The organism is Prevotella sp. C561 (genome assembly GCF_000224595.1).
Taxonomy (GTDB): Bacteria; Bacteroidota; Bacteroidia; order Bacteroidales; family Bacteroidaceae; genus Prevotella; species Prevotella jejuni.
In genome coordinates, this window is the sequence record NZ_JH114141.1 from 204353 (window position 1) to 262023 (window position 57671).

General features: G+C 41.4%; 33 protein-coding genes and 1 pseudogene (2 of these 34 running past the window's edge). 15 read left to right on the plus strand and 19 right to left on the minus strand.

Annotated elements, in window-relative coordinates:
• From HMPREF0666_RS03690 to HMPREF0666_RS03740, 11 genes and pseudogenes are all read right to left on the minus strand, one after another.
• Nucleotides 1-714 carry the 5' portion of an MFS transporter gene (locus HMPREF0666_RS03690; protein WP_009010978.1) on the minus strand. Its footprint begins 450 nt before the window's first position, so the window shows 714 of its 1164 coding nt (coding positions 1-714); the start codon lies at nt 712-714; its stop codon lies beyond the left edge, outside the window.
• Nucleotides 715-879: 165 nt separating this feature from the next.
• On the minus strand, nt 880-2574 hold the full coding sequence (locus HMPREF0666_RS03695; protein ID WP_009010979.1) for a DUF4980 domain-containing protein: 1695 nt from the start codon (nt 2572-2574) through the stop codon (nt 880-882).
• A 185-nt stretch (nt 2575-2759) separates the two neighbouring features.
• A complete protein-coding gene (locus HMPREF0666_RS03700; protein ID WP_009010980.1) occupies nt 2760-4355 on the minus strand; it encodes a glycoside hydrolase family 32 protein in 1596 nt (531 codons plus the stop codon).
• A 16-nt stretch (nt 4356-4371) separates the two neighbouring features.
• Nucleotides 4372-5759: pseudogene (locus HMPREF0666_RS03705) on the minus strand (DUF4960 domain-containing protein).
• A 3-nt stretch (nt 5760-5762) separates the two neighbouring features.
• Entirely contained in the window at nt 5763-7496 is a 1734-nt protein-coding gene (locus HMPREF0666_RS03710; protein WP_042855954.1) for a RagB/SusD family nutrient uptake outer membrane protein, read from the minus strand.
• Nucleotides 7497-7519: 23 nt separating this feature from the next.
• On the minus strand, nt 7520-10621 hold the full coding sequence (locus tag HMPREF0666_RS03715; RefSeq protein ID WP_009010983.1) for a TonB-dependent receptor: 3102 nt from the start codon (nt 10619-10621) through the stop codon (nt 7520-7522).
• Nucleotides 10622-10895: 274 nt separating this feature from the next.
• The gene (locus HMPREF0666_RS03720) at nt 10896-13532 is read right to left on the minus strand and encodes a substrate-binding domain-containing protein (protein ID WP_009010984.1); all 2637 of its coding nucleotides are present in this window, start codon (nt 13530-13532) and stop codon (nt 10896-10898) included.
• A gap of 625 nt (nt 13533-14157) precedes the next feature.
• Nucleotides 14158-16062 carry a GH32 C-terminal domain-containing protein gene (locus tag HMPREF0666_RS03725; protein WP_009010986.1) on the minus strand — a complete coding sequence of 635 codons (1905 nt, stop codon included), beginning with the start codon at nt 16060-16062 and terminating at the stop codon, nt 14158-14160.
• Nucleotides 16063-16684: 622 nt separating this feature from the next.
• Nucleotides 16685-19102 carry a hypothetical protein gene (locus HMPREF0666_RS03735; RefSeq protein ID WP_009010987.1) on the minus strand — a complete coding sequence of 806 codons (2418 nt, stop codon included), beginning with the start codon at nt 19100-19102 and terminating at the stop codon, nt 16685-16687.
• A gap of 35 nt (nt 19103-19137) precedes the next feature.
• The gene (locus HMPREF0666_RS17620; protein ID WP_009010988.1) at nt 19138-19311 is read right to left on the minus strand and encodes a hypothetical protein; all 174 of its coding nucleotides are present in this window, start codon (nt 19309-19311) and stop codon (nt 19138-19140) included.
• Between the two features lie 528 nt (nt 19312-19839).
• Entirely contained in the window at nt 19840-20934 is a 1095-nt protein-coding gene (locus HMPREF0666_RS03740; protein ID WP_042855957.1) for a lactonase family protein, read from the minus strand.
• Nucleotides 20935-22219: 1285 nt separating this feature from the next.
• On the opposite strand from HMPREF0666_RS03740, the gene rplM reads away from it, so the two are divergent.
• The 10 genes from rplM (at nt 22220) to HMPREF0666_RS03790 (ending at nt 35533) form a co-directional block, all read left to right on the plus strand.
• Nucleotides 22220-22684 (plus strand): 50S ribosomal protein L13, encoded by a 465-nt coding sequence (gene rplM / locus HMPREF0666_RS03745; RefSeq protein WP_009010990.1) that lies wholly within the window; start codon nt 22220-22222, stop codon nt 22682-22684.
• 11 nt (nt 22685-22695) lie between these two features.
• Entirely contained in the window at nt 22696-23082 is a 387-nt protein-coding gene (rpsI, locus tag HMPREF0666_RS03750) for a 30S ribosomal protein S9 (RefSeq protein WP_004358788.1), read from the plus strand.
• A 254-nt stretch (nt 23083-23336) separates the two neighbouring features.
• On the plus strand, nt 23337-24152 hold the full coding sequence (rpsB, locus tag HMPREF0666_RS03755; protein WP_009010991.1) for a 30S ribosomal protein S2: 816 nt from the start codon (nt 23337-23339) through the stop codon (nt 24150-24152).
• A gap of 124 nt (nt 24153-24276) precedes the next feature.
• Nucleotides 24277-25275, plus strand: coding sequence for a translation elongation factor Ts (gene tsf / locus HMPREF0666_RS03760; protein ID WP_009010992.1), 999 nt, complete (start codon nt 24277-24279; stop codon nt 25273-25275).
• A gap of 180 nt (nt 25276-25455) precedes the next feature.
• Nucleotides 25456-26073 carry a fumarylacetoacetate hydrolase family protein gene (locus HMPREF0666_RS03765; protein ID WP_009010993.1) on the plus strand — a complete coding sequence of 206 codons (618 nt, stop codon included), beginning with the start codon at nt 25456-25458 and terminating at the stop codon, nt 26071-26073.
• Nucleotides 26074-26281: 208 nt separating this feature from the next.
• Entirely contained in the window at nt 26282-29872 is a 3591-nt protein-coding gene (gene porU, locus HMPREF0666_RS03770; RefSeq protein ID WP_009010994.1) for a type IX secretion system sortase PorU, read from the plus strand.
• A gap of 60 nt (nt 29873-29932) precedes the next feature.
• Nucleotides 29933-31099 carry a type IX secretion system outer membrane channel protein PorV gene (porV, locus tag HMPREF0666_RS03775; RefSeq protein WP_009010995.1) on the plus strand — a complete coding sequence of 389 codons (1167 nt, stop codon included), beginning with the start codon at nt 29933-29935 and terminating at the stop codon, nt 31097-31099.
• A gap of 187 nt (nt 31100-31286) precedes the next feature.
• Nucleotides 31287-31790: a 2-C-methyl-D-erythritol 2,4-cyclodiphosphate synthase gene (ispF, locus tag HMPREF0666_RS03780; RefSeq protein WP_009010996.1), complete on the plus strand. Its 504-nt coding sequence runs from the start codon at nt 31287-31289 to the stop codon at nt 31788-31790.
• Nucleotides 31791-32641: 851 nt separating this feature from the next.
• Entirely contained in the window at nt 32642-34366 is a 1725-nt protein-coding gene (locus HMPREF0666_RS03785; protein WP_009010997.1) for a hypothetical protein, read from the plus strand.
• 81 nt (nt 34367-34447) lie between these two features.
• Complete coding sequence (locus tag HMPREF0666_RS03790; RefSeq protein ID WP_009010998.1) at nt 34448-35533, plus strand: DNA/RNA non-specific endonuclease; 1086 nt, start codon at nt 34448-34450, stop codon at nt 35531-35533.
• 245 nt (nt 35534-35778) lie between these two features.
• On the opposite strand, the gene HMPREF0666_RS03795 is transcribed toward HMPREF0666_RS03790, so the two are convergent.
• The 3 genes from HMPREF0666_RS03795 to HMPREF0666_RS03805 all read right to left on the minus strand — a co-directional run bounded on the left by HMPREF0666_RS03795 (nt 35779) and on the right by HMPREF0666_RS03805 (nt 39850).
• Nucleotides 35779-36933, minus strand: coding sequence for a TlpA disulfide reductase family protein (locus HMPREF0666_RS03795; RefSeq protein WP_009010999.1), 1155 nt, complete (start codon nt 36931-36933; stop codon nt 35779-35781).
• A gap of 292 nt (nt 36934-37225) precedes the next feature.
• Entirely contained in the window at nt 37226-38497 is a 1272-nt protein-coding gene (locus HMPREF0666_RS03800; protein ID WP_009011000.1) for an NAD(P)/FAD-dependent oxidoreductase, read from the minus strand.
• Between the two features lie 111 nt (nt 38498-38608).
• Entirely contained in the window at nt 38609-39850 is a 1242-nt protein-coding gene (locus HMPREF0666_RS03805) for a pitrilysin family protein (protein WP_009011001.1), read from the minus strand.
• Nucleotides 39851-39991: 141 nt separating this feature from the next.
• Between HMPREF0666_RS03805 and HMPREF0666_RS03810 the strand changes: the two genes are divergently transcribed.
• The 4 genes from HMPREF0666_RS03810 to HMPREF0666_RS03825 all read left to right on the plus strand — a co-directional run bounded on the left by HMPREF0666_RS03810 (nt 39992) and on the right by HMPREF0666_RS03825 (nt 45481).
• The gene (locus HMPREF0666_RS03810; RefSeq protein WP_009011002.1) at nt 39992-40930 is read left to right on the plus strand and encodes a carbohydrate kinase; all 939 of its coding nucleotides are present in this window, start codon (nt 39992-39994) and stop codon (nt 40928-40930) included.
• A gap of 103 nt (nt 40931-41033) precedes the next feature.
• On the plus strand, nt 41034-42224 hold the full coding sequence (locus HMPREF0666_RS03815) for an FprA family A-type flavoprotein (RefSeq protein WP_009011003.1): 1191 nt from the start codon (nt 41034-41036) through the stop codon (nt 42222-42224).
• Nucleotides 42225-42244: 20 nt separating this feature from the next.
• The gene (locus HMPREF0666_RS03820) at nt 42245-42763 is read left to right on the plus strand and encodes a TIGR00730 family Rossman fold protein (protein ID WP_009011004.1); all 519 of its coding nucleotides are present in this window, start codon (nt 42245-42247) and stop codon (nt 42761-42763) included.
• A gap of 699 nt (nt 42764-43462) precedes the next feature.
• A complete protein-coding gene (locus HMPREF0666_RS03825) occupies nt 43463-45481 on the plus strand; it encodes a family 16 glycosylhydrolase (protein WP_009011005.1) in 2019 nt (672 codons plus the stop codon).
• Nucleotides 45482-45812: 331 nt separating this feature from the next.
• Here HMPREF0666_RS03825 and HMPREF0666_RS03830 read toward each other — a convergent pair whose 3' ends face one another.
• The 5 genes from HMPREF0666_RS03830 to HMPREF0666_RS03850 all read right to left on the minus strand — a co-directional run bounded on the left by HMPREF0666_RS03830 (nt 45813) and on the right by HMPREF0666_RS03850 (nt 56637).
• Nucleotides 45813-49142, minus strand: a complete 3330-nt coding sequence (locus HMPREF0666_RS03830) for a glycoside hydrolase family 66 protein (RefSeq protein WP_009011006.1) — start codon at nt 49140-49142, stop codon at nt 45813-45815.
• Nucleotides 49143-49282: 140 nt separating this feature from the next.
• Nucleotides 49283-49501: a hypothetical protein gene (locus HMPREF0666_RS03835; protein ID WP_009011007.1), complete on the minus strand. Its 219-nt coding sequence runs from the start codon at nt 49499-49501 to the stop codon at nt 49283-49285.
• Nucleotides 49498-51792, minus strand: coding sequence for a leucine-rich repeat domain-containing protein (locus tag HMPREF0666_RS03840; protein ID WP_009011008.1), 2295 nt, complete (start codon nt 51790-51792; stop codon nt 49498-49500). Before HMPREF0666_RS03840 ends, HMPREF0666_RS03835 begins: the two co-directional genes overlap by 4 nt.
• A 908-nt stretch (nt 51793-52700) precedes the next feature.
• On the minus strand, nt 52701-54257 hold the full coding sequence (locus HMPREF0666_RS03845; protein WP_042855983.1) for a DUF6377 domain-containing protein: 1557 nt from the start codon (nt 54255-54257) through the stop codon (nt 52701-52703).
• A 241-nt stretch (nt 54258-54498) separates the two neighbouring features.
• Nucleotides 54499-56637 (minus strand): glycoside hydrolase family 97 protein, encoded by a 2139-nt coding sequence (locus HMPREF0666_RS03850; RefSeq protein ID WP_009011011.1) that lies wholly within the window; start codon nt 56635-56637, stop codon nt 54499-54501.
• 252 nt (nt 56638-56889) lie between these two features.
• Here HMPREF0666_RS03850 and HMPREF0666_RS03855 point away from each other — a divergent pair, with 252 nt between their 5' ends.
• Nucleotides 56890-57671, plus strand: the 5' end (the start) of a protein-coding gene (locus tag HMPREF0666_RS03855; protein ID WP_042855958.1) for a DUF6377 domain-containing protein. 889 nt of this gene lie beyond the right edge of the window; only the first 782 of its 1671 coding nucleotides appear in the window; the start codon lies at nt 56890-56892; the stop codon falls past the right edge of the window.

Consider the following 57671-nt stretch of genomic DNA (forward strand, 5'->3'; position numbering starts at 1 on the left):
CATAAGTATCTTTGGTGCAGTGGTATTAGTACCTACATCGATTCCAACATGACACATGATTCCAAGGAAGCTAAGCAATACGATTGGTTTACCCAATAGGCTTAAACATTGTATGAAAGAACTTGCCTTACCTTCAATAGGCTCTTCCTTGATAGGAGTTGAGAAGAGCAAGAGAGTGGTAAGAACGCCTATTACAAGATAAATAGGGAATAAGACACGCCATCCAAGACCAAAGGCTGGGATGCTGGCTTGCGCTCCCCACATGGCAAGATAGGGTGCCATGAAAGAGGCGATAGCCTTTACAAACTGTCCGAAGGTGAGGGTTGAAGCGAGGTTCCCACCCTTCATAACGGTAGAAACAAGCGGATTCAACGAGGTTTGCATCAGTGCATTGCCTATTCCAAGGAGTGAGAATGACACGAGCATAAGCCCGTATGACTCGCCAAAGATGGGGAGTAGCAATGAAAACAAGGTGACGATGAGACTGAGCAGAACTGTCTTCTTGCGCCCAATCTTGTTCATCAACATCCCCGTCGGCACTGAGAAGATGAGGAACCAGAAGAAGACAAGGGACGGAAAAACATTTGCTGTTGAATCCGACAGTTGCAAATCGTTCTTTACATAATTGGAGGCAATACCCACCAAATCAACGAAGCCCATCGCAAAGAAACAAAGCATTACGGGCAGTAGTGCGAGTTTATTGGTTTTCGACATAATCTTTAAATTTTTAGTTTGTGTAGTTCTATTATTTTAATTATACTTGCAAAGTTACTTTTTTACGTAGAAAGAAACCTTGAAATTCCGTTCATTAATATCAACAAATATATCTCTAACAAGATTACATATAATTAATAGACAGAATTAATATTTTTTCTTTTATTACTTTTGATCCTTCAATTCATAAATCTTTACTTTGCATCCCTTTACTATTATCTTATCATAAGGCTTTGACGGAAAAACGAGGTTAGTCATTGCGACTTTACCTTCAGTATCAAAAGCTTCAATACTACAACGGTCTATAAATATTTGCATTGATTTAATAACACCATTAGTTGGAGCTACCGTCTTAGCCTTAAAGTCACTATGGAAATCAGTAACACCACTCTCTGTACGATCCATACTGAAAGTAGCATTCTTTCCATCATAAACCATCGTAACTCGTTCTCCCTTGTCATTACTTAACACTATAGAAGCATTACTCTTAATATTGGTCACTTCTATATAAGCAGCAGGTTGGAGGCGTCCAGACGGTTTCTTCTCAAAGGCAGCAAAGACTTCAGGTGATGGCTTTACGCTAACATAATCTTCCCCATTGTAACTATAAAGCCCCAAGTCTCTTGGCAAACCATTGGCTGAACGGAACTGCTGTGTAGGAACTTGATTAGCATACTGCCAATTACTCATCCATGGAAGAACGACAATTCTACCATCAGGAGCGTTACTAAACGATACTGTTGCATAGTGATCTTTTCCATAATCCATCCACTTTGTTACCTCAGGTTTTGATTCGCAAGTGAATTTATGACCATCAAATGAGCCTACAAAGTATTGAGTTGCACTACCACCAAAGGGACCTCCAGGGTTAATGTTACAGATAAGCACCCACTTATCGCCCATCTTCAAGAGGTCAGGACACTCCCAAACACCTCCATGATTACCATATCCCTCTCCAAAAGAACTTTCATACTTCCAGTCTTTCAAGTTCTTTGAGCTATATATATTCATCTGTTGTCCAGCAGCAAGAATAAGATTCCATTGCCTCACTTCTTCATTCCAAAAGACATTAGGATCACGGAAGTCAGGTACATCACTTGTAAGAATTGGGTTGTTTACATACTTCTTAAAAGTCTCACCATTATCCGTACTATATGCAATACTTTGTGTTTGCGCAGCTCCTGCAGAAGTGTAAAAAGCGACAACAGCATCCTTCCCAAACCCTGCGGTATTTTCTTTATCAACGACACTACTACCACTGAAAATAGTTCCAAGTGCATCTGGTTGTATCACTTCTCCATGATTTTTCCAGTGTATGAGGTCTGTAGAGGTACTATGCGCCCACGTCATATTCTCCCACTGCGAACCATAAGGGTTATACTGATAGTATAAATGCCATACACCATCTTTGTAGAACATACCATTAGGATCGTTCATCCAGCCATAGACTGGAGTATGGTGATAGATAGAACGGAACTTTTCACGATTCTTGGAATCAAACATATTTGTTGCTTTTATATCTTTCCAGCAAACGAAATTATTGATTAAACCGATACTACGCTTATCTCCTGAGAACTGGATATCAAGCAACACATCACCACCATACTCACTGATATCGAGTGGAACGCTATAATCAGTTTTATTGATGGCGAGCTTACAATTGAATTCTTTTACAACTTGATTATCTTTGATAACGCGAATATGTGCATAACCTTCTTCCTCCTCTACTGGAAGAAGAACATACTTATCTGTTGTCTTCACACGTTTTATTGCGTGATTTGAACTTAAGAATGATTGCGCATGCATAAGCGTAGTAGTTATGAAAAGGCAAAAAGCCAATAAATTAATCTTTCTATTCATCGTAGGTTGTTTATATGTATTTTTAGTTTCAGATAGACAAAGATAGACATTTTATTGATAAGTTAGAAAGAAAAATCGCTCATTCAATGATATTATTTGCAATGATAGGCAATTTCTCACGGAATGAACGACTAAATTTCAACTATATATTTATTCTATCTTCAGTGAAGAAAGGAACTATAATCTTAATACTGACTTACAGCGAGATTACTAATGGTAATGTTACCTCCATAGTTATTAATACTCCAACAGTTCTTCTGTATTTCGTAAATACGGTTAGTATAGCAACATACGTCATTAATATACATTACCGCTATACTATTGTCTGTATAGATGGTCACATGATAGACGTTGTCTGTTGGACGAGCGAAGTTGTAGCCATCAATACCATTTATGAAACCACGACCCGCAGAACCTTCTTCCTCAAAGTTTATCTTACGTGTCTGTTCATTTTCAGGATTTACCACCAAAGAATAATACTTCTCAGAATCTGTACCACGTACGAATGAGACACCAAACTTATCCCAGTTATTAGAAGTTGTTATCGTGAAGGTAATTTTATTGTGATAGCCAAGACGGTTGAAAAGTAGGTAAGAATCACCAGAAAGCTTATAGCCATCAGTTACATTCTCAACACCATTATCACTCTTTGCCATAACCTTTACTTCTTGTTTTTTGCCGTATTTATCGCTAATCCCTTTTACTTCTCCTAAGGTAAGACTACCATCAGCGTGTTGTATGAGACGGTGGACAACAAGGTTGCCAGCCCACTCAGGTTCATTAGGAGCAGCACCAACAGCAGCATTATCCTTACCTGGACGTGTTGGACACCATCCCCAAATATAGCGATTCTGACCATCACTCGCAGTTTTACCTGCATAGAAGCCACGACTATCTAAGAATCCCTCATGTCCATCAGGCCATAAACCAGCATCATTCTGTGTACAAGCCTTGAGTTCATTAAGAGTCTTACCTTTGAAATACTGCACACGACGGATAGCTGAATGCTTTTCACTATAAACAAGATACCACCAATCACCCATCTTAAACACATCAGGACATTCATAGAATCGGTCCCACATCATGGTCATAAACGTTCCAGCATGGGTCCACGTCTTAAGATCATCTGATGTAAACTCAGCCAAATGACCTTTACTTCCCTTCAGAGTAGAAACAAGCATGTGCCATTTATTATCGTCACCTTTGAAGACAAAGGGATCACGGAAATCATCTTTACTATATCCGTAATCATCACCTTTCAAGCGGAAAACACGATTCTTAGTCCATGTTTTGAAGTCGGATGATGTTGCCATCATCACCATCTCACCATTATTGGTAGAAGATGTTTGATATCTATGACCTGTATAGAAGGTATAATACAACCCATCAGCATCATTATAAACAGTAGAACCTGTACCCAGTGCCGCATCCTGCTCATTGATACCACCACAATGAATCAACTCTCCAAGTGATTGGTAGTTGGCTCCATCTGATGTTTCTACAGCCCAGATAGGATGATAAGTACCCGCCTGATTAGGACGAAAGTCCTGTAAATACATAACTTTAAAATTCTTTGTTTTAGGATCAAAGAAAGGCATTGGGTCTCCAACAAATCCAACAGTTGGCTTATAAAAGGTAGCTTGCCCCATTTCATCTGTAGACTTGAAATAAGTTGTTGTATTCCAATCTTTTTCCTCTATCATGGTCTTATCATCGCTACAGCTCATTAGTGAGGCTGATAAAGATGCGATGAGAGCGAGAGAATATATCATAGTTCTCATATCAATTATACTTTATTTAATGATTCATTAGATAGTTGAATGCGTTCTGTGTCATCTTGGCAATGTTATTGTGGTAAAAGGCTGGGACATCATCTACACTGTACCAGTCATAACATCCAGAGCCAATACAGAGAATCTTGCCCTTTGTTCCAGTTGCAGGGAATTCCCATGCAACGACAGCACCATCACCACCATAAGCCAAATCTTGTGCTCCAGTCTCTGTACGCCATTTATTTAAGTTATCATATCCACCCCAATCAGTACCAATATGCCATTGAGCAGTTGAATTGGTGATACGGTAATTTGCATCACAAGTATAAATAGCGTTAGGCTCACCACTCTTCATTATAAGATTTTGGAAAAGAGGATGACTCGTATGCCCTTGAATAAAGAAGTTCCAAGGACCACTTACTTTCTCAGCATCAGCTTCGTTCTGCCCCCAACAATTATTTGGAGCAGCATTGTTTGCTACTGCGCCAATCTCAGCTGGCATGTTTGTTGCATATCGAGTGAAGAGGAAAGAACCACCATTATTATAATAGTCTCTTAAGGCAACTGCTGCATTGACAGCCTCAGGCGCACTTCTTTCGAAAGCTTCTTTTCCATCTACTCCTCCATCCTTATGATAATGCCACCATATCACTTTACACTCGCTAAGATCTACTGTGCCATTTTTAATATCAGTAAATGATGCATATAATGAATTTGGAATATTCTGAAGCATCCACTTACAAGCAGTTAATTCCTCTGAATTGAGTTCATTCATCGAAGCAGGCAAACTAACAAAGACTGCAGTAGGCTTACCAATAGCTGTTACTTTTACTGTATAGATTGCAGAAGCTGTATTATTAGTGACAGTGAATGTAACAGGATTAGAGAAGTCCGTTGCAATACCATTAGATGGACTAACCGTTGCATTTGTGCTCAAACCTATTGTAGGGATTAGAGAATGGAGGTCAAGTGTATTTGGCACATAGACAGAAATAGTCTTATTCGCTTCATCAATAACACCATTATATGTTCCATTAATCTTAAAAGAAGTGATTTTTGCCTCATCTCTCAACACATTGATAGTCCAATCAAGGAAGACGTCACCATTCTTAACACTGAGCACCTGAGCCGTAAGCATATTAAGTTTGTCACCCTCTTTGATATTACTGATGCACCAGCACCTACCTTAAGTGTGCTAACAGTCATGTTTGTGACATCGTAAGTCTCAGGGACACGCACAGTGATTGTACGTGAAGCCTGATCTACGACACCTTTATAATTATCCAATACGATAGAATCGACTGAACATAATCCGTTTAATTGCAGACCAGAAATATTATTCTCGTCGCTGCAGCTACCTAATGCAAAGAAAGCAATAAGTGCAATGAATATTGTTGTTATATTTGTTTTCATACTTTACCACTGACCAATATTTTGTTTATAATGTCCGTTTGAAGCTGCTATTTGTGCATATGGAATAGGCAAGTACTCATTCTTATTTTTAGTGAAGTGAGCACTACTATAGATAGAACAGTCATTAGCTTCTTCTGCATAATACTTGTTGAGTACGCGTTCTGCCTCTCCCCATCTTACAAGGTCAAAGAATCTTTCAGATTCCATACCCATCTCTATACGACGCTCCATTTTAACAATATCAAGCGCCTCTACCTGACTGTAGGTTCCAGTATATGGCATAACATTCATTCTCACACCATAATCACTCTGATAATTGCTGATAGCACCTGTGCTTTGTTTAGCACGATTACGGATTTGATTGATGATATTGATTGCCTCGTTAATACGTCCATCATTTAACTGTACCAAAGCCTCAGCACGTTCAAGTAGGACATCTGCATAACGGAAGACAATACGATTCTCTGATGTACCCCACCATGCCCCTTTCTTCAGATAAGGACTTTCTGGGTCTACATTCTGCTTTAAAGTTACATAATAGCCATACAATCCATTACTTCTACTCCATGTAGCAGTCCTATCCATCATGAACTTAGAGTTAAATTCATAAGGCAAACCAGGAATACCAATGGTAAGGAATAGACGTGGGTCTGCATAATCTGTTGCTTTATTATAGTCTTGATTGTTAAATGTACCGATATATGGATGTCCATTAGCATCTGTACGATAAGCATTAACAAGGTTTTGACTTGGCTTATAGAAATCACATCCTCCATCTGTTACACCAGGAATATTTGGAACAATTAGTCCATAACTCCAGTTGAGATTACCATTCTTAGTTCCATCATTGATAGAATATTGCATTGCCCAAAGACTTTCCTTTCCATTCTCGAACTGTGGTTCTGGCCTAAAGTTATTATGGAAATCACTCTCTAAGCCATAGCCTCCAGCAGCATAAATAGATGGATCACTAAACTGAACAGCTTTCAAAAGATCGTCTTTTGATATACTTGTAACTTCATTCGTGTTCTCATTATCTTGATGATAAGCCTTATACATATATACCTTCGTAAGGAAAGCTGCAGCTGATGCTTTTGTTGGTCGTCCCTTGTCTGCTTGATGAACAGGAAGGTTATTGTAAGATTCCATCAAGTCATCAATAATAACTTGCCAACCTTGATCATTCGTATATTCACGATTAGAAAGCATGTTATATTGCTCTGACTTAAGATTAGGGTCTACAACAAAAGGTATATTCTTATACAAACGCTTTAACAAAAAGTGTCCATATGCACGCAAGAACTTCATCTCAGCCAAACGTTCTTCCTTTCGAGGGTAGACAGTACTATTGACTTGTTCAAGAAGAGCTATTGCCGTGTTGGCACGTGATATACAATTGTATAATCTTTGCCACATATCGCTAATATTCCAGTTTGTGGTCAAGACTCCTTGTTCTATTTCAAGTTGATGGAACACATCTCCATCACTTGTTCCGTTACCGCCTTTATAGGCATCATCACTGCGGACATCATAATTCCACATTGAAAACGAAGAATTGATATCTTCTGCTGAAATAAATATGGCATAAGCTGATGTTACGAGTTCATCAACATGATTAGCCTCCTTTACTTGCTCATCACTTAGTGTTGCCTGTGGAGTATGTTCATCCAAGAAGTCTGAACAACTTGTCATACTAAGGGTAGCGAGCACAAGTGCTGAATATATTATTTTTTTCATATTATATAGTCAGATGATAATTGTTAGAATGTAACGTTTATACCGAATGTGATATTGAGTGGAATTGGGTAACCATAGTTTGGATTCTCTGGATCAACACCAGTAAAACTCTTACTATGTATAGTTAATAAATTCTGCGCACTGAGGTAGAAACGTAAACGCTGCATTGCAAGCCGGTTCGTCATACTCTTTGGCAGATTATATCCTAACTGAATAGTACGTAGTTTTAAGTATGAGCCATTCTCTACCCAATAAGTAGAAACACGCTTCTCATTATTATTATCAGAGAGTGAGAGCGCAGGAATATTACTATTTGGGTTGGTACTACTCCATGCATCTAACAAGCGTTGACCCTTATTTAGGAAACCAATATTCAAACCAGCCCAAATATCTGTCTGCTTCTTTAAATCAGAGATAATATCTACACCTTGTACACCTTGCCAGAACATTGTGAAATCAAAGTTTTTGTATTCAAGATACACATTAAGACCATAAGAAAAGTCTGGTGTTGGATTATAAATCCAGTCTTGGTCTGCTTCTGTAATGACATTATTGCCATCCAAGTCTTTCCAACGCATACGTCCAAGTTTTGCACCATCCTGTCTCGCATGATTATCTATTTCATCTTGGCTCTTAAAGATGCCATCAGCAACATAGCCAACTTGTGCACCCATAGGATGACCAATAACACTCTTCACACCATTACCACCAAAGGTTCCATTGGCAGCAACTGTTGCTGGCAAAGCTGTTATCTTATTACGATAAGTACTAAAGTTACCTGCTATGTCATAATGAAAACCACCATTGGTTGACTTGCGATAACCCAAGTTGAGTTCTACGCCACGATTCTCCATAGCACCAGCATTGATCCACTGTGTACTTCCTTCTCCCATAGCTGCGATACCAGCCATCTGTACGAGAATATCCTTAGTCTTTTTATAATACCAGTCAAAACTTCCATAGAGTGAAGATTTGAGCATAGAGAAGTCCAGACCAAGATTAGTCTGATAGGTCGTTTCCCATTTGATGTCATTATTACCGAGTTGGTCACGTTTAAATCCACTTGGCAATTGACGACCACCATTAGTACCTGCTATATCATATGATGTACCATAACTCTGACCACCATTTTCATTTACTCCATAGTTACTAACATATATGGTGTAACGCGCGATGTTAGAAATCTCTTGATTACCAGTTGCTCCCCACGATGCTCTAAGTTTTAAATCATTCAACCATTGTGCACTCTTTAAGAACTTCTCTTGATTAATGCGCCATCCCAAAGAAACAGAAGGGAATGTTGCATAACGATTATTCTTACCAAATCGTGATGAGCCATCATAACGAAGGGTGAATGAAGCTAAATACTTGTCAGCATAATTATAATTCAATTTTCCGAAATAAGAAACCAAAGAGTATCCACTTCCTCCACCATAGGCTTGTGCAGTACCAGTACCAGCATTAGGCCACATGTAGGTAGGATTAAGAATCAGGAAGTCTTCTTTATAACCTGAGAAGTAGTTGTCATCTTCACGGTTCAACTCAATACCTGCCATTGCGTCTACACGATGTAAACCAGCTTGCAAATTATAAGTTGCAACAGCATTCCACATCCACTTTGTCCAATGTTCTTGTTTTGCCTCAACTGCATTCTTAGAATTGGCAACCGTTCCTTCTGTTATAGGGTAAGTAAAGAATCTCTGCTGCTTCTGAGCATAATCCAATCCAAAGGTTGAGCGCAAATTAAATCCCTTAAAAAGGTGAAGATTTATGTATGCATCACCAAAAGTACGCCAATAAACATAACGATTATCACTGTTACGATACAGACGTGCAACAGGGTTCTCACGATCAGGATAACCACCGACTGGACCCGCATAAGTTCCGTTCTCTGTGTAAACAGGGAGTGAAGGATTAAACTGAAGAACATTTTCAAGGAAGCCGCCAGGTGCTTGAACCTCTGACGTACGACTTAACGTAAAATGCTCTCCAACGGTTAAAACATCTTTTATCAACTTATATTCAGTATTCATACGAGCTGAATAACGATCAAAGTCAGATGTCTTAATGATACCTAAGTTCTTATAATAACCTAATGAGAAATAAGACGAATGACGATCTGAACCGCTACTTACCGCTACATTATAGTTCTGAACAACACCTGTACGTGTCGTTTTATCAAACCAGTCTGTATCAGCAGCAGGTGTTGTTCCTGCACCATCAAGATACTTACGCATGCTAATGCCATTCAACACAGGATTTCCTTGTACGTCGTAACTCCAGTCGTAACGATACCCTAAACCATTAGTATTTGGATCCATACCATCGTTAACATAAGCTTGCCACATTACCTGTCCATACTGTTTCGCATTAAGAACTTTCATCTTATGGGCATACATTGACGCCGCAATAGAAGCATCAATATCTACGTTTACTCTTCCCTCCTTACCTTTCTTTGTAGTAATAATGATAACACCATTAGCTGCACGGCTACCATAGATAGAAGCAGAAGAAGCATCTTTCAAAACTTGGATACTTTCTATATCACTACCATTTAACTCATGCATACCAGCCTTAGTCGGTACACCATCTATAATATAAAGAGGATCGTTATTATTCAGAGTTCCAATACCACGAATACGTACCGTAGCAGATCCTGAAGGTGAACCATCTGCAGAGATATTCATACCAGGAACCCTACCTTGTAGCGCCTTCATTGGATTGTTCTCATTCTGCTTTGCTAATTCATCTACGCTTACAACCGAAACAGCTCCTGTAAGATCTGCTTTGCGTTGGGTTGTATAACCCGTAACAACGACTTCGTTTAGTTCACTCGCATTTGTCTGTAGCTGTACCTTTATTCCGACACCAGCCTTTACTTCTACACTTTTATAGCCTACATAGGAGACTACAAGTGTAGCACTTTGTGGAGCCTTAAAGGTGAAATTACCATCAATATCGGTGACAGTACCATTTGATGTACCTTTCTGTACCACCGATGCACCAATAACAGGTTCCCCCTGTTCGTCAATCACTTTACCGCTAACATCTGCTGTTTGTGCCATAACTCCAGCACAATACATCAGAAGTAACAGACTCATGATTACTCGCAATACTTGTTTCATGACTTTCTGATAGTTAGTAATACTAAATAATATTCTTTTGGTTTTATGGCGCAAAGATAAGAAATGGTGATATCCTTTTCCAATAATAATCGTTCTCCGAATGTAATAAATGTTACATAAAAAAGATATTAATAATAAATGAACGATTTGTCTATTCTCACAAATCTGACAAATCGTTCATTTTCTTAAGTGTTCAACACCTCACCTTACAGGAGATTTACACACCCACAAGTGCCTATATCACTTATTTTAAACAGTTTTCATAATCCTATTATCACTTCTTGGGATTCTCCCCAAACTCGTCTTTATAGCACTTTGAGAAATAACTGGGCGTAGAGAAGCCAACAGCATAAGCCACTTCTGACACCGTACGCTCAGTCGTTTGAAGGAGATGACGAGCACGAGTGAGACGAGCTTTACGTACAATTTCTACAGGAGAATATCCCGTAAGAGCCTTTACTTTCCGATAAAGTTGTACACGAGAAAGTCCGATTTCATCGCCAATCTGCTCTACACTTAAGTCACTATTTGCAAGGTTTTCTTGTATTATCTTTCGCAATTGCTTGAGGAAAGATTTATCAATTTCATTCGAAATATTACCGATTTCATCGTCCTCAACGCCTTTTGACCATGTTTGATTCAACTTTTTCCTACTTTCTATGAGATTATCAATACGTGAAAGGAGTAGACGAAGTGAGAATGGTTTGGACAAATAAGCATCTGCACCATGCTCATACCCCTCAGCGCGTTGCTCATCAAGACTACGTGCTGTCAGTAAAATGACAGGTATATGACTGATAGCTTTATCCGTTTTCAGCTGTTGACAAAACGCTAATCCGTCCATCACAGGCATCATAATGTCCGACAACACTATATCTGGAACTATTTTCCGTGCAAGTTCCAAACCGACTTTTCCATCAGCGGCTTCACTCACATTATACTTTTCGGATAGTACCGACCTTAAATAAGTGCGAATATCGATATTATCATCAATGATTAACACCTCTGGTTTATCTGTTTGATAAGGCTGTATAAGTTCATCTATATGACGAGCTTGATTCGGAACTTCTTCTGCGGATGATGGCTCAACCAATTGTTCTATTTTCTCTGTAGGCTGGTTAGTTACCTCTCCTTTCTGTCTAATAGGAATATGAATAGTAAAGGTACTTCCTTTTCCCTCTATACTTGTAGCACTGACTTCTCCGTGATGCAATTCTGTGAAAGCTTTCACAATAGCCAACCCAATACCCGTACCACGTCCTGCATTCTTTGCTTGATAGAAACGATCGAAAATATAAGGAAGCTCATCACTTGAAATACCACAACCATTATCTGCCACACTAATCATAACACGTCCATTCTCTTCTTTAGCTGTCAAAGTGATTTCTCCACCTTCAGACGTATATTTTAAGGCATTACTAAGAAGATTATAACAGATTCGCTCTATCTTATCTTGATCTGCTCTGAGCATGATTGTATCAGGGGCATCCATACTAATGGCAATATGCTTCTTTTGTGCAGAGACACTGAAAAGCTTAATCCATTGTTTCATACTTTCCGCAAGATTAAAGTCGGAGAGGCGTAGTTCCATCTTACCATTCTGCACCTTACGGAAGTCAAGAATCTCACTGACCAATTGTGTCAGTACAAGCACATTACGTTGTACTATCTGAAGCATACTTCGTTGTTGTGAATTAAGGTTATCATCATGGATGATATAGTTCACTGGATCAGCTATCAACGTAAGTGGTGTACGCAATTCATGACTTATATTTGTAAAAAACTGAAGTTTTGCTTTGTTGGCTTCTTCTTCTATTCTTCGCTTCATAAGGATAGTTCGATAGATATAAACCATAATACCTATCAGCAAGAGAAGGATTATGCTAAAAAGTACAATATACATCTTTTGATGATTATATTGCACCAAATAAGTATCCACCTTCCCATGAAGTGCATTGAGACGGGCGGTCTGCTTGTTCATCTCTTCATTTTGCATAAGTAAAACATTAGCGTTTGCCTTTGTTACCAATGCACCTTTTAGATAGTTGTCACGCTTATAAGGCTTCTTCTCAAGGATATTCAACGCGAGTTGCATAACCGAATCGCCTCGGGTAGGATAGATATAAGAAGCTTCTAAATTACCATCACGAACATTCTCCATACCTCCTCCTGGTACAGGAAGAGCATCTATTCCAACTATTTTTATTCCCTTAATCTTATGCTTCTTTATAGATTGCAAAGCACCTAAAGCCATGCGGTCATTTTGTGCAAAGACATATTGGAAAGACTCCTTAGACTGTACAAGTATACTATCCATAGCCGTGACACCACTTTCTTTTATCCAGTCTCCATACCCACGAGCTACGACCTTTACATTAGGGTAACTCTTCAGCGCATCCATAAAACCTCTGTTTCGTTCGATTGCAGGAGACGATGCTTGTAATCCACAAATCTCTGCTATATTCCCTTTACCCTCTAACTGCTGACCGATGAAATAGCCTATTTCGTGTCCAGCCTCATAGTTATCAGCCCCTATAAAGGCTGTATACTTTCTTGAATCGGTCTTACGGTCGAAGAGGATAACAGGGATTCCTGCATCGTATGCTTTATCGATGACCGATGAAATCGTATGAATTTGATTGGGAGAAACAATAAGAAGGTTGACCCCTTCCTTTATAAACTGTTCAATCTGTTGTTTCTGTAACCTGTCATTATCATTAGCTGAAGCAAATTTCAGTGTTACATTATCATGCTGATAGGTACTCATCACAAGTTCGTTGTTGAGCTTATCGCGCCAAATATCTTCAGAGCACTGAGATACTCCTATAACATATTTTTTTACGTTGTTATCCGAACAGGCTGAAAACACCAATGTAAGAAAAACGACATATAGCCATTGCTTCATCTGCATAATTATCAAGTAGATTATATATAATCCCAAAAACAATTGAGATAATACAGGTTTACCGCAACAAAGTTACATTCTTTCTTCTGTATTTGCAAGTATAGAAGTAAGTAATTCTGTATCTACTAAGCAAGCGTTGACTATCTTTTCAACCTTTCCGTTCTTGTCCGTTCTTAATAAAAAATAGGGTCTTCAGAATTTTGGAGTGATAATAATCCGCCTAAGCTTAGGTCTTTGGCGAGATGTCACACAGAGAAATGGAGAGTACGGAGGATTATCAAAGCAAGCACTGGTAGGCACGGAGGCACCGTCGGTGCATAGAGCGACGGAGATAGTTTGCCAATTCTGTTAGCAATTTATATACAAAGCGTTCATACCAAAAGGGTTATCAGAAATCTGTATGCTGCACCTCCGTCGCTCTTTGTGCCATCGGCACCTCCGTGACATTGCCTTTATCTCCATCCTCTCCGTAGCTCTGTGTGCCTTATTATATGAGAGTTTTAGTTTATCACTCCATATTTCGGAAGAACCAAAAAACATATATCCACAGCCTTTACTTTAATCTCAAATCGATAATTAGAGCAAAATATGCTTTGATTCTAACTACCGATTAGAGTTAAAAGACTATCTATTAACGATTCAATATTCCTAACTCGCACAGTTTTATGTTTTTAAAGGAGGCTCTATTGCCATCAGAATAGAACTTAATAGAGGTGTATGGTTCGGTTGGAAAGACAAGGTTGGTCATTGAGATACGACCGCTATCGACGAAGATTTCGATAGAACACTTGTCAACAAAGATGTTCAAGTGGTAGGTGTCAGAGTTGCAAAGGCTCAATGGTGCCCATGTACCGAGTGCAAAGTCGTTCTGATAATTAATGGAGTTCAGCTTGCGCAATGGTCCAGAAGCCTTCTGTTCCTCACGGTCGTCATAGTCGGTTTCGATTTTATGAGGTTCTGACTTCTCACCAAATTGAACCTTTCCACTCTCCGTACGGTCCATGACAAGTCGGCCAGACTTCCTATCTAAGTAGATATCTACCCGCTCTCCTCTATCGTTGTAAAGGACTATTCCTGCCTTCATCGCCTTGTTTAGCGTTACATCCATCTCTATTTCAAAGGCATTCTCCTTACTTGTTGACACGTTCTTTGCGTCCCGCTCGTTAGCAACCAATAGGTCAGGCAGACGCTTATAGTTCTTTCTCAGTGCTGCAACCTCTGGTGCAACGTTTGCAGACATATAGACTTGTCCGTCCTTACCTGTGAAGAGCTTGAATTCACGAGGGAGCGTATTTGCACCACGATATTGACGGATAGGCGTAACGTTAGCATACTGCCAGTTGCTCATCCATGCTATTCCCAACACACGGTCTTTAACGCCTGAGAAGGTAACAGTGGCATAATGGTCCTTACCATAGTCGAGGAACTTAGCTACAGAAGGGTCGCTATCGCAGGTGAAGTTCGTCCCATCGAAATCGCCAACAAAGTATTCTGTAGCGCTACCACCAAAGAGACAGCCCGGATTAATGTTCACTATCATCACCCATTTGGTCTTATTAGGATTGCCATCAACAGCGAGTTGGAAGAAATCAGGGCATTCAAACTGGTTTGGCTGTGCACCATATCCTTTGCCAAAAGCACTGACGTAGGTCCAATCCTTGAGGTTTGGCGATGAGTAGAAACGCATCTCTTTGTCGGCAGAGACTATCATATACCATCTCTTCAGCGGTTCATACCAGAAGACCTTTGGGTCGCGGAAGTCTTTCACACCATCGAAAGGCTTCAAAACAGGGTTCTTCTCATATTTACGGAAGGTGTAACCGCCATCGGTGCTATAAGCCATACACTGCGTCTGAGCATTCTCCTTGCTGTCAGAAGTGTACAGAGAGATGATAGCATTCCTACCATAACCTGCCGTACCATCCCTATCTATGACCGTACTACCAGAGAAGATATGTCCCATAGGGTCGCGATTGAGCGTCGGCTCAACCTCCTTCCAGCGAATAAGGTCACGACTGATAGCATGCCCCCAGTGCATGTTTCCCCACATGGAGCCGTAGGGGTTGTATTGATAACATAGATGATAGACCCCATCTTTATAGAACATACCGACCGGATCGTTCATCCATCCGTAAGAAGGAGTGTGATGATAAGAAGGACGATAGAAATCGGTATTGGTCACATCCCACACGTTTGAGAGCCTTAACTGTCCTTGTTTGAAGGTTAGCGCATCCGCTTTTAGATTTAAGATCTTGACTATTGAGGTCTTACCCTTATTGAGTTTGAATGGTACATAATAGTCGGTTTTACCTTGTGCCAGCCTTACATCCATCCACGTATCGGTCTTCTTGCCATAATCAAGTATCACCTGCGCCTCATCTTTCCCTTCTTCAATCGGAAGGAGAAGATACTTTGGCGACTTTTCTATCTTCACAATCGTTGTGTCACCATCACGTGTGATGTTCATTGTCTGTGCCGTAGCCGATACAGAAAGAGCTGTCAAGGCTGCATAAAGGAAAAGATTTCTTTTGTTCATTGCTATTTTTAGTTATGGTGTTCCCATTAGGCTATTGCACTATGGGCTACGCCTGACGTATCTAATTAGGTGAAAGACGAACAGACATCGCTCTCTCCTTCGTTATCACTGCTGCCCGTGAGCAATAATGAGGAAGAATGACATGTAAGCAATGCCGCATCTGCATAACCCTCAAAGGGTTGGAGTTACTGCAGCAAAGATACATTCTTTCTTTTGTATCTGCAAGGAATAAACAAGTTATTATGCGTATAAAATATGACTACAGACGGTCATGAAACGTCTTTATCTTCATCTTTTCCTTAGACTAACACTTCTCATCGCATTGTAGAAAACAGCAATAAACCATTTCTTTTCACGTAAAGAATTATTTTTTTCATGAAGATAAATATTTCTTTTCATGATAAAAAATATTTTTTTCATGAAAATAATTCGATACCAATAGCCTCTGTATTCTTTTATAGTCCGCTCATCAATCCCCATGAAAGTTAACTTCTTGCTGCAAGAAAAGCCTCCACAACATAGCATAAAACCCACATAAAAAAATATCTGTGATATCCTTTCGGACATCACAGATACTTGATAATATAGATGAATCTAATGATTTTTCTTATTAGGCAGCGTATTAATCAGCGTATGGAGTTGTCTTCCATAAGCGAACAGGAGCGCTCATGATGAAATTCACCTTATACCTTGTGTCACCCATAGCACCACCATCTGTTCTATCACCATTCACAGGAACGTTTACATAAAGATAGTGTTGGAAGAAGCCACAAGTCTCGTTTCCGCCCTGTGAACCTATGAAAGCAACAGCCTGTTTGGGTCGAACAGTATTCAATCCGAGCATTGCTCCCATGCCATTAGAGTTCTGTGGAGTATATCTTCCATTGTCTGTTGTATTGTCAGGGGTCCAATATTGTGTTCCCTTTCCTAATGTTGATGAATCGTAATACCAGAAAGTTTGGTTACCAGCAGAGGCAGAACTGTTCACTCCAGCGTATGGGAATATACGCTTAGTATCGGCAGGATAGGTGGTGCCATTGCTTGGGTCAGCCCAAAAGTCTTCCGTATCGATATCATCCATATCCAGTACAAAGCGTGGACCAAGGTAACGTTGGGTGAGTACAGCTGCCCCATTCACATCTTCATAACGTATGGTATAGCGATAGTTATTATTGTCTATCCATGTTGGATTGCCGTCAAGTCCTGCGCTAACTCGTGTTGGAGAAGCTGTTACATGCCCCATATAAACCTGGCCTTCTCCGCTATTGGTAATATAATCGGGCTTTTTAGACATACCAATCATATAGGCAATAAGTTTGCCGTTGCTATCTTTCACACCCTTAGAATAGGAATGGAACACGAGTTTAGTGGTGCTCCAACCCGGTAATTTGGCAGGAGAAACAACGCCAACAGCAAACTTATAGCTTGCACCAGCATTGCGGAAGCCAGCAAAACCAAAGTATTGTGCAATGATACTACGCCAGTATTCGTTGCCAGCAAACATATATCCAGACGGTATAGAAGCCAGTTTGTCGGTTATCTTTTCTGTGTTTGCAACATATTCTTGGTAAGTATAGCGTTTTGTATTAGCCACATTATAATCGTTATCAACTGACAATTCGGCATCCGTACCAAAGTTATCGTGTTTTGCAATGTAGCTTAATGGAGGGAATTTGTATACCACACTACCCCTTGCCGGATAGTTAGCACCCGATGTATAAGGTTTTAACGAACCGTAAGCAGGTATCATATTGATGGAAGAAGGCACATTTTTAGTAGCCGAACTGGTCTCTGTAGGCACAGCCATCAGTAGGAACTGCGTTTTAGCAACATGGTTTACGGTGTAATTAGTGCTTGTTGCAGATTCCGTATTATCATTATACAGCTTCACAGCTTGTGTCTGTGGGGCCATCCAAACATATATATAACTTGGTGCTTCACTATTATTTGGCACATTATCGAAGTTGTTTCCCGTTGCATCTTTTAGGAATGTATGATCGATATAAGTAAGAGCTGTATTGAATTTCTTGCTTATATCGTTGTCAGCCTTTGCGTCATTAGCTTTCTCCTCTGCATAGTTTGCAATATATACACCCTTAATAGAGAAGTGCTTTTTGGCTATAAGTCCGTCAGAGCCAATCATTGCGTTATCTGTCAATGGACGTTGATAGAACTTGAAAGCCTTGAAAGCGGTTTTGAAAGAGGGCGATGTAGCCGATGCAATAGTAGCATCCTTTGTATCTGTCAAGTCGGTCGTTGGAACCTCATCAAATACCTTTAAATCAAACTGACCACAAAGGATATTACTTGTTATAATACGCACACCATTGTACTTAAAACCAAACCCGGTCTTATTAGTTACCTTTAAGCGAACAATTGTTCCGAACTGCTTAAAACGAACAGGGTCTTTTGCTTTAATAGTTTTATTGGCTTGATTGGTTTCTAACTCACGCCAGCTGAACACGTATGGTATGTTTGCTCCCCACTTAACTTTGTTTCCAGCAACACTGCGAGCCACATGTCCTTCAATAAAACCATTGAATTTAACTTGATTAGCACCTGGGAGTGGCTCTCCACCCAGTATTCCGCATACGAACCACTTACCCTTACTAAGGTCGGTTCCTGCTTTCATCTCGAATGTTTCGCTTGGCTCGAGCGTAAGTTCACCACCTTGTTTATAAGTCCAATTCGTTATAACCTTCGTTACAGGTTGCGTAGTGTCTGTACTCTTAAAGACAAGGAGTACTGGTACTTTATCACCATTTGCAAGCTCAGTACCCTCATTAGTACCCTTATTATATATACCTATTGGAGTTGGAAAACCTGTATTGTCGTCAGTTTCATAACCTATAGCGTTGTTACCGCCCGCACGACTTGTAGGCGCAGCTTGGTTGCCCTGCATATTACCTTCCATAGACATAGAGACAGTAATACCAGGCTTACCATCATTGCTGTTAACATTCTCTGTGACATCTTGATCAACACAACTTGTAAAAAGCAATGCGCAGACAGCGATGCATGAATAAATTAAATGTTTCATATATGAATGTATTCTTTTCTATTATTTACTATCATTTAAGGATCTTGAAAATCAATGCCACCAGTGTTATCCTCAGGGTCTGGCTCGTCATTACCAGGGTCAAGACTCCCATGGATACCACTACGAGCATGGAACCCGCACTCCATAAACTCTTCAGTGTAAAGACTCAATACGTCTGTATTAGGCTTTACATAATCTTTCCTCTTCATAAATTGTAATATAAAGTTTTTTTAATAAGTTCGTTGGTTAATTCTTTCTAACCCATTCCTACGGGCAGGGAGCCGCCTTTTGAATACCTATTGAATACTTTCTTTTTGTCAAGTAATATTGAAAACGTCCCTCTAATTCACTACAAAATTACGTATTATCATTCAAAATACGGGTATATACAAATGCGTTTTTTAGATATTTAACAAGGCACATACACCTTATAAATCAATGAGTTAAGAAGCTGATACAACAGTTAAAAAGTAAAGAATGGATAGTGATATTTAGGAGTTAAGGAGTGAAAGGGAGTTAAGACAATGGCATAACAAGGATTTTAGGAGTTAAGGAGAGAAAGGGAGTTAAGACAATAGCATAACAAGGAATTTAGGAGTGAAGAAGCATAAGGGAAAAGACTAATGACTAAACTCCCTTTCACTCCTTAACCCCTTAACTCCACAAAAAAGCGAAAGGGAATAGACTAATGTCTTAACTCCCTTTCACTCCTTAAAACTCCTTAACTCCAAAGGACACTACTCTGGATAGAACTTGATGCAGACAGGGTGACTAAGGATAACATCTTGATTAGTATTCTTAAGCATACCCGTACTCTTATCACGTGAGTAAACCTGTATTGAGTTGTCATCACGGCAAGCAACAAGAAGGAACTTACCATTTGGCGTGATAGCAAAGTTATGTGGGTGTTTGCCTGTACGCTGTGCACCGACACGAGTCAATGTACCATTGTTATTTACACGGAAGATTGTGATACCATCACCCTTCAGACGTGTACTGGCATAAACAAACGAACCATCAGGACTAACATGGATATCAGCACCACCACGTGCGTTAGCGTAATCGGCAGCAATAGACTGGAGTTCCTTTAACTTACCATCACTATAACTGTAAACAGTCACCTTACCAGACAACTCACTCATAAGGTAAGCATACTTACCATTAGGAGAGAAAACAAGATGACGTGGACCAGAGCCTGGCTTCACATGAGCAGCAATACCATGGTCCTCTAACTTCTTATTACGTTCATTATAAGAGAAGCAAAGAATACGGTCGCCACTGAAGTCGGTTGTAAGGATATAACCATCAGGCGCAAAGATAGCACAATGTGCATGAGGCGTGTTCTGACGTGAACGGTCTGGTCCTCCTTTCTTACTACCTACCTGAAGCAAAGACTTACCAAGTGTACCGTTCTTAAGAATTGGGAATACAGAGATTGTACCACTAGAGTAGTTAGCTGTAAGCGCAATCTTGCCATCTGTAGCCACATAACAAGGGTCAGCACCATGTGTCAGCTGAGAGTTCTTAAATGCGAAAGTACCGTTTACAGGGTCGTAACCAATACTATTGAGAACAGCCGTTGCATTGTTCTTCTCGCTAACAGCATAGATGTTACGCCCATCCTTACTGAAAGTAAAATAAGAAGGGTTGTCTACCTTCAACGAAGTAATGCCTGATGCCGTACCCGTAGACTGGTCGAAAGAGAAGGAATACAATCCCTGACTACCTGCATCGGTATAAGTACCAACAACCATCTTAATATTACTGTCGGCAAAACCGATTACAGGAACGAAGGCTAAAGCCATGCTTAACAATTTAGATTTTAATTTCATCTTGGTTTATATGTTTATGTTCAATATTTAGATCTCTATCGTATCATCCGCCCTACGCAGCCCTCTTTGAGAAAAGACATAGCACAACAATACGTTGTTGCAAAAATAAATAAAACAATTATAAGACACATTCTTTTTTATCATTTTTGGCTATACAGACTGAATTTTAAGTTTTTGAAATCATTGATAAGAAACATAAAAGAAAACAAGAGAAATCTGTTTTTCTGTATAGTTCTGTGAGAAAAAGAGTCTCTTTAGGAAACTCGATCGAAAAGGGGCACCTAAGTTTTGGACTTTGAAGAAATGTCACACAGAGAAATGGAGAGTAAAGGAGATTATCAATACAAAGCACTGATAGGCTCGGAGGCACCGTCGCTACGTGGAGCGACAAAGGTAGTTTGCCTATTCTATTAGTAGTTTTATATACAAAGCATTCATCCCAAAAGAGTTATCAAGAATCTGTACGCTACACCTCCGCCGCACTTTGTGCCATCGACACCTCCAGGAAATTGCCTTTATCTCCGTTCCCTCCATCTCTCTGTGTGCTTTATTATATGAGAGTTTTAGTTTTTCAATTCAAATTTCGAAAGAACCATAAAAGTTGGTGAGACACGACAGCTATACCATTTCTGATAAATCAAATTTGCTGTCATATCTATCATCTACAACAACCTTGTAACTAACTTATTTGCAAAGAGATGGCTCTAAATGTTAAATATGACAGCAAAATGAATTTAAACTTCTCTTGTATAGAATGATATAATTAGGGGTCATACTATTTGGAAAGTGAAGGCAATAGAATAGGGTACAAAAAGACAGAATAACAAAGAGTCAGATGAGTAGTTATTCCTTTTGTTATACACTGAACTAACATAGCCATTCTCATCACCGTACATAACTCATCAATTCTAAGAAAGGGAAGCTAAACGGATACACCCTTTATATAGGATAAGGAAATAAGGGAAAGGAGTAAGACTAAATGCACATATAGTCATGTACAGATATCATGGTATTCACTCCCCATTTCAAAAAACCTCATGATAGATAGTGATACTCATGTTAATTTAGTTAAATAATCATAAAAAATACGTAGCTATGCTATTCAAACCTTTTATATAAGGTTGAAAATAAGTACCTTTGCAGTCCGATTATTAACGGGGATACACTTAGAACCCCATACGATACGTGTTAATAGTGTTGTCTTTGGCCGGACAGCATGGTTAGGTCAAGCACAGTCGTAGAAATAGAAAACGTTTTTTAGTAGTAAAATTATTAATTTTTTAGAATGGACACTTTAAGTTACAAGACTATTTCCGTAAACAAGGAAACAGCTAAGAAAGAGTGGGTCGTTATTGACGCGAGCGATCAGGTTGTAGGTCGTCTTTGCTCTAAAGTAGCTAAGCTTCTTCGCGGAAAGTACAAGCCAACTTTCACCCCACACGTAGATTGTGGTGACAACGTAATCATTATCAATGCAGCTAAGGTTGTATTCTCTGGTAAGAAGGAGACTGATAAGGTTTACACACGTTATACTGGTTACCCTGGTGGTCAGCGTTTCAACACCCCAGCACAGCTTCGTACACGTAAGAACGGTCTCGACAAGATGATTCGTCATGCTGTTAAGGGTATGTTACCAAAGGGTCCTTTAGGTCGTCATCTGTTGGATAACCTCTATGTTATCGAAGGTACAGAGCTCAACGGTCTCGAGGCACAGAAGCCAAAGGCAATTGATATTAACCAGTATAAATAATAAGGAGAAAGATGGAAGTAATTAATGCAATTGGTCGCCGTAAGAGCGCTGTAGCGCGTGTTTACCTCTCAGAGGGCACCGGTAAGATCACAATCAACAAGAAAGATTTAACTGAATTCTTCCCATCAGCTATCCTGCAGTACGTGGTTAAGCAGCCACTGCAGTTGCTCGGTGTAGAAGGTCAGTATGACATTAAGGCTAACCTCGATGGTGGTGGCTTTACTGGTCAGAGCCAGGCACTGCGTCTTGCTATCGCTCGTGCACTGGTTAAGGTTAACGCTGAGGACAAGAAAGCACTTAAGGACCAGGGATTCCTGACACGCGACAGCCGTACTGTTGAGCGTAAGAAGCCAGGTCAGCCAAAGGCTCGTGCTCACTTCCAGTTCAGTAAGCGTTAATATTTCCTTTATGTTCTTTGGGACATTAAACTTAGGACATTGAACCATACAGTCTGCTCTATTCAATAAATAGAAAGACAAAGGTTCAAAGTGTAAATACCAACGTTCAAAGGAATAAAAGGAAATGGTTTAGTATCTAAACTGACGCGATTCCTTATCGGGGGACTACCCGTCAGTTGATTCTAACAAAGCGTGGTGAAGCTCATTCGCCAAGAAAGAATTAAAAAGAACGTAAACAAGTAAAAACAAACAAAATGTCAAGAACAAATTTTGACCAGTTATTGGAGGCAGGATGTCACTTTGGCCACCTCCGTCGCAAGTGGAATCCAGCTATGGCTCCTTATATCTTCATGGAGCGTAACGGTATCCACATCATCGATCTTCACAAGACTGTAGCTAAGATTGACGAGGCTGCAGAGGCACTCAAGGGTATCGCTAAGAGTGGTAAGAAGATTCTGTTCGTCGCTACTAAAAAACAAGCTAAGGAAGTTGTAGCAGAGAAGGCTGCAGCTGTAAACATGCCATACGTAAACGAGCGTTGGGCTGGCGGTATGCTGACCAACTTCCCAACCATCCGTAAGGCAGTGAAGAAAATGACGAACATCGACAAGTTGATGAACGACGGAACATTCTCTAACCTCTCTAAGCGTGAGCTTTTGCAGATTTCACGTCAGCGTGCTAAGCTCGAGAAGAACCTCGGTTCTATCTCAGACTTGACTCGTTTGCCATCTGCACTCTTCGTTGTAGACGTAATGAAGGAGCACATCGCTGTTAAGGAGGCTAACCGTCTCGGCATCCCAGTATTCGGTATCGTTGATACCAACTCTGATCCAAAGAACATCGACTATATCATTCCAGCTAATGATGATGCTAAGGATTCAGTAGAGGCTATCCTCGCTGCTTGCTGCGGTGCTATCGCAGAGGGTCTTGAGGAGCGTAAGGCTGAGAAGGCTGACGAGAAGGCTGCTGCAGAGCAGGCTGAAGAGGCTGCTGAGGCAAAGCCAAAGCGTGCTGCTCGTAAGGCAGAAGAGGCTCCAAAGGCAGAGAACGAGGCACCAGCTGCTGAGTAATTAAACGAAACATAGTGGGCGCTGGTGAGTGCTAATGAGCTTCTATATTATTTATAATACGTGAAGTTTATTATCCCTCATCAACGCCCACAATATTTAATAATATTAGAAAGGAAAACAAAAAATGGCTGTATCTATTGAAGATATTAAGAAGCTCCGCGCTATGACAGGCGCAGGTCTGGCTGACGTAAAGAAGGCTCTCACAGAGGCTGAAGGCGACTTCGACAAAGCAAAGGAATTGATTCGTGAGCGTGGTTTGGCTATCGCTGCTAAGCGTTCTGACCGTGAGACATCAAACGGTTGTGTACTCGTAAAGCAAGTTGACGGCTTTGCTGCTATGGTTGCTATCAAGTGTGAGACAGACTTCGTTGCAAACGGTCAGGACTTCATTGCCCTCGTTCAGGAGATTCTGGACGCTGCTGTAGCTAACAAGTGCAAGAGCCTTGATGAGGTTAAGGCTTTGAAGCTCGCTAATGGTGAGGATGCTGCAACTGCAGTTCAGCAGCGTTCTGGTGTTACAGGCGAGAAGATGGAGCTCGACGGCTACAACTTCCTTGAGGGTGAGAACTTGTCTGTTTATGACCACATGAACAAGCACACTCTCGCTACTATCGTTCAGCTCAACGAAAACAACGAAGAGGCTGGTCACAAGGTAGCTATGCAGGTTGCAGCTATGAAGCCAGTAGCTCTCGACGAGGCATCTATTCCACAGTCTGTTAAGGACGAGGAGTTCAAGGTAGCTGTTGAGAAGACTAAGGAAGAGCAGGTAGAGAAGGCTGTTGTTGCTGCTATCAAGAAGGCAGGCATCAACGCTAACCTCGTTGACAGTGATGACCACATCGAGTCTAACATCAAAAAAGGTTGGTTGACACGTGAGGAAGCTGACAAGGCTATCGAAATCCGTAAGACTGTATCTGCTGAGAAGGCAGCAAACCTCAATGAGGGTATGATTCAGAATATCGCTAAGGGTCGTCTGAATAAGTTCTTCAAGGAGAACTGTCTCGTTGATCAGGAGTTCCAGTTCGGTGATGGTGACAAACAGAGCGTAAATGAGTGGCTTAAGGCTCAGAGCAAGGATCTTAAGATTGTTGCTTACAAGCGCTTCACTCTCTCTGCAGAGTAATCATAGAGATTCTTTAGAAGAAAAATATAGGAGTTGCAGGAAAGCCATCAGGCTCCTGCAACTTTTTTTTTGGCTAATAAGGCTAATAAGCCTAATAAGCCTAATAGGCCTAATAGGCCTAATAAGGCCAATTAGGCTAATAAGGCCAATAAGGCCAATAATCCCCCAAAAACATCAATAATGAAAATCTTTGCAGTCGGCATGAATTATGCCGAATATAATAAATCGCAAAACGAAACGTTATCTAAAAAGGAAGGACCAGTTATCTTCACAAAGGCTGACTCTGCCCTACTGAAAGATAAAAAGCCTTTCTTCATTCCCGATGACTTGGGAACGATTGAATATGAAACGGAACTCGTGGTGCGTATCTGTCGATTGGGTAAGACCATCTCAGAGCGTTTCGCACATAGATACTACGATGCTGTGACAGTTGGTATTGACTTCACAGCCCGTGAATTACAGCAGAAGCTGAGAGCACAAGGACTACCATGGGACCTCTGCAAAGGATTTGATGGTTCGGCAGCCTTAGGCGAATGGATACCAAAGGAGAAGTTCCTTGACATACAACGACTCCGCTTTCACCTTGATATCAATGGGCAAACCATTCAGGAAGGATGTACAAGTGATATGTTATACAAGGTAGATGAAATCATAAGTTACATCAGTCGCTACTTCACCCTCAAGACTGGTGACATTCTCTACACAGGTTGTCCATCAGGTTGTGGACCTGTACATATCAATGACCATCTGGAAGGATACATAGAAGAGAGAAAGGTTCTCGACTTCAATTGCAAGTAAAGAAGACAAGAAAAGATAGACTATCAAGAGACTATCACCCGTGGTTTAGAAAACTATGCATTGTTAACTAACAAGTAGCTTGCGTCTCTCTTCATTTTACCAGCACAAGGTATAGAAGGTAATACGTGTTCAACAAACAAGCACAAATAAGCAAACCGAACAAAGGGAATAACTGACCAAAAGACATAAGGAGGAATACATAGATAAAATGACGAAAGGATTCAACGAGCTGATAATGAAACGTTCAGCAATACTCTGCCTCATTCTCCTGTTGAGTTGTATAAAGCTATCAGCCCAGCAGCAAAGGTTTTTCAATCTAACAGTTCAAGATGTGACAATAGACTCAGTATTGCCACATTTCCACTATGCGATTCCCATAGGTGAGCAATATGCTGATTCTATCTACGACTTAGAGATACGTTACCCAGAGTTCATAGATATGAGCCAGACTGACATAGCCCGATATAATGCACTGACAAGTATTATACCACCCACATTACCAGAAATACACCAGCAGATGACCGTCGAACGCAAGCGTGGCGTATTAGAGATTTCTCTAATGCCAATCGTTCAGCGCAACGGAAAAAAGCAGTTCCTCGTCAGTTTCATGATAGCTCTTACATCGCATCCAAAGAAAAGGACGACAAAAGAGCTTACTACTCGTGCTGGTAGTGGAGCCTCATCTACTACTACAAGTCGCTATGCAGAACATTCCGTTCTCGCCAATGGTAAATGGGCAAAGATACGTGTTCCTGCCAATGGTGTCTACCAGTTGACCAACGACCTCATCCGCCGTGCGGGCTTCTCTAATATAGATAAGGTGAAAATCTATGGCTATGGCGGGCACTTACAAAAGGAAGTACTAACAGCAAATGACATCATTTCGCATGATGACTTAAGAGAGGTTCCTACCTATAATAGTAATGGTAGACGCCTTTTCTACGCTCGTGGCCCTATCAGTTGGGAAAGTAACACATCTGTGAAGAGAGTCCGCAATCCCTATTCAGACTATGGCTATTATTTCCTAACTGAGGATAATAACACTGCACCTACGACTATTTCAGACAGCACCACCTTCCTTAATAGTTTCTATCCATCGGCTGACGACTACCATAGTCTACACGAAGTAGACAATTTTAGTTGGTATCATGGAGGGCGCAACCTCTTTGAAGAGACACCATTAAAGCTCAACGAAGGTAAGATTTTCACCTTATCTAATAAAGCACATGCGCCAAATGCAAAACTCACAGTAGCCATAACAACAGGTTCCTATACCTCAACTGTAAAGGTAGAAGCAAATGGTCAACATCTGGGCGATATCAGAGTATCACCTCAAGACTCCTTTGACAAAGGCTACGAGGAAATCAGGACCTACACCCTCAACACACTCCATGCTGTTGATAGTATCAAATTAACCACTCTGTCAGGCGGTCCTGCACGTCTTGACTACCTCGTCATGACTTACCCTACGCCTGCGCCAGCTCCCTTTTTAAAGGCTTCCTTCCCTACACCCGAATATGTTTATAATATAACCAACCAAGACCATCATGCTGACGAGCCTGTCAACATGGTGATTATCATCCCTACAAGTCAGAAGTTATTAGCACAAGCAGAACGCTTAGCAGCCTTCCATCGCACACACGATAACATCACTGTACGCATTGTTCCAGCAGACGAACTCTATAACGAGTTCTCCAGTGGGACTCCTGATGCTATGGCTTACCGTCGTTATATGAAGATGCTTTACGATCGTGCTACTACCACCAACCTCCCACAGTCGCTCCTTCTCTTTGGCGATTGTGTATGGGATAATCGTATGATGACCAGCGCCTGCCGCAATCTCAACCCCGATGACTATCTCTTGGCATACGAGAGTGAGAACTCATTCAGCGAGACCGACTGCTATATCAATGATGGTTGGTTTACGTTAATGGATGATGGTGAGGGAGGAGACTTACTGAGACGTGACAAAGAAGACCTCGGAGTAGGTCGCTTCCCAGTTACTGATCCCTCTGAAGCAAAGATATTAGTCGATAAGACTATCAGCTATGCAGAGAATAAGAATGGTGGGAGTTGGGAGAATGTCATCATGTTCATGGGCGATGATGGTAACAACAACCTTCACATGCATGATGTCAATGAGACCGCAGAGACCATTATGTCGACCTATCCCGACTATCAAGTAAAGAAGGTGATGTGGGATGCTTACCCTCGTGTATCGTCTGCCACCGGTAACACCTACCCTGAAGTAAGTGCTATCATCAAGCAACAACAATCACAGGGTGCACTTATCATGGATTATGCAGGACATGGAAAAGAAGACCAAATATCCCATGAAGCAGTGCTACGCCTTAATGACTTTGCTAATTTCACCAATGCTAATCTACCTCTTTGGATTACTGCCAGCTGTGACATTATGCCTTACGATGGTACGATCCCGACTATCGGTGAAGCGGCAATGTTAAATAAGAAAGGTGGTTCAGTAGCCTTCTGGGGTACTACCCGCACGGTATATGCCTACTATAACAAGGCTATCAACACCGCTTTCCTTAAGCATGTACTAAGCTTTACAGATGGAAGACCAACCACGTTGGGCGAGGCGCAGCGTTTAGCTAAGTGTGAGTTGATTAACTCAAACAGCGACCTTACACCGAACAAGTTGCAGTATGCCCTATTAGGCGACCCTGCCCTCTCCCTTAACCTCCCTACCTTAGAGATTAAAGTAGAGACGATGAACGGACAAGCCCCCAATGCGTCAGGCTCAGTTACACTCAAGGGTGGCTCGGTTGTGACCGTCAAAGGGTACATAGCAAAGGCCGGAAACAAACAGACCGACTACAAGGGACTACTCACAGCGACCGTTCGTGACACGAAAGAACTCATCACTTGTAAGCAACAAGAGGAGACATCCGCAAGTGCTTTCCAGTATTATGACCGCCAGAAGGTGCTCTACAATGGTACTGACAGTATCAAGAATGGCGAGTTCACCTTTACCTTTGCCGTACCACGCGACATCAACTACGCAGCAGGTACGGGCCTGATTAATCTCTTTGCCATTAATGACAACCACACCCTCATGGCCCAAGGTCACGAAGAAGGGTTCACGATTGATGGCTCTGAAGTTGTTTATAATGATTCCATCGGACCATCTATCTATGCTTATCTCAATTCACCTTCGTTCGTTAATGGCGGTGAGGTAAACAGCACTCCATACTTCTATGCACAGATAACAGACAAAGATGGCATCAATGCCTCTGGTAATGGTATCGGACATGACATGCAGCTGACTATCGATGGTAAGTTGACACAGACCTACATCTTAAACGACAATTTCCGATATGACTTCGGTAGCTATACCTCAGGAGCAACAGGTTTCAGCATACCAGAGCTCTCTGAGGGTCCACACACGCTACAGTTCCGTGCGTGGGACATACAGAACAACCCTTCAACCGTCACACTTCAGTTCAAAGTTGTCAAGGGATTGGCCCCAGAAATCTATAGTGTCAATGCCTCAAAGAACCCAGCCACGACAGAGACAACCTTTATCGTTACCCATAACTACATTGGTTCAGATGTGGATATAGACATCGAAGTATTCGATATGAGCGGTCGACTCCTATGGCACCGCAGTGAGACTGGTGTTGCATCGGGCAATGCCATCACCGCCAACTGGGACCTTACCGTTGAGAGCGGGGCAAGACTCAAGACGGGAGTCTACCTCTATCGAGTACGCCTCAGCAGTAATGGTGCCACAAAGGTATCGAAAGCTAAGAAACTAATTATCTTAGACAATAAATAAGACAAATAGAACGTTCCTATCCATATAGCAACATAAAACAAGCAACACAATTAAAACAGAATGATTAATAAGCTTCGTATAGCCATCCTCTCACTGACGGCACTTGCCTCGTCTACCGCTTTTGCGCAAGAGAAGAAGGATATCTTTAACCCTGTCAACACATCAGTTACTTCACAGACTATTGCTCCAGACGCACGTGCGGCTGGTATGGGTGATGTTGGTGTGGCCACTGACCCTGATGTCAACTCACAGTATTGGAACCCTGCTAAATATCCTTTTAACATCTCTCGTGCGGGTGTCTCACTGAACTATACGCCTTGGCTCCGCCAGTTAGTGAGCGATATTGACTTAGCCTACCTTGCTGGTTACTATCGTATCGGTGACTATAGTGCTGTCTCAGCATCATTGCGTTACTTCTCTTTGGGTGAGGTGCAGATGACTGATGGCTCTAATATGACCATCAACCCCTACGAGATGTCATTGGATGTAGCCTACTCCTTGATGCTAAGCGAGCATTTCTCATTAGGTGCAGCGGTACGTTGGATATACTCCGACCTTACCTATAACTATACAGACGACACCGCTCCTGGTTCTGCCTTTGCTGCCGACCTATCATGCTACTACCAGAACTATATCAATATCGGCGAACGCGAGTGCCAGTTAGGCTTAGGTATGAACATCTCAAACATCGGCTCTAAGATTACCTTCGGTGGTGACAACCGTTCTGAGTTCATCCCAACCAACCTCCGTTTAGGTGCTTCCTTGATGGTTCCTATCGATGAGTTCAACCGTTTTACCATTGCTGCTGATGCCAACAAGTTATTGGTTCCGACTTATCCAAAGCGCAGGGCTGATGAGACACAGGTAGACTATGACAATCGACTCCAGAAGGATTACTATGACGTATCATCTATCTCTGGTATCTTCAAGAGCTTTGGCGATGCACCTAATGGTGCTTCTGAAGAGTTACAAGAGATACAGTGGAGCTTAGGCGCAGAATATACTTATAATGACAAGTTCTCCCTTCGTGCTGGTTATCACCATGAGAGTGAGAACAAAGGTAACCGAAAATACTTCACTGTGGGCGCCGGCTTTAAGATGAATGTCTTTGCTTTAGATGCGGGATATGTCATTGCAACGGCCAAGAACAACCCACTCGACCAGACTCTCCGTTTCTCCCTCACCTTTGATATGGATGGTATTAAGGACTTGTTTAAGAGAAGATAAACAACAACTGGCCCCTCCCCCAACCCCTCCCCAAAAGGTAGGGGAGTGATTACTACAATTAGCAAAATCCTTGATAGTAATCTTCTTTACATAAGTATTATAAGACTTTTAATATAAACCAATAAAAACCTATCCCTTGCATTAAACATCCTCTACCTTAGAAGAGCTTGGGAAAGTCCCCATTATTATGACCAATTCTACTCAACCCATCCCATCTTTCCGTGTCGGAATGGGATATGATGTACACAAACTTGTGGAAGGACGCGACCTTTATTTAGGTGGTATTAAGATTGAGCACAGCCTCGGTCTGCTCGGACACAGTGATGCCGACGTATTGATTCATGCCATCTGTGATGCCTTACTCGGTGCTGCTAACATGCGTGACATTGGTTATCACTTCCCCGATACTTCTGCTGATACGCTCGATATGGACTCTAAGATTATTCTTCGCAAGACCATTGACCTCTTAGCAACAAAGGGTTATCGTGTAGGAAACATCGATGCTACGGTGTGTGCCGAGCGTCCAAAGATAAACCCACACATCCCTGCTATGTGCAAGTGCTTGGCTGACATTATCGGTTGCGACGTCGATGCCGTATCTATCAAGGCCACCACTTCCGAACGCATGGGCTTCGTTGGTCGCGAAGAGGGCATGGCCGCCTACGCTGTATGCCTTATCGTGAAAGGCTAATAGTCACCGCATAGACAACAGATAAGCTACGAATACATATCCGTACTATCCTATCATCATCATAAAAACCAAAGGCTGAAATCCAAAAGAGGGTTTCAGCCTTTTTTCGTTTGGTGGTTTCGCCTCTTTTTACTCCTCCACAGAGAGGGACATAGCCACCAAGATAACCCTACAAAAGGTAGTTCTATCCCCTGCCCCACCCTCTCTGGGAGGAGAATAGAATGTGAGGTTACCCCTATTGGACTATGAATAATAGAAGATAGAACACCAAATATATACAGAGGACGTGTGAGAGTAGAATAGTCATCGCTCCCTCTTCATTCGAGGAAGGGCCAAGGATAAAACACTTTCTTCGCTCTTAATGTCAACTTTTTTCGCCTCTTACACATCCAAGACATGCTCCACAAGGTGCAAGAAGAGGCCTTTCTACATCCAAGAACATGCCCTTCAAGGGGCAAGAAGACGCTCTTCTTGAAGCAAGAAAGGCATCTTCTTCAACGCCTTCTATAATCATCTGATTATATGAAGGTTACAGACTCAGTTCTTGATAGAATCATACTCCTTTCTTGAGGGTTATTGACACAACAATTCGTAATACTTTTTTACCATCCCAATAACACCTCCAAAATGTAGTATGTTGCTCCATAATACCCGTAAAGACTATTTGCTTAGCAGCTCGTCTCGTCTTTCTACTCCGCTGAGAACAGCTTTCAAGGAACAAACCTACCTTCTTAACGGCTTTTTCCAATAAAAAACATTAACTTTGCAATATAACCATTTGAAGTTTATCCTTTAGCGTTTAACTCGTAGGTAATAACAATTAAAAACCAACATACTATTTATAAAAAAGCATGAAACATTTTTTACACATCTTAGTACTAACACTTATATTGGCTTTGCCATTACGAGTTTGTGCTGACACAGTTACCTTCGATTTCACTACTGACGAAGGACTCAAAGCTTTAGGCATAGAGAAACCCAAACAAGGAAAGGCTGCAAATCTGTCTGACAAGGGCTATACACTCCAAGATGTAACCTTAACGCAAAAGAAAAACAATGCCTCAACGCCTACACGAATATGGAACTCTAAAGGCAATATAGAGTTACGTTTCTATGCAAATAGTGAGCTTACCCTTAGCGTACCAGCAGGGAAACAGATTACAAGTATTATTTTTACTGGTAACTTGAAAAGCACATGTAACAGCGGAGCACTAAATGGATTGTCATGGACAAACAATAATTCTGTGATTAATTCAGTGACTTTTAAAGCATCTGCAACGAATAATATCAATACGATAACAGTAAATTATTCGGCAACACAACCAACGAAACCTATCGCAAAGGTGAACAGTATCAAAGAACTGAAGGCCTTAGCAAGCGGAACAAAGGCTACCCTCACCCTCACCGATGGCAATGAAGGCAGTATGGCACGTGTCCTTTACGTATTCGGAACAGGTAACACACAGGAGGCATACGTACGTGACAAGACGGGTGCAGTATGCTTCTATGGTATCAATCCAAACGTACCTTTCGTTAGCAACCAGCACTTAGCAGGACAGATTACAGGTGAGTATGTCGTGGAAAATGGTGTTCCATGCTTTAAAGCTATCCCTAATGTGACTAACACCTCACTGCTTGTCATTGCAGCACCTGTTACTGAACAAGCTGTCCAACCAAAGGAGATTGAAGCAAAGAATTATCTTGATAACACTGCTGATTGGGTATGCTTGAAGGACCAGACACTTGTCGATGATGCCCTCACCACGCAAGACGGTATTGTCATCAACAACCGCTTTGGTAGTAACAATAAATACACTGCACCGTATCAAGGCGCTATCATTGACCTTGCAGGAATCGTTGTTCCGAATAGTGAAAGGAAGGAAATCAACCCAATCTACCTGAATAACCATCGTCCTATCACCTTTGTTATTGACGAAGAGAAGGCTTTTGTATTGCCTCAAAGCGATATTACGGACGCAGCTGTCCGCCTTAAGCGTACGTTCTCAGCAGACCATTGGGACACTTTTGCCGTTCCTTTCGACATTGAAGAGAAAGACTTAGCCGGTGCGAAGATAGCAACATTCACCAAGCAGGTAGAAGATAATACCATGATATTTGATGATAAGCAAACCCCAATAGCAGCAGGTAAGCCCTACCTCATCAAGTGGAACATCGAGAACCCTACCTTTGAAGGAATAACACTCAAGGCGACAACGACAGAGACAGTAACATCAAACGATGGACTATACAGTTTCGTGGCTGTTTATAGTCCAAAAACTCTCGCCTTGGATAAGACTGAACGTTATCTCTCTACAGATGAAAGCCTCAACTATCCAGTAAGTGCTGACAACAAGGCCAACCTTCTGAAAGGTTTACATGCCTACTATCGTGTACCAGCAACAGCGACTGTTAAGATTTCATTCTCATCGACACCAAATGCGATTACACGCCCTTATATGCTTACAAATAAGGCGATGAAGGTTTATAACCTCAATGGTCAATACGTGGGTAGTACGCTCACTAACCTACCAAAGGGAGTGTACATCGTGAATGGACATAAACTGATTATCAAATAAGAAGAGACACTACGTTATGAAGAAAACATATAACACACCGATGATTATGAACATTATTGCTAAAAATAAGGAGGATTAAAGATGAAACAGAATATTTTCACTTCACTATTGTTGCTCCTTAGCATAACAGCTACAGCACAAAATAAGAAACAAACCATCACGATTACTACCAAATTAGGCGAGGTGCATACCTACGTCATGGGTGAAACGATAGATAGTACACGTGTGATTGAGGGCGTGGGGATAAAGGTCTACCCTAAGGGAAAGACTGTTTCAGAGGATTTCCTCTTCTCTCAGATAGAATACACCATCACTGAAAACGTCACACCTAACCCCGAGCCAATAGGTAACAATTCCAATCGTAACACTGCCGACGACCTACAAAAGAACCGCGAGGGTTGGCGATTGGAGTTCCCACGCTTCTATCAAGGAACCAACAAGACGTATGAAGTGACACATTACACTACTGAGGCGAACCTTGGAGAACTGCGTAACTACTCTATCGAATGGGACGCTAAACTCAAAGCAAACCGTTGGACCTGCTATGAACTGTATGATGTTCTCCTGCAGAAGAACGTAAAGAGACAAAATGCCTTCCAACAAGACCCAGAGATACCAGCAAATGAACAAACCTCACTTGACAACTACAGTGGGAGTGGCTTTAGTCGTGGACACCTCTGCCCATCTGGGGATAGGCTCTATTCTGCCGCTCAGAACAAGCAAACTTTCTATCTAACGAATATGCAACCACAGATACAAGGTCACAATGGTGGCGTATGGGGGAAGCTTGAAGAGAAGGTACGCGATTGGGCTGGACGATGTGATACGCTCTATATCGTGAAGGCTGCCACTATAGACAAGGACGAGTATATCTGTAAGCAAGCTGATTTGGATGAGATGGCAAAGAAGGAATCATCCGACAAGTCACTTCATTTCAATGGTATCGTACCAAAGTTCTTCTATATGGCACTGCTTGCTTACGACAAGAAAACCAACTCCTATCGTGCTCTCGGTATTTGGTCGCCTCATTACAATAATAGTAAAAGCGAGTTTATCACCATACAGGAGTTACAGAATCGTACAGGTATAGACTTCTTCTGTAACCTTAGTGACGATATAGAGCAGGCTGTAGAGACAACCATCGACCAAGCGTACTGGGGATACTAACAGCTTTAGAGGTTAGTGTGTGACGTATAAAAACATGAAATAAAAGTTGCTGTCACTCCTGTCATACCCTTACCTTCCATATACCCTTAACCAACAACGAGTTATGAGAAGTGTTAAAAATGACAGCAAACGAAACTAAAACTAAAATAGGTTATTGAGATAGAGATTCTATATCAATAACCTATTCTATTTTAAGGAATATTCTTTTCGACGCTTAACGCTCAGAATGAGTAAAGAACAGACGATTATAACAGACGTTCTATCTCCTCATCAAGATTCTTAATCTGTGATGGGTTCTTCACAATGTTATTACCTCTATCAATGAGATAGATGATTGGAACCGTCTGTGCTGGTGCTGTATAAGCCTGACTAATACCCGTATCATCGTAGACGTTAATCCATGGCAGGTTAGCAACCTGCTCTTTCCAGAAGTGCGCATTATCATCCAGAGAGACCATGTAAATCTCCAATCCACGGTCATGATACTTGTTATAAAGGTCGCGCAAGTGCATTATATACTCTGTAGAACCCTTCGCTGCAAACACATGGAAGTCGAGTAAGACCACCTTACCCTTCAAGTCAGTTAGATGACGTTCGACACCTTTATTATCACGCAACGGCAGGTCGACAACACCAAGTTCCTTAGCTTCTATCTCCACAGGCTTATTCTGCGCTTTAACAATACGCTCGTCTTTCATGCCTTTAATTGTGATATTGTGAAGATTTTGCGTACGTTTAGACCCAGGATAATAGGTGTCCCAGCTTGTTGCAACAGCTCCAAAGACCTTATTATCAGCTGCATCTCGTGACGGATCGAATATCAGATGAGCCTGATTACCTATTACTATATATTGGAAAAGAGCAAAGTAACTATAAGCTCGCATAGGCTCCTTAAAGATATAATTACGTGATACATCCTGCTTATAGTCGTTCATTAACACAGTGATGATGGAGTCTGCAATATCAGGACGCTCTGCAAGAATAGACTGACAACGTGCTTGTAGGTCAATCTGCTTCAATGCTAACTCCTTTATCTTCTCGTTTTCAGACGAGCCTTTCACCGTGTAATCGGTAGCCATCTGCGGATAAGTAGCCTTGACATCGACTGTCTCTGTAGAGTCAATACCAATGTTGATAATCTGTCCAGCTATACGAAGACGATAGAACTCAGGGTTGTCCACCTTGTCACCAGAGAAGGAGAAACTCCCCTTTTCATCGAGTTTTACTGAGTCAACAGTACTGAATCCATCGAGTCCGTTGTGTTCGAAATAGAGCAAAGAGTCCTTGGCATTTGCAATAGAACCCGTCACATGGAACTGTTCTCCCGCACAACTTGCCAGTGCAGCAAGTCCAACAATCGCATAGCCTGCCGCTAAAATGTTTCCGATATTATGCTTCATCCTTTAATAGATATTACGTTTTTACTTTATGTTTCGTGCAAAGGTAACGCAAAATGATAAGACTGCAAAGCAAATACCGTCAAATATTATCAAATAGGGACACATTAAGACTGGGCTAATTAGATAGTGGACTGAAAGGGAGAGGAGGGCTAACAAGACAATAAGAAGCTATAATCAACTTAATAATAGACTATTTTATATATAACAAAACACTTCCCCTATTGGTAGAGAATCAAGTCACCAATAGGGGAAGAGGATTGATACTATTTTCTAAAAGTATGGAACAACCATCTTATTTCGCCTTCAAAATCAGACGAAGACTTTGCTTATAATTAATGTAATTCCAAATCCAATTCAGCAAGATAAACGTCTTGTTCTTTACACCAAGGATAGAACGAAGGTGGACAATGAGCCATAATGCCCAAGCAGGGAAACCACCAAATTTCTTTCCAGCTATCTCAGCAACAGCGTGATTACGTCCGATTGTTGCCATCACACCAAGGTTCTTATATTTGAAAGGCTTTGGTTCTTCTCCTTTAGCAATTGCTTTGAGGTTCTTTGCAACCGTCTTTGCTTGTTGCATCGCTACTTGTGCTAACTGCGGATGACCAAGAGGATACTCCTCATCGCCCTCTATCAAAGAGATGTCACCTATCGCATAAACATCTTTCAGACCTTTCACACGACAGAAGCGATCGGTAAGAAGTCGTCCAGCATGGCCAATACTCTCTGCAGGAAAACCTTCTATCTTATTCGCACAGATACCACTCACCCAAATAACTGTCTGTGTAGGTATCTCCAGACCAGCACTGGTCTTAAGAATACCATCCTTATACTCTGTAGCAAACTGTGGTTGACGAATATGTACATGCAGCTCTTTTAAGTCGGCTTCAGCCCGTTTTGACGACATTGGATCCATAGCAGAAAGAAGTCGATCACTTGCATTCACAAGATAAATATGCATCTGTGACGAGTCAAGGTCGGGATAGTCACGAGCTATGATATTCTTCTTCATCTCGGCTACCGCACCTGCAATCTCTACACCAGAAGCACCACCACCAACGACAACAATATTCATCAAGGCTTGTTTTCGTGTAGGGTCTTCTTCAGTCAAAGCCTTTTCAAGGTTACGGAGTATGGTATTACGGAGTCGCATAGCCTCACTTACCGATTTCATCGGGAGTGTAGTTGCTTGGATGTCCTTGTTCCCAAAGAAGTTTGTAGTAGCCCCAGCAGCTATGACAAGATAGTCATATTCTATCTCTCCGACAGTCGTTAGAATGGTCTTTTTTGCCGTATCCACCGATTCTACCTCAGCCATTCGGAAGAAGATGTCCCTGTGTCCTTGGAAAAGACGGCGGAAAGGAAAGGAGATACTACTTGGTTCAAGACCACCAGATGCCACTTGATAGATCAAAGGTGGGAACTGATGATAATTATTCTTATCAACCAGTACGACCTGATAATCGCCGTCTACTAACTTAAAAGCTAAGTCTAAGCCTCCTAATCCACCACCAACAATGACGACTCTCTTCTTGTCTGTGCGTTCAATATTTGCTTTCATTACTTTGCTATCCTTATGTTTATTATCCTTTATTATATCTTTTATCTACCTAAATTCTATAGAAATAACTATGCCAAAATTGCTTCATTAATCCTTTATGAAATCTATTCCTTATATATAGACCAACTTTGTTAGTCGTTCTTCAGGGAACAATTCGCATGCAACCTGTTGTACATCCTCAGCCGTAATAGCGTCTATATCACGATAAAGTGCTGTGATATCTTTCTTCCACCCATAGTGTAGAAAAAACTTACCAAAGTCTAAAGCAAGGTTTTCTCGGTTGTCACAAGCAATACCAATCTGCCCTTTTAACTGCTGTTTAGCTATGGACAACTCCTCATCTGACAATGGAACCGACATGAAACGGTCGAGTTCTGCACGAACAAGGCGCATACACTCGGCTCTATCATCAGCATCACAACCAAAGTAAACACTCCACAGACCCGTCTGGGAATAGCTTACCATTGTGCTTTCTACCGTATAAACGAGTCCTCGACGCTCACGGAGTGCAAGGTTCAAACGAGCACTCATGCCCGGTCCTCCTAATATATTATTCAGTAGATAGAGTGCCATTCTCCGTTTGTCATGTATGCTATAGGCTCTATTTCCTATCATTACATGCGCTTGATGGGTATGTTTGTCTATCTCCACCACCTGTGGCTGATATTCGCTTAATGGTGGAAGAGATGATTCTACAGGCTTTTCTACCTCCTCTATCACCTTCACCTTCGCTCCATTCTCCTTCTCTAACAGACGAAGTAAATGCTCGAAATCAACGTCACCATACGCAAAAAACACCGAATTCATCGGTAAGTAATACTGCTTAGTGAACCGTATTGCATCGTCAGTAGTAAACCTTCGCACACGCTCAGACGTTCCAAGGATACTATGTCCTAATGGATGACCACGGAAGATAAGGTTTTCAAACTCGTCATAAATCAACTCAGCTGGACTATCATTATACGACTCTATCTCATCACAGATAACCTCTACCTCTTTATTAATCTCCTTTTGAGGATAAACACTATGGAAGACAATATCTGTCAGAAGGTCTATCGCACGAGGAAGATGTTCCTTCAGAATAGCTGAATAATAAACCGTATCGGTCTTGGTCGTAAAGGCGTTGAGGTCGCCCCCTACCTCTTCGAGACATTGAATAACATCTATTGCCGTACGACGGGTAGTACCCTTGAAGGTTACATGCTCACAGAAATGAGCTATCCCCTCCTCTCCTGGCAGTTCATTAGCTGTCCCAGCGTTGAGCTGATAACCGCAATAAACCACCGGAGAAGCCGTTGGAAGGGCTATGATACGCAGTCCGTTATCCAAGACTGCAGTCTGATATCTTGTCATAAGGTGCAAAATTAAGAAAAAAGAATGAAAACTAATAGACTTTAATCGACAAAGAAAAAAGAACTTAATTCATTTTGTGTTACGCCTAAATTTCAGTATATTTGCACAACTAAAACGAGACACAACATAATTCACAATAAAATGCGGAAAGTTATAGGTATAGGTGAAACCGTCTTAGACATCATCTTTAAGGAAAACAAACCAGTTGAGGCAGTTCCTGGAGGGTCTATCTTTAATGCCATCACATCGTTAGGACGTTGTGGTATCAATACTTCGTTCATATCAGAAGCAGGCAATGACCATGTTGGGAAATACATCGTTGATTTCTTGAAAGACAATGGCGTGAATGCTGATAACGTCACTACCTTCCCCGATTCTAAGTCGCCTGTATCACTGGCATTCCTCAATGACAAGAATGATGCTGACTATATCTTTTATAAGGAACATCCACATCACTTGTTAGACTTCACCTATCCGGAGATAAAACCCGATGATATCGTGATTTTTGGTTCGTTTTATGCTGTCAATCCAATGATTCGTCCGCAGGTTCTCGGCCTACTCGACTATGCTCGCTCACATGGAGCTATCATCTATTATGATGTGAACTTCCGTCCAGCACATAAGGATGAGGTAATCAAGGTTACGCCTAACCTCATCGAGAACCTCGACTATGCCGATATTGTTCGTGGTAGTCATGAGGACTTTGCAACACTTTACAAGAAAGAAGATGCCGATAAGGTGTATAATGCCGAGATATCATTCTATTGCAAACAATTCATCTACACCCAAGGAAGCCAGCCTGTAGAGGTGCGTAGCGGTAGGACATTAAAGAAGTCTTACCCTGTCCTCGACACAAATGTGATCAGTACTATTGGGGCTGGTGACAACTTTAATGCAGGCTTCATCTTTGGTATGTTGAAGCATAACATTACCCGTGCTGACCTCGAACAAGGACTGACGGAGGAGCAGTGGGACAAACTTATCAACTATGCTCTGATGTTTTCAGCAGACTGCTGCAAGGACATTTTCAATTATGTAAGCAAGGAATTTGGTGAGAAGATGAAGGAGGAGGCTTTATAAATAAGCCGTATTTGCCTAATAAGACTTATTGGCCTTATAAGCCCAATTGGCCTAATAAGCCCAATAAGCTAATTAAAAGGAACTACATAAAATCAAATATATAATGATAGAAATTGCCAATAAAGTTTATTACGTAGGAGTTAACGACCGCAACAAGAGTCTCTTTGAGGGATTATGGCCACTGCCCTATGGTGTTAGCTACAATTCTTATCTTATCGATGACGAGAAGGTTTGCCTTATTGACACTGTTGAGGTAGATTTCTTTGTACAGTTTATAGAGAAGCTTCGTGAGGTGTTGGGCGACCGACAGATAGACTACTTAGTCATCAACCACATGGAACCTGACCACTCTGGATCACTTGCTTTACTGCGTAAATATTACCCTAACATTCAAGTTATCGGTAATAAGAAGACCTTCGATATGATGTCTGGATTCTATGGAATCAAGGACAATACAATTGAAGTAAAGAATGGTGAGGAGCTTAACTTAGGTAATCATACCCTTCAGTTCTACATGACTCCAATGGTACACTGGCCTGAAACAATGATGACTCATTGTAAGGGTGAGGTCAGCTACCTATTCACTGGCGATGCTTTCGGCTGTTTTGGTGCATTAAATGGCGGTCTCATCGATAAGGACATAGACACTGACTGGTGCTGGTTGGAGATGGTTCGCTACTATTCTAACATTGTTGGAAAGTACGGAACACCTGTTCAGAACGCATTGAAGAAGCTTGCTGGTATCCATTTCGACTATATTTGTTCTACTCACGGACCAGTATGGCATCAATATGTTGATAAGGTTGTCGCATTGTATGACCGTATGTCTAAATATGAGACAGACCCAGGTTTGGTTATTTGCTACGGTACGATGTATGGTAACACAGAGCGTATGGCAGAACAGATAGCCCGCTCAGCGTCTCTTGCTGGTGTGAAGAATATCCGCTTGTACAATGTCTCTAAGACACATCACAGCTATATCCTCCAGGACATCTTCCGCTTCCGTGGCTTGATAGTTGGTGCTCCTACTTATAATGCAGGACTCTATCATGAGATGGATGTACTCTTGCAAGAGGTTGCCAATCGCGACATCAAGAACCACCTTATCGGTTGGTTTGGTTCTTACTCATGGGCTTCAAAGGCTGTTGCAGCCATTGGCGAATGGAACGAGAACCATCTCCACTTTGAGAAGGTAGGCGAACCTGTTGAGATGAAGCAAGCACTCACACCAGAGATTAAGGAAGAGTGCAACCGCTTAGGCCGTGAGATGGCAGCTAAATTATTAGCTGAATAAGACGAGTAGAGCAAGTTCAAATGAATATAGCAGTATTTTGTTCCGCAAACAATAACATTGATTCCAACTACTTCCGTGCTGCGGAAGAGTTGGGACGATGGATTGGAGAGAACGGACATACCCTCGTTTACGGAGGTGCCAATAGTGGACTGATGGAGTGTATAGGAAAGGCTGTACACGAAGCTGGCGCTCGCACTATCGGTGTTATCCCTCGTATCTTGGAAGAAGGACGCAGGGTAAGCGATTACGTAGATGTTGAGATTCCTTGTGAAGACCTCACCGATCGCAAAGCACTCATCATGGAACGCTCAGATGAGTTCTATGCACTGCCAGGAGGAATAGGGACTATTGACGAGATTTTTACCGTTGCAGCCTCTGCTTCTATTGGTTATCATCATAAGAAGGTGACCTTAATTAATGTGGAGGGGTTCTGGGACAGTCTTATAGCCCTACTCGATGACCTTCTAAAGAAAGACATGTTACGAGGCTCTCTCAGCGACTACATTGAGGTAAAGACTATTGACGACCTAAAGAAATGATTATTTTCTAAGCAATAGTTCAACACCGCTTCAAAACATAAAGACGACAAATAAATAAGGTTCTTCCTTGTTTTAGCCTGACAAGCAGTGCTCTAATTAGAGGAAGAACTTTATCTTTATTACAAGTTTAGTAATCATTGTTGTTGCTATTAGCATCTATTTTCGACATAGACAGCATATTTCCAAACTATTAATCAGGCATAATAAAGGATTGAAATGGCTGTAAACTTAATCGATAAAATTCGTCTATCATATATAAGCATCTTATATCCTTAGGAGGAAAAGCATATCTAACACCTTATTATATATAGTTTTTACCGCTTAAGATAACAAGAGTTACCCTCTCTAATCTTCGTTATTCTCTTTATAATCTACAAGCTGCTTACGTAAAGACAAAAGTGTCTTTCAAGCCATTAGACGAAACATAAATAAACAATAGACGTATTGATTTCATATTATTCAACATAAAATGAGTAGGTTTACAATACCTTATAAATATTTTACACAGCTCAAGCTCCGTATAAGAAGTCCCTATAAAAAAAATGATGTAAATTTGCACACGAGGTTAGTCTACCATAGATACAAATGTCATGACACCTTACTTTTATTCGTAAGTTCCGATGTATCTATCCGACAGGACCACCTCTAAACTATTTTCTCAACATTGAGTAGGATACAACTACTCCTAATTCAGACAACATGAAAACAACAGGATTAATACTTTGCGGACTGTGCTTAAGTCTTTCCAAGCTTTCTGCACAAGTGACACAGCATGCCATACCACCATTGGCAGGCTGGAATTACTACGGAGGAGACGAGTTTAATGGTAATAAGATAGATGAGACTCGATGGGGAATATACGGAGACTCGAAGTATAACTATAAGTTCGATGATTATGGTAACACTTACGACCAAGCAAGCGTACAGTATTATCGTGACCAAATGGTTAAGGTGAGAGATGGTGTCGTCTATATCACAGCCTCACGAGAACCTATCACTACCGGACGACGTCGCGACTATAAGCACGACCCAGCAGGTACCGATTATAGCGTAAAGACACAACCTCCCTTTAAACCCAAGCATGAGTTTGGGAAATATGGTTGGTGGTCAGGAGCACTCTCCAGCCGTAATGCCAACGGAGCAGACCTAAAGTCAGGGGTCGGATTAGACAAAGGTACCTATTATCCTCTGTACTCTCGCATAGAGATAAAAGCTAAGATTCCATACGTCTTCGGCACGTGGATGGCGCTATGGCTTCGTCATTGTAATGGTGCAAGTACCTTTGAAATAGACTTACAGGAGTTCTTTGTCAATGAAGACCGAAAAGATGCAATGAAGGAGAAAGGCTTCTATCTGCATCAGACAACGCATGGCATGGACTATAATGCTGGTTGGAACAATGGGATGCCTAAGTCTACTTATAACCACAACGACTATGGAGACCGTGTAAGAGAGATTGATTTCGACCCAGGTAAGGACTTCCATGTATATGGAGCACAAATAGATCCTGAGCCAGGCGACCCTCTGAACTTAGCTGTAACCTTCCTCTTAGATGGCAGGGTACGCTCGGTATTCCGTACAAAGGACGATAGATACAAGAGAAAAGACCCTCGCTATCCCTACCAGTACAATGCCCTTTTAGCGCAGAACCTATCTAAGTATGGGGAAGACCGTGTCTGGGACGTTGCTATAACAGGCCAAGTCGGAGGAAAGGCCTATAAGGCTGGGACTACGATAACACCTAACATGTATCCTTACAAAGGCTTTTCTGGTACGCTCTACCCCGAACTCAGCCCTCAGTACGAAGGTGATATTAACAAGGTACCAAAGGCGTTTGTGACAGAAATCGATTGGCTTCGTGTGTTCAAGCGAGCTAATGAACTGCTTTGGATTGGTACTGTTCCGGTACATAGAGAGAACCAGAAGATCAGTGTAGACATTGCTAAGGACAAGTTCAAAAAACTTAATACAGGCGACCAATTGGTGATGGACCTTGAGGTTTGTGACCCTACACAGAAAGCGAGTCTCGACCTCTATAATAGAAGAGGTGAACCTATCACTACGCTAAAACCTGAACTCTCAAAGAACGATGCACAGATGACTTTCGTTGTATCAGAGGCACTTAGCAAGCAACTAAAGGGTGAAGGGTGTATCTTAAAAGGTGAGAATATCCGCTTGTACACCATTTGTCGTTCTTCTAAGGACGCCACTTTATGGAATGGTTTTAAGGAGATTCAATGGGGCGAGACGCTCATTCCTGCCGAACAATTTGCAGGTATAGGAGAAGGGCAAAAGCTTGAAATTGTGGTGAGAGACGTTAGACCGAACGCAAAGGTTTACTTACGACAGAACACAAAGATTGAGGGTCAACCCAACAGGCCTAAGCTCTCATTCTCAGAGCAATATGGACATATTGTAAACCTGACAGAGGGAAAGGACGAGAATACTTATATCGTTGAACTTGAACCAAGTACTATCAAAGAGTTGAAGCAGTATGGTTTAGCCATAACAGGACAGGGCTACTACTTACGTAGCGTCAATGTCGTTGGGAAAAGTGCGAGTAATATCAACACATCTGTGGATAAGATAGCGATAAATCAACGGCCCAAAGGTGCTGTCTACACTATCAATGGCTTCAAAGTAAGGGATGCTAACGACAATAGCAAACTGAGTCCTGGTATCTATATCATTGATGGTAAGAAGGTTCTAATCAAATAGAATATTCATAAGTAGCCAAGGGCTTTACAAAAGTAGACACTTTACTGCCACAAAGATATGCAAAAGTTTCAGTAGTCATACTTGGTAACAAAAGTTACTGACATATCCATCTAACAGAAGAGGATTGCCTCAATCGACACGATTGAAACAATCCTCTTTTTTCGTATTCAGGTAGCTTACCAAGGATTCTTACCTTTGTTTTATATCGTGCGAACGCTTTGTACACATACTGTCAAGCCTAAAGACCAATCGTGTAGGATATCGATACGATAACAGAACGGCATTTTTAGTTAGTAAAGCACCCATTTGAAAGCTCTTCATCAAGACTCTTCTACTTACCCATTATCTTCTTTCCGTTATGGATATAAACCCCTTTCACGGGCTTATCTACCTTGATACCAGACACAGTATAGTAACCTGTAAGTACGTTATCAGTTACATTAGTAATCCCATCAGTAATAGGAAATAATGGCAACGATGCTTGTAAAGTCTTTGCAACAGTAGCAGGAAAAGACAAGTAAGCCTCACCCACTGGGACAGCCTCATCCTTTGCCTCAACGAAAGACTCACCTTGAAGAACATAGTTCTTTACCTCTGTCTCACTACTATCAGCCTTATTTCCATGCTCAACAACTACCATTGTCCAATACGCAAGCGATGGTAATGTGAAAGAGACCTTACCCTCACGTTGAGAGAAGACAACCTCTTGTGGTGCACCACCTAAGTAGTCAGGACTTGCTACCCATATACGTGACACCGAAGTAGCATCGTCAAGAACAATCTTCTTGTTCTTTAAGACATTAGGCTCAGGCATTGTCTCCTTCAAATCACGTATATTAAAGTTGTCTCTTGACACGTTACTGTAATTAAGTAACTGTATCATCGTCACGTTACCCTTTGTTGTACTGTACGTATTTACACTATACGGCTTTGGTCCTATCGTCTGATTAGCAGCTTCGGCAATACTTGGATTAGGTGCTGACAAGTCCCATGCAGCCACGTTAACGCCGTCCATTGTCATATTAACAGAGGTTTCAACGTTCCCATCTCGTAAATAGTTCTCGTAAGCAACAAGGAAGTCATAATAGTGAATGATAGACTTCTGCAGTTTCTCAGACATTTTTCGAGCATTATCAGGGAAATACTCTGTGAACAACATGTGGTCACCACTCAATTCTATACGTGAACCTCCGAGGGCAAAGATAGTAGCATTGCCAAACAAAGCACTGCTTGTATTGAACTGACCACCATTGCCATTGCGACAGTGCAGATAAGCAGCAAAAACAGTATTAAAGGTATTCTTGCCATTATTATGGCGGTTGTCTTGTATTATCTTACGATAGTTCCACAGATAATCGTCGCCATCCCACATCTCATTATAGCCGAATTCAACGTTACCAGTACCAACGATCTTAGCTCCACCAAAGGTTGAGACCGCATTCATCACAAGATACTTATTATGATTATCAGCCTTCATACGATTGATGAAATTGGCAAAGTAGTCTTCAAAGTCATGTGTGTCACGCCGGTCACCGTCAGTATAAACCTTCTTTCCGTTCACTTTCTTACTCTTCAAGTTGACGTAGTAAGCTTCACGCTGGTGACCTAACTGATCGATATGAAAACCATCGAAGGCAAGGTTCTGATAGACCTTATTGATAGAACCAGAAAGGTAGTTGACCCATTGCGGATTACCTGGATTCATCACATAAATGCTTGGCCAATTGCCAAGAGGATACTGTACTTGACGAAGGTCATAGCCGCCTCCTTTCTTTTCATGCAAGTCTATCCAACCCCAATCACTACTAATACCATCATGACCATCAAAGTTATCTACTGTTTCAGGCTTTCCATCGATCATTCTACCAGTCACACCATATACTAAGTCATAGAACATACATTTACTTCCTACGCCATGCAACTGATTAATGTAGTTCTCTATTGACGACTTATAGACATTACGCAAACCAATATCTTTCCACTTTGTAGAGTCTTGAGGGAATGGTATATGATGCTTCCACTGCCAGTCATAAAACTGAATACCCGTCATGTGATAACGATTAAGCATATCTACTTCCTTCTTAACCTGCTCAGGTGTCTTGTCAGAACCATAGTGAGAGACGAAACCATAACGTGGGAAACGACCCCATTCGGTAGACACATCTATTCCTATTGTCGCAAGTGTCTGCTCTGATGTACCATTATCTACATAAAGCTCAGCCATATATCCTGTGAAATTCTGTGCTGGCACTTTCCATTCCCAACGCTGTTTTCCACCGATTTCATCGGTCTTTATGACAGTATTACCATGTAAATAACGCACCTTTGCATTGTCTGGGAGAAGATACTTCGATGTAAACGTAACTATTGTTTCAGGCTCATAACGCACCTTGTCAGTCGTCAGTTCTACAGGAGCATAGTGTGAGGTCATGTCTTCTCTCAGCTTTGAAGCAATCGCCTCAACGGTAGTCCCGGTTGAAACACGTAGTGCGTTATCAGCATACTGAGGGGCACTATCAGCCAATCGAAGCTGATAGATGATATTAGGTATAGCCTCAAGGACAAGTCCCGTACCAGCACTTGCTGTCGTAACAGCCGTCAAAGCTACCGAACTCTGCCCACTATTTCCCTTTGCAATATATGCTTTTAGCCCCGTAGCTGCACTGAAATCGACAGCAAAAGGGCGTGAGAAGGTAGCATACTTACTGTTCTGCTGATAAGGGAAACTATCCTTTACCTTGTCAGAGACATAGGCTATTCCCTGCAAGACGGGCAATGCTGATGGTTTTACATAGAACCCAAAATCATTGGAAACATCGACAAAAGTGTTCTGACCAAGGCTTGGACAACTACTACCTAAGTAATACACAGCAGACAAATGACAGCATCCATTGAAGGTTCTGTCACTGATGTTCGTAAGAGAGGATGGTAGAACAACCAACTCAAGGGCTGAACACGTATAGAAAGCACCCGTCCCTAATGTTGTTACAGACTGAGGAATTTGTATCGTTTTCAGGCTCTTACAACCCTCAAAAGACCATTCGCCAATTTCCTTTATGCCCTCAGGAAGTTCTAAGGAAGCCAATCCACTATTCTTAAAAGCATGGTCCTTTATATACTGAATACCTTTGTTAAACTCTACGTTTGTTAGTTGGTGGCAATCTTGAAAAGCCTCTCCACCAATCTCCTTCACGCTTTCAGGTAATACAAGATGTGTCAAGGCAGTACCTGCAAAAGACCGATAACCAATCTTTTGTAGTGTCCCCGATAAAGTTACAGAAGTCAGACTCGTACAATCAGTGTACTCAAAGCCTTGCATCTCGACGACACGTGAGGCATCCATCACACGTTGTAAACCTTTACAACTATTAAAGGCACTGTAGCCAATAGTGCTTACCGAACTTGGTATTGTCACAGCTGTAATAGCATTGTTACGCTCAAAGGCATTATGCGCAATGGCTGTAACGGAATAAACCTTTTTGTTATTGCGAACTACAGAAGGGATAATGACCTCTCCACTCGCACTCTTTCCGTCTACTAAACTCACTGATTTGTCCGAGCTTGTAGTGTATTTAAGATTGTCATACACAAAGTCGTCTGCAAAAGAGAACACAGATGCCGACAATGCGACACACAGAATAAGCAATCGTTTTAATCTCATGGTTTTAATTCTTATTGGTTTTCTAAATGAGCCTATACGGCTCCTTTCATGCTTGATGGTAAAGTAGAAAGGCATCACCACAGTCTGACTACTTTCAAGCCAAGCCTTAGCAATGCCTTCATTATAAACGATATTAATAATTATTCATCCCAAAGAGAGTGCTTACCAATACTGATATCACCATTAGAGGTAACTCTCAACGCATCATCAGTCTCATCCTCATCAGAATCAAATGTGTTCTTCTTTGACAATGCAGACCCTGGATCAGCAGGTGTATCATCAAAAGATATGTCCAATAAATGCTGCTCTATCTTCACTGTGATTTGCTCTGTTGTAGGAGCTATATAGTTACATTTCATCGTATAATAACTTTTTTACCGTTCTTAATATATACACCTTTCTCCGTAGGGTTGATTACCTTTACACCAGAAAGCGTATAATAAACATTCTCCTCATCTGCCTTCTTGTTCTCAACGCTGCCGATACCCGTTGTATCATTAGACGTATTACCATCTTCATCGTCAAGACTTAAGCCGAAGACTACTGGCTTTGCGCCTTGAACACCTGTCTCATTTGTTTCATGAACATAAGCTCTACCACAATAGATGGTCTTTGCGTCCTGCGTTAAGTGCAACTTATAATCAGCCTGTAGTGTCCAGTTACTCTTACCGTCTGTCTCTGTCTGATAAAGAAGAGTATCTTCACGAACTGGCATTACCTTGTTATCGGTGAGCTTAGCAACCGCTGACTCTGCGATACGGTAGGTGTAAGTAGTACCAGGTGTACCAGCAAGAATAACACCTTCGTTGGCTGCGATTGAAGTAGACTTTGTCATCTTCAATATCTTCTGAACCTTTGTAGGCTGCGTAACCTTGTATGTGCTCTTACCTACATAAGCCTCCATAGCATCACGACCATTAGCTGCAACAAAGTCTACAGGGAAGTCGTGGGTGAAAGTAGCATACTTTGTGTGCAATGTCTGCTCGTAAGTATCCTTCAAGTTGAGTGTGTTCCAATCAGCATTTGACTGATAAGCAGACAACTTACTTGCCTTTACATAGACATTCTTTGGTGTGTTATCGAATGCGTTAGTAGCCAATGTTGCAGGCGTTTCAGCCAAGATATTAACGTAATTCAAGTGCGAACAGCCATTGAAAGCGTTAGCCTTTATCTCTGTTACAGTAGATGGAAGAGTGATGAAAGGCAGACTTGTACAACCAGCAAACATGCTTTCTGCCACGTATGTCAATGGCTGAGTAGCTGAAGATGTAGCAGGGAACTCTACGTACTTCAAGCTTGTACAGTTCATGAAAGCCTCTTTACCGATAGTCATATCCCCCTTGAGGTGAACACAAGTAAGTCCACTCTCTCGGAAAGCATCAGCACCAAGTGTCTTAACAGAACCCTTGAAGAAGAACTTCTTCAATGCACCAGTAGACCAGAAAGCACCGTCACCGATAGTTTCAACCTTAGTACCATAGTCTACTGTAGCTAAGTTTGTACAACTACGGAAAGCCTGCGCATCAATTGTCTTAAGCTCTGCTGGCAACTTAATAGTAGTCAAATCAGTACACATATTGAATGCATTTGCACCAATCTTAGTGATGTTATCCCATGCACCTGGCTGCCCAGGAATACCCTTGATAGTTGTTAGTTTGCCACAAGCCCAGAATGTATTTGCAGGAATTTCAGTTACAGCTGCAGGCCATTCAACAGATGTTAAAGGTGTCGCCCAGAACACACCTGTGTCCATCTTCTTGATTTTTGAGAGGTCAACAGACGTCAAAGCATCACAGAGATAGAAGCAGTTATCGCCTAACTCCTCTACAGATTGAGGAACTTGAGACCATGTGATTTTATCGCAATCCTGGAATGCGCAGCTGTTTAAACGCTTTGGATTATAACCATTCCAATTGATAGTTGCTAAGTTCTTACAGTTCTTGAAGGTAAAACTTGGCAAGTTGTTTGAAGCATAACTACTTGGGAATTTAAAAGAGGTAAATGACTCACAACCTTCAAACACACCACCACCTTCAATAGAGGTAGGATCATTTTCACCTAAGTAAGTAACCGAATTAGGAAGCGTGATAGACGCCAACTTCTTACAGTTTAAGAATGCATGTGAGTCAATCTCCTTCAACTGAGAAGTACCATCAGTAGCACCTTCAATTACAAACTCAGTCATGTTCTCACATTGATCAAAACAACGTGATTCGATGTGCTGAACAGTCTTTGGGATTGTAATCTTGGTTATCTGGCTTGTAACACCAGAGCTTGCTGCACGGAAAAGGTTAGCACGAAGCATGGTAACCTTATAAGTAGCAGTACCTTGAAGTACTCCATTGTAAGTAACACCGGCTGTAACTGTTTCAGGAATAGTGACTGCTCCTACCTTACGAATGGCGTTATACTGCGCATCAGCCAAAGCTGCATCCTTCTTTGCATCAGTGCTCAAATCAGTCAAAGTTGTCCAACCACAGAACTCAACAGCGTTTTCCTGTGAGGAAACACTCACGAATTTCTGGATACTAAACAGCATACCATTGTACACAAACAGGTTGTCTCTTCGCTGAGCATCTGTTGGTTGAGAGTCGGCAAAGCATCCTAACGAGATGAATGCAAACAATAATAGTAGTAATTTTCGTTTCATTTTTTTTATTTAATAATTAATTTGGTCCGTATTGTTGATAGTAAACTACACGACTGAAGACCTTGAAACAAGTGGCTATCCTCTCTGATGTCGTCTCGTCTACATCCTTATATATAATGTCGTCTTCCATTCTCTATACGAAATAAAAGTTATTTTTAGTTTCAAACACCAAACAGAAAGACTGGCACAAAGGTAAGAAAATAAACAATTAATAAAACCTTTGGAACAACAAATACAAGTTATTAAAAAGCGTATTGAGCATTATGACAGTCAGTTATAAAGTTCTATCACAACCTATAATATAACTATTGTATAACGGAGATAACACTTTATTAAGAAATTGTCGAGCAGACATTAAACTTCTATCTACTAATCATCACACTTTTTAATAAGACTTGTTTTTACCGATGAAATCGGTATTTTTATAACAAAAAGATACCAGTTAAGACTCAAAACAAGAATTTCTTAGTGTAGTATTAACCCTTACAACCGAAAAAGAAAAGACTCTTCTCCGAATTATTTTCATGAAAAAAATATTTCCACTCACGTAAAAAATATTTTTCTTCATGAAAAGAAATTATTTTGTTCATGAAAAGAAATAGAGATTAGGGGTGTTCAGAAATCGTTTTGCTTATAAAGTAGAGAGAACTGAATGCCAGACAACATAAATTACAATGCCATTAATCTACCGTTCTTACCATGTTTACTCAATGTATTAGTGCCTTTTGCCCAAACTATTGAAACTTGTCATGTACGGGAATAACTGTAGGATTAAAGGAATAAATTATCCCTTTGCAACTCGATAAAAGGGACAAAAAGAAACGTGCGACAGCCCAATGTACAAGACATTGGACTGTCGCACGAGGTATGACTTTTGCCTTATAAATAAAAGTAGGAAGTGTCTTCTACTATAGTTTTAGCACCATTTCATCGAAGGTATCGGGATTGATTGACTTCAGACGGACACGTGAACGATAAGCATAAACCGTTGCCTTTGAACAACGAAGGAAAGAACAGATTAGCTCGTTCTCGTTTACTCCAAGTCGGATAAGCGCAAAGATGCGAAGATCAGTAGACAGATGACCAGGCTGTTTAGGGACTATCTGTTCCTCTGGCTTGAGTAACGCGTTGAAGTCGGACACGAAGTTAGGGAAAAGACCAAGGAAGGTCTCATCGAAACTGGCGTAGAAAGAATCCAACTCACGGTCGATCACCTCTTGTGACTTTAATGTGTTGAGCAGTTCAGTACGCTTATTTCCAGTGACAAGGCGGTAGATCTGTTTGCGATAACTGTCTAATTTGTCGATATAATCAGAACACTGAGTAAGGAAGCGTGTGATATATTCGTCTTTAATATGATTTGACTCCTTCAACATCTCATTAGTGTTTGAGAGTCGAGCACGGATGGCACGAAGCTCTATAATACGGCGACGAATATAGATAATCATCATGAGAAGGAAGATTGACAACAGACTAATCAACACAAGAGAGACAGTAAGACGGAGTGTGCGGCTCTTTGCCTCACGTTCATGCGACTTAACAATAACAGGCCAGATATCTGACATTGCTATCGTACGTTGGCGTGCGTTGCAGAAGACAGCATCGTTCATAGCCTTATCCATATAGGCGTATGCACGTTTGGTATCGCCCTCTTCAAAGAGGATGACAGCCAACTGCTGGAGCGCAAGATACTCCTTTACCGAGTTGCGAATATCAGAGATAGACGCAGCGATAAGGTACTGTTTCTCAGCCTCAAGATTCTTTTCTTTACCGTAGATATCGGCAAGCGATATGGCAATAAAAGCCGTCTGGCGATCGCCCAGAGCGTGTTGGCGATAGGCATCGAGGAGGATTTTCTTAGCTTGCTCATACTGTTGGCGATTGACAAGTTGCTCAGCACGCGACCAAATATCGGGCGAAGCGTTGTTGTCAACGACTGAGTCGTTGCAAAGCTTCTCCATTCTCTTATATTGTCGCTTCTGCCATGAGGTCAACGAAGCGTCAGCAAGCGTACGATAGAGGGTTTTGCGGGTGGAAAAGTAATAGAATGACAACTCATTACCGATTTCTTTTCGAGGAATAGAGTTAACGATGTCGTTAGCTTCCAAGAGCTGACCACCTCGGATAAAGAGGTAGGCAAGGTTAAGTTTGGCGTCGTTGATTTTATGTTTATCCCCCATCTGTTTAGCGATTTTCTGCTTATTAAGCGCATAGACAATGGCAGAGTCGACTGAATAAGAGGTATAAAGATTGAATAGCTTATCAGAGAGTTCGTAACGAGCCTGATTGGTTCGTGCATCATGAAGTTGCTTCTTCACGCTACGGATATAGTCTTCAAACTTCTTATCATAGCGGGGGGACATGGCTATCTCATGGTCGAGATCGTCAAGAGTGAGTATTTGGTTCTGTGCCTTCGTCAGTAAAGACGTACATAACATGATACAGATGCTTACGATTATTCTCATTCGTTTCATTATCATTTGGGATATAATGTCATTGTATATAATAACGTCTTTATAAAGACTTTTAGTATGTAATAGTGCAAGTAAGTTGGTGCTTAGTATAAGAGGCATAATAAGCCACAGAGAGACGTTAGGCATCTATCGGAGTAGATAACACTCTGATGACATGGATACTTACGTTTCTCTGTGGCTTTATCATTTATTGTTTCATCTGTATCGGTAGTTACCGATAATTAAATTCATCCTAAAGTGCTTTCAAGCTGATGGCGAAACCACCTCCACGCACCTCTTGAAGCTTGAGTACATCACCCTTCTTAACAGTGCGCTTGGTAATAGTGTAGGCCTTTGGATTCTTCTCGTAATCAGCGTCCTTAGCGTCAGCATAGATGGTAGCCTCGTACTTTCTGCCCTTATCAAGGAAGTCGAGTTTGAGGATACTAAGGTGGGGTGCGATACCAGTCTTACCTCCTACAAACCAGTTGTTAGTACCTTTCGCCTTACGAGCAACGGTAACGTAGCGCGCAGGCTCGGCCTCAAGATAACGGCTGTCATCCCAGTCAACGGCTACATCCTTAATGAACTGGAAGGCATCATTATACTTCTGATAGTTCTCAGGGAGGTCGGCAGCCATCTGAAGTGGACTATACATTGTTAGATAAAGCGCAAGCTGACCTACGAGGGTTGTGTGAACATAGCTCTTATTATTGCACCATGTAGAGAGTTGAGTCTCAAGAATACCAGGGGTATAGTCCATTGGTCCACCTTGAAGACGGGTGAATGGAAGAATGACAGTATGGTTAGGATCACTTCCTCCAAATGCTTCGTATTCTGTTCCACGTGCTGACTCGTTACCGACAAGGTTTGGCCATGTACGGCAGAGGCCAGTTGGACGTGTTGCTTCATGCCCATTCACCATAATATGATGCTTAGCTGCTTCCTTAATAACATGTAGGTAGTGGTTGTTCATTGACTGTGAATAGTGATGGTCGCCACGTGGGATAATATCGCCTACATAGCCAGTCTTCACAGCATCGTAGCCATACTTATTCATCAAATTGAAGGCTTCCTCCATGTGACGCTCATAGTTCTGAGTACTTGAAGAGGTCTCGTGATGCATCATCAACTTTACGCCCTTAGAGTGAGCATACTCATTCAAGGCCTTGATATCAAAGTCCGGATAAGGAGTAACAAAGTCGAACACATAGTCCTTCCAGTGGCCGAACCAGTCTTCCCAACCGATATTCCAACCCTCAACCAATACTTGGTCTAAGCCGTTAGCAGCTGCGAAATCAATGTATTTCTTTACGTTTTCGGTATTAGCAGAGTGATGTCCGTTAGGCTTAGCATGGGCATAATCAGTCTGACCAAGCTTCACTGAACTAAATTCATCAGTATAAGCCCAAGACTTACCACCAGCTATCATCTCCCACCAAACGCCACAGTACTTAGTAGGATGTATCCATGACGTGTCTTCAATCTTACATGGTTCGTTGAGATTAAGGATGAGATTATTTGCAAGCATATCACGTGCATCATCGCTGACCATCACCGTACGCCATGGAGTCTCGCATGGAGTCTGCATGAAACCCTTTCGTCCTGTAGCGTCAGGAGTAAGCCATGACTCAAAGGTCATGGTTTTGTCGTCTAAATTCAGATGCATTGTAGCATAGTTAGCACATGCTGCTTCATGAATGTTAATGTAGAGTCCGTCAGCAGACTTCATCTGTAAAGAGGTCTGAACACCTGTTTCTGAGAAGACAGCAACAGATGAGTTGCTCCAATTAACAGCGTCATGGAAACGCTTGCGGATTTCGGATAGCTTTGATTCCTGCGTCTCCTGCTCCTGCGTGTCATAGTCTCCAGGAAGCCACCATGCTGTATGGTCGCCTGCCATAGCAAACTGTGTATGCTCCTCTTTGATAACGAAGTAGTTCAGTTCTGGCTGTTGTGGGAACTCGTAACGAAGGCCCATTCCGTCGTCATAGACCCGGAAACGGATTACTATGTTACGTTTGCTGCTTGGCTGATTGAGGTCTACTTCCAACTCATTATAATGGTTGCGAATAGTAGCAGTTTCTCCCCAAACAGGTTTCCAAGTCTCATCAAAGGTCGTAGTCTTGGTTCCTGTCTTCTCAAAACCATCCATTAAGCTGGTTTCATCCATCCCTTTACTGGCATGCTTGTCCTTTGCCAATTCTAAACCTAAGTGTGAAGGCTTAACGACAGCCTTACCCTTATAAGTCATCTCATAGGTTGGCACGCCATTTCCCGTTAGTGAGAACGTCACAGCAACATTACCATTTGGAGACTTAACTGTCTGCGCATTCGTAATACTTGCCCACCCCATTAAAAGCCCAATAAGGGCAATATTGGTTTTCTTCATTGTTTTGTTTAAGTATGTTGGTTATTATTTCTTTGATTAAGGATTGTAAGTTTTTAGCTTACTGATAGATGCAAAGTTAGCAAAAAAGCCTAAAATAAAATGCAATAGTAGTGTTTAAGTAGATTTAAGAAACGGCATATACAAGATAAAGAACTTATTATCAATTATTTAATAAGTTGCTATAATTTATTTAAGTAGATAGCTTTTAATTCCAATGAAAGTATTATCTTTGCATTGAATAGCGTTTTAGTAATGAGAAAACTATTATTATATGTACTTTTGCTGTTACTCCCTACGACAACATTTGCAGGTAGTAACGCTGAACAACTACGTCAGAAATTAGACAAGCTATTGGCCCAAAGGAATTCACTTATCAATGCTAAGTACAAAGATATCAAACGGTTAAAAAAGTATCTCACGACTAATGGTAATGCTATTAACCATCTTCAAACCTACGAACAACTCTATGAAGAGTACTATGTCTTTCAGTTTGACTCTGCAATGACTTATCTTGATAAGGGTATTCAACTGTCTCGACAAATAAAGAACAGCTACTACTATAATACTAATGTTATACGAAAGGCTGAGTTACTGTCTATTGGTGGCCTTTATAGTGAGGCTGTTCACGAGATTGAACAAGTAGATACTACGCTTCTTGATAGGCCTCAACGCTTTGAATACTATTTCTCTCTCTTCCGTATATACACCTATTGGGCAGACTTCTGTAACGATAAGACATATACTCCAACATACCGAGAAAGAGCAAAGAACTACCTTAAGAAGGCTATGCCTTACTGCGATGAAACCGCTAAAAGTTATGAGTATTACTGCGGTGAATACGCTGTTTTTGTCCTAAACAATCACATGGAGGCACGTGCTCATTACCTTAAAGCAATAAAGCAACTACCGTCGTCTTCACGTTACTATGCGATGGCTTGCTTTGCACTCTCGGGTAACTACGGTAGTGAAGGGGATACTGAGAAACAGGAGGAATACCTCTTATTGTCGAGTATTGGGGATATGGAGAACTGCAC

What these genes read in the sequence shown, in the direction of transcription:
- HMPREF0666_RS03695 (WP_009010979.1), bottom strand. Translation starts at nt 2,574, where the DNA reads ATGAATAGAAAGATTAATTTATTGGCTTTTTGCCTTTTCATAACTACT.
- HMPREF0666_RS03700 (WP_009010980.1), bottom strand. Translation starts at nt 4,355, where the DNA reads ATGAGAACTATGATATATTCTCTCGCTCTCATCGCATCTTTATCAGCC.
- HMPREF0666_RS03710 (WP_042855954.1), bottom strand. Translation starts at nt 7,496, where the DNA reads ATGAAAAAAATAATATATTCAGCACTTGTGCTCGCTACCCTTAGTATG.
- HMPREF0666_RS03715 (WP_009010983.1), bottom strand. Translation starts at nt 10,621, where the DNA reads ATGAAACAAGTATTGCGAGTAATCATGAGTCTGTTACTTCTGATGTAT.
- HMPREF0666_RS03720 (WP_009010984.1), bottom strand. Translation starts at nt 13,532, where the DNA reads ATGCAGATGAAGCAATGGCTATATGTCGTTTTTCTTACATTGGTGTTT.
- HMPREF0666_RS03725 (WP_009010986.1), bottom strand. Translation starts at nt 16,062, where the DNA reads ATGAACAAAAGAAATCTTTTCCTTTATGCAGCCTTGACAGCTCTTTCT.
- HMPREF0666_RS03735 (WP_009010987.1), bottom strand. Translation starts at nt 19,102, where the DNA reads ATGAAACATTTAATTTATTCATGCATCGCTGTCTGCGCATTGCTTTTT.
- HMPREF0666_RS17620 (WP_009010988.1), bottom strand. Translation starts at nt 19,311, where the DNA reads ATGAAGAGGAAAGATTATGTAAAGCCTAATACAGACGTATTGAGTCTT.
- HMPREF0666_RS03740 (WP_042855957.1), bottom strand. Translation starts at nt 20,934, where the DNA reads ATGAAATTAAAATCTAAATTGTTAAGCATGGCTTTAGCCTTCGTTCCT.
- rplM (WP_009010990.1), top strand. Translation starts at nt 22,220, where the DNA reads ATGGACACTTTAAGTTACAAGACTATTTCCGTAAACAAGGAAACAGCT.
- rpsI (WP_004358788.1), top strand. Translation starts at nt 22,696, where the DNA reads ATGGAAGTAATTAATGCAATTGGTCGCCGTAAGAGCGCTGTAGCGCGT.
- rpsB (WP_009010991.1), top strand. Translation starts at nt 23,337, where the DNA reads ATGTCAAGAACAAATTTTGACCAGTTATTGGAGGCAGGATGTCACTTT.
- tsf (WP_009010992.1), top strand. Translation starts at nt 24,277, where the DNA reads ATGGCTGTATCTATTGAAGATATTAAGAAGCTCCGCGCTATGACAGGC.
- HMPREF0666_RS03765 (WP_009010993.1), top strand. Translation starts at nt 25,456, where the DNA reads ATGAAAATCTTTGCAGTCGGCATGAATTATGCCGAATATAATAAATCG.
- porU (WP_009010994.1), top strand. Translation starts at nt 26,282, where the DNA reads ATGACGAAAGGATTCAACGAGCTGATAATGAAACGTTCAGCAATACTC.
- porV (WP_009010995.1), top strand. Translation starts at nt 29,933, where the DNA reads ATGATTAATAAGCTTCGTATAGCCATCCTCTCACTGACGGCACTTGCC.
- ispF (WP_009010996.1), top strand. Translation starts at nt 31,287, where the DNA reads ATGACCAATTCTACTCAACCCATCCCATCTTTCCGTGTCGGAATGGGA.
- HMPREF0666_RS03785 (WP_009010997.1), top strand. Translation starts at nt 32,642, where the DNA reads ATGAAACATTTTTTACACATCTTAGTACTAACACTTATATTGGCTTTG.
- HMPREF0666_RS03790 (WP_009010998.1), top strand. Translation starts at nt 34,448, where the DNA reads ATGAAACAGAATATTTTCACTTCACTATTGTTGCTCCTTAGCATAACA.
- HMPREF0666_RS03795 (WP_009010999.1), bottom strand. Translation starts at nt 36,933, where the DNA reads ATGAAGCATAATATCGGAAACATTTTAGCGGCAGGCTATGCGATTGTT.
- HMPREF0666_RS03800 (WP_009011000.1), bottom strand. Translation starts at nt 38,497, where the DNA reads ATGAAAGCAAATATTGAACGCACAGACAAGAAGAGAGTCGTCATTGTT.
- HMPREF0666_RS03805 (WP_009011001.1), bottom strand. Translation starts at nt 39,850, where the DNA reads ATGACAAGATATCAGACTGCAGTCTTGGATAACGGACTGCGTATCATA.
- HMPREF0666_RS03810 (WP_009011002.1), top strand. Translation starts at nt 39,992, where the DNA reads ATGCGGAAAGTTATAGGTATAGGTGAAACCGTCTTAGACATCATCTTT.
- HMPREF0666_RS03815 (WP_009011003.1), top strand. Translation starts at nt 41,034, where the DNA reads ATGATAGAAATTGCCAATAAAGTTTATTACGTAGGAGTTAACGACCGC.
- HMPREF0666_RS03820 (WP_009011004.1), top strand. Translation starts at nt 42,245, where the DNA reads ATGAATATAGCAGTATTTTGTTCCGCAAACAATAACATTGATTCCAAC.
- HMPREF0666_RS03825 (WP_009011005.1), top strand. Translation starts at nt 43,463, where the DNA reads ATGAAAACAACAGGATTAATACTTTGCGGACTGTGCTTAAGTCTTTCC.
- HMPREF0666_RS03830 (WP_009011006.1), bottom strand. Translation starts at nt 49,142, where the DNA reads ATGAGATTAAAACGATTGCTTATTCTGTGTGTCGCATTGTCGGCATCT.
- HMPREF0666_RS03835 (WP_009011007.1), bottom strand. Translation starts at nt 49,501, where the DNA reads ATGAAATGTAACTATATAGCTCCTACAACAGAGCAAATCACAGTGAAG.
- HMPREF0666_RS03840 (WP_009011008.1), bottom strand. Translation starts at nt 51,792, where the DNA reads ATGAAACGAAAATTACTACTATTATTGTTTGCATTCATCTCGTTAGGA.
- HMPREF0666_RS03845 (WP_042855983.1), bottom strand. Translation starts at nt 54,257, where the DNA reads ATGAGAATAATCGTAAGCATCTGTATCATGTTATGTACGTCTTTACTG.
- HMPREF0666_RS03850 (WP_009011011.1), bottom strand. Translation starts at nt 56,637, where the DNA reads ATGAAGAAAACCAATATTGCCCTTATTGGGCTTTTAATGGGGTGGGCA.